This is a genomic window from Virgibacillus sp. GM2-2, from assembly GCF_055329585.1.
Genome location: NZ_JBUZWC010000001.1, coordinates 115343 through 173013, shown reverse-complemented (window position 1 = coordinate 173013; position 57671 = coordinate 115343). Strand labels below are relative to the sequence as shown.

46 protein-coding genes, 1 CRISPR repeat array and 1 riboswitch (2 of these 48 running past the window's edge) are annotated in these 57671 nt (G+C 37.1%); of the genes, 37 read left to right on the top strand and 9 right to left on the bottom strand.

Annotated features, from left to right (window positions below; genetic code table 11):
- From ACY9Z2_RS00730 to ACY9Z2_RS00720, 3 genes are all read left to right on the top strand, one after another.
- Positions 1 to 722 carry the 3' portion of a hypothetical protein gene (locus ACY9Z2_RS00730; RefSeq protein WP_463607679.1) on the top strand. 370 nt of this gene lie to the left of the window's left edge, so 722 of the gene's 1092 nt are visible here — the last part of the coding sequence; its start codon lies off the left edge, out of view; it ends in the stop codon at positions 720 to 722.
- Positions 715 to 2382: a protein-tyrosine phosphatase family protein gene (locus tag ACY9Z2_RS00725; RefSeq protein WP_463607678.1), complete on the top strand. Its 1668-nt coding sequence runs from the start codon at positions 715 to 717 to the stop codon at positions 2380 to 2382. Before ACY9Z2_RS00730 ends, ACY9Z2_RS00725 begins: the two co-directional genes overlap by 8 nt.
- A gap of 246 nt (positions 2383 to 2628) precedes the next feature.
- Positions 2629 to 3294, top strand: a complete 666-nt coding sequence (locus tag ACY9Z2_RS00720) for a hypothetical protein (protein ID WP_463607677.1) — start codon at positions 2629 to 2631, stop codon at positions 3292 to 3294.
- Between the two features lie 438 nt (positions 3295 to 3732).
- Here ACY9Z2_RS00720 and ACY9Z2_RS00715 read toward each other — a convergent pair whose 3' ends face one another.
- Positions 3733 to 3882: a sporulation histidine kinase inhibitor Sda gene (locus ACY9Z2_RS00715; protein WP_463607676.1), complete on the bottom strand. Its 150-nt coding sequence runs from the start codon at positions 3880 to 3882 to the stop codon at positions 3733 to 3735.
- A 1496-nt stretch (positions 3883 to 5378) separates the two neighbouring features.
- Here ACY9Z2_RS00715 and ACY9Z2_RS00710 point away from each other — a divergent pair.
- The 6 genes from ACY9Z2_RS00710 to cas2 (ACY9Z2_RS00685) all read left to right on the top strand — a co-directional run bounded on the left by ACY9Z2_RS00710 (position 5379) and on the right by cas2 (ACY9Z2_RS00685) (position 14993).
- Complete coding sequence (locus tag ACY9Z2_RS00710; RefSeq protein ID WP_463607675.1) at positions 5379 to 5792, top strand: hypothetical protein; 414 nt, start codon at positions 5379 to 5381, stop codon at positions 5790 to 5792.
- 885 nt (positions 5793 to 6677) lie between these two features.
- The gene (locus tag ACY9Z2_RS00705) at positions 6678 to 7583 is read left to right on the top strand and encodes a DMT family transporter (protein WP_463607674.1); all 906 of its coding nucleotides are present in this window, start codon (positions 6678 to 6680) and stop codon (positions 7581 to 7583) included.
- A gap of 788 nt (positions 7584 to 8371) precedes the next feature.
- The gene (locus tag ACY9Z2_RS00700) at positions 8372 to 9418 is read left to right on the top strand and encodes a Fic family protein (protein WP_463607673.1); all 1047 of its coding nucleotides are present in this window, start codon (positions 8372 to 8374) and stop codon (positions 9416 to 9418) included.
- Positions 9419 to 10458: 1040 nt separating this feature from the next.
- A complete protein-coding gene (cas9, locus tag ACY9Z2_RS00695; RefSeq protein WP_463607672.1) occupies positions 10459 to 13683 on the top strand; it encodes a type II CRISPR RNA-guided endonuclease Cas9 in 3225 nt (1074 codons plus the stop codon).
- Positions 13684 to 13780: 97 nt separating this feature from the next.
- Complete coding sequence (gene cas1, locus ACY9Z2_RS00690; RefSeq protein ID WP_463607671.1) at positions 13781 to 14674, top strand: type II CRISPR-associated endonuclease Cas1; 894 nt, start codon at positions 13781 to 13783, stop codon at positions 14672 to 14674.
- Positions 14667 to 14993 (top strand): CRISPR-associated endonuclease Cas2, encoded by a 327-nt coding sequence (gene cas2, locus ACY9Z2_RS00685; RefSeq protein WP_463607670.1) that lies wholly within the window; start codon positions 14667 to 14669, stop codon positions 14991 to 14993. Before cas1 ends, cas2 (ACY9Z2_RS00685) begins: the two co-directional genes overlap by 8 nt.
- Before the next feature lie 206 nt (positions 14994 to 15199).
- Positions 15200 to 19128: direct repeats of the CRISPR family, unit length 36 nt; unit sequence ATCATAGCACAGCAATGGCTTTGATGGAGCTATGAC.
- Positions 19129 to 19300: 172 nt separating this feature from the next.
- Here the strand turns inward: cas2 (ACY9Z2_RS00685) and ACY9Z2_RS00680 are convergent.
- A complete protein-coding gene (locus ACY9Z2_RS00680) occupies positions 19301 to 19810 on the bottom strand; it encodes a hypothetical protein (protein ID WP_463607669.1) in 510 nt (169 codons plus the stop codon).
- A 115-nt stretch (positions 19811 to 19925) separates the two neighbouring features.
- Complete coding sequence (locus tag ACY9Z2_RS00675; RefSeq protein WP_463607668.1) at positions 19926 to 20414, bottom strand: helix-turn-helix domain-containing protein; 489 nt, start codon at positions 20412 to 20414, stop codon at positions 19926 to 19928.
- A 258-nt stretch (positions 20415 to 20672) separates the two neighbouring features.
- Between ACY9Z2_RS00675 and ACY9Z2_RS00670 the strand changes: the two genes are divergently transcribed.
- The 10 genes from ACY9Z2_RS00670 (at position 20673) to ACY9Z2_RS00625 (ending at position 29856) form a co-directional block, all read left to right on the top strand.
- Positions 20673 to 21260, top strand: a complete 588-nt coding sequence (locus tag ACY9Z2_RS00670; RefSeq protein WP_463607667.1) for a hypothetical protein — start codon at positions 20673 to 20675, stop codon at positions 21258 to 21260.
- A gap of 407 nt (positions 21261 to 21667) precedes the next feature.
- On the top strand, positions 21668 to 21976 hold the full coding sequence (gene cas2 / locus ACY9Z2_RS00665) for a CRISPR-associated endonuclease Cas2 (protein ID WP_463607666.1): 309 nt from the start codon (positions 21668 to 21670) through the stop codon (positions 21974 to 21976).
- Positions 21977 to 22382: 406 nt separating this feature from the next.
- Positions 22383 to 22916, top strand: a complete 534-nt coding sequence (locus tag ACY9Z2_RS00660) for a hypothetical protein (protein ID WP_463607665.1) — start codon at positions 22383 to 22385, stop codon at positions 22914 to 22916.
- Positions 22917 to 23202: 286 nt separating this feature from the next.
- Complete coding sequence (locus tag ACY9Z2_RS00655; protein WP_463607664.1) at positions 23203 to 23655, top strand: GIY-YIG nuclease family protein; 453 nt, start codon at positions 23203 to 23205, stop codon at positions 23653 to 23655.
- A 172-nt stretch (positions 23656 to 23827) separates the two neighbouring features.
- Positions 23828 to 23945: riboswitch (SAM riboswitch) on the top strand.
- A 116-nt stretch (positions 23946 to 24061) separates the two neighbouring features.
- A complete protein-coding gene (locus tag ACY9Z2_RS00650) occupies positions 24062 to 25090 on the top strand; it encodes a methionine ABC transporter ATP-binding protein (protein ID WP_463607663.1) in 1029 nt (342 codons plus the stop codon).
- Positions 25080 to 25742, top strand: a complete 663-nt coding sequence (locus ACY9Z2_RS00645) for a methionine ABC transporter permease (protein ID WP_463607662.1) — start codon at positions 25080 to 25082, stop codon at positions 25740 to 25742. The genes ACY9Z2_RS00650 and ACY9Z2_RS00645 overlap by 11 nt, the downstream gene beginning before the upstream one ends.
- A gap of 10 nt (positions 25743 to 25752) precedes the next feature.
- Positions 25753 to 26610: a MetQ/NlpA family ABC transporter substrate-binding protein gene (locus ACY9Z2_RS00640; RefSeq protein WP_463607661.1), complete on the top strand. Its 858-nt coding sequence runs from the start codon at positions 25753 to 25755 to the stop codon at positions 26608 to 26610.
- Between the two features lie 37 nt (positions 26611 to 26647).
- Entirely contained in the window at positions 26648 to 27823 is a 1176-nt protein-coding gene (locus tag ACY9Z2_RS00635) for a M20 family metallopeptidase (protein ID WP_463607660.1), read from the top strand.
- Positions 27824 to 27937: 114 nt separating this feature from the next.
- On the top strand, positions 27938 to 28873 hold the full coding sequence (locus tag ACY9Z2_RS00630) for a fumarylacetoacetate hydrolase family protein (protein ID WP_463607659.1): 936 nt from the start codon (positions 27938 to 27940) through the stop codon (positions 28871 to 28873).
- A 260-nt stretch (positions 28874 to 29133) separates the two neighbouring features.
- A complete protein-coding gene (locus ACY9Z2_RS00625) occupies positions 29134 to 29856 on the top strand; it encodes an EAL domain-containing protein (RefSeq protein ID WP_463607658.1) in 723 nt (240 codons plus the stop codon).
- A gap of 31 nt (positions 29857 to 29887) precedes the next feature.
- On the opposite strand, the gene ACY9Z2_RS00620 is transcribed toward ACY9Z2_RS00625, so the two are convergent.
- Positions 29888 to 31183 (bottom strand): aminotransferase class V-fold PLP-dependent enzyme, encoded by a 1296-nt coding sequence (locus ACY9Z2_RS00620; protein ID WP_463607657.1) that lies wholly within the window; start codon positions 31181 to 31183, stop codon positions 29888 to 29890.
- A 402-nt stretch (positions 31184 to 31585) separates the two neighbouring features.
- Here ACY9Z2_RS00620 and ACY9Z2_RS00615 point away from each other — a divergent pair, with 402 nt between their 5' ends.
- From ACY9Z2_RS00615 to ACY9Z2_RS00600, 4 genes are all read left to right on the top strand, one after another.
- Entirely contained in the window at positions 31586 to 31744 is a 159-nt protein-coding gene (locus ACY9Z2_RS00615; RefSeq protein WP_463607656.1) for an aspartyl-phosphate phosphatase Spo0E family protein, read from the top strand.
- A gap of 587 nt (positions 31745 to 32331) precedes the next feature.
- Complete coding sequence (locus ACY9Z2_RS00610) at positions 32332 to 33159, top strand: hypothetical protein (RefSeq protein ID WP_463607655.1); 828 nt, start codon at positions 32332 to 32334, stop codon at positions 33157 to 33159.
- A gap of 133 nt (positions 33160 to 33292) precedes the next feature.
- A complete protein-coding gene (locus ACY9Z2_RS00605; protein ID WP_463607654.1) occupies positions 33293 to 34144 on the top strand; it encodes a DnaD domain-containing protein in 852 nt (283 codons plus the stop codon).
- A gap of 90 nt (positions 34145 to 34234) precedes the next feature.
- Complete coding sequence (locus ACY9Z2_RS00600; RefSeq protein ID WP_463607653.1) at positions 34235 to 34771, top strand: RNA polymerase sigma factor; 537 nt, start codon at positions 34235 to 34237, stop codon at positions 34769 to 34771.
- Positions 34772 to 34982: 211 nt separating this feature from the next.
- On the opposite strand, the gene ACY9Z2_RS00595 is transcribed toward ACY9Z2_RS00600, so the two are convergent.
- Together ACY9Z2_RS00595 and ACY9Z2_RS00590 are read right to left on the bottom strand one after the other, a co-directional pair.
- Entirely contained in the window at positions 34983 to 35450 is a 468-nt protein-coding gene (locus ACY9Z2_RS00595; protein ID WP_463607652.1) for an NUDIX hydrolase, read from the bottom strand.
- Between the two features lie 259 nt (positions 35451 to 35709).
- Complete coding sequence (locus tag ACY9Z2_RS00590) at positions 35710 to 36069, bottom strand: hypothetical protein (protein ID WP_463607651.1); 360 nt, start codon at positions 36067 to 36069, stop codon at positions 35710 to 35712.
- Positions 36070 to 36463: 394 nt separating this feature from the next.
- Here ACY9Z2_RS00590 and ACY9Z2_RS00585 point away from each other — a divergent pair, with 394 nt between their 5' ends.
- From ACY9Z2_RS00585 to pdxA, 6 genes are all read left to right on the top strand, one after another.
- On the top strand, positions 36464 to 37114 hold the full coding sequence (locus tag ACY9Z2_RS00585) for a response regulator transcription factor (protein WP_463607650.1): 651 nt from the start codon (positions 36464 to 36466) through the stop codon (positions 37112 to 37114).
- Between the two features lie 132 nt (positions 37115 to 37246).
- Positions 37247 to 37663, top strand: coding sequence for a hypothetical protein (locus tag ACY9Z2_RS00580; RefSeq protein WP_463607649.1), 417 nt, complete (start codon positions 37247 to 37249; stop codon positions 37661 to 37663).
- 444 nt (positions 37664 to 38107) lie between these two features.
- The gene (locus tag ACY9Z2_RS00575) at positions 38108 to 39844 is read left to right on the top strand and encodes a PrpR N-terminal domain-containing protein (RefSeq protein ID WP_463607648.1); all 1737 of its coding nucleotides are present in this window, start codon (positions 38108 to 38110) and stop codon (positions 39842 to 39844) included.
- A gap of 224 nt (positions 39845 to 40068) precedes the next feature.
- Complete coding sequence (locus ACY9Z2_RS00570) at positions 40069 to 41052, top strand: 2-keto-3-deoxygluconate permease (RefSeq protein WP_463607647.1); 984 nt, start codon at positions 40069 to 40071, stop codon at positions 41050 to 41052.
- A 26-nt stretch (positions 41053 to 41078) separates the two neighbouring features.
- Positions 41079 to 42371: a four-carbon acid sugar kinase family protein gene (locus tag ACY9Z2_RS00565; protein WP_463607646.1), complete on the top strand. Its 1293-nt coding sequence runs from the start codon at positions 41079 to 41081 to the stop codon at positions 42369 to 42371.
- Positions 42371 to 43366 carry a 4-hydroxythreonine-4-phosphate dehydrogenase PdxA gene (gene pdxA / locus ACY9Z2_RS00560; protein ID WP_463607645.1) on the top strand — a complete coding sequence of 332 codons (996 nt, stop codon included), beginning with the start codon at positions 42371 to 42373 and terminating at the stop codon, positions 43364 to 43366. The genes ACY9Z2_RS00565 and pdxA overlap by 1 nt, the downstream gene beginning before the upstream one ends.
- 500 nt (positions 43367 to 43866) lie before the next feature.
- Here pdxA and ACY9Z2_RS00555 read toward each other — a convergent pair whose 3' ends face one another.
- Complete coding sequence (locus ACY9Z2_RS00555; protein WP_463607644.1) at positions 43867 to 45516, bottom strand: metal ABC transporter solute-binding protein, Zn/Mn family; 1650 nt, start codon at positions 45514 to 45516, stop codon at positions 43867 to 43869.
- Between the two features lie 273 nt (positions 45517 to 45789).
- On the opposite strand from ACY9Z2_RS00555, the gene ACY9Z2_RS00550 reads away from it, so the two are divergent.
- Together ACY9Z2_RS00550 and ACY9Z2_RS00545 are read left to right on the top strand one after the other, a co-directional pair.
- On the top strand, positions 45790 to 47061 hold the full coding sequence (locus ACY9Z2_RS00550; protein ID WP_463607643.1) for an MDR family MFS transporter: 1272 nt from the start codon (positions 45790 to 45792) through the stop codon (positions 47059 to 47061).
- A gap of 208 nt (positions 47062 to 47269) precedes the next feature.
- Complete coding sequence (locus ACY9Z2_RS00545) at positions 47270 to 47473, top strand: Fic family protein (protein WP_463607642.1); 204 nt, start codon at positions 47270 to 47272, stop codon at positions 47471 to 47473.
- Between the two features lie 40 nt (positions 47474 to 47513).
- Here ACY9Z2_RS00545 and ACY9Z2_RS00540 read toward each other — a convergent pair whose 3' ends face one another.
- Positions 47514 to 49286 carry a glycoside hydrolase family 13 protein gene (locus ACY9Z2_RS00540; RefSeq protein WP_463607641.1) on the bottom strand — a complete coding sequence of 591 codons (1773 nt, stop codon included), beginning with the start codon at positions 49284 to 49286 and terminating at the stop codon, positions 47514 to 47516.
- Between the two features lie 387 nt (positions 49287 to 49673).
- Between ACY9Z2_RS00540 and ACY9Z2_RS00535 the strand changes: the two genes are divergently transcribed.
- The 5 genes from ACY9Z2_RS00535 (at position 49674) to ACY9Z2_RS00515 (ending at position 56784) form a co-directional block, all read left to right on the top strand.
- Positions 49674 to 50948 (top strand): sugar ABC transporter substrate-binding protein, encoded by a 1275-nt coding sequence (locus ACY9Z2_RS00535; protein ID WP_463607640.1) that lies wholly within the window; start codon positions 49674 to 49676, stop codon positions 50946 to 50948.
- Between the two features lie 309 nt (positions 50949 to 51257).
- Positions 51258 to 52505, top strand: coding sequence for a carbohydrate ABC transporter permease (locus ACY9Z2_RS00530; RefSeq protein ID WP_463608264.1), 1248 nt, complete (start codon positions 51258 to 51260; stop codon positions 52503 to 52505).
- The gene (locus ACY9Z2_RS00525) at positions 52505 to 53344 is read left to right on the top strand and encodes a sugar ABC transporter permease (RefSeq protein WP_463607639.1); all 840 of its coding nucleotides are present in this window, start codon (positions 52505 to 52507) and stop codon (positions 53342 to 53344) included. The genes ACY9Z2_RS00530 and ACY9Z2_RS00525 overlap by 1 nt, the downstream gene beginning before the upstream one ends.
- A 33-nt stretch (positions 53345 to 53377) precedes the next feature.
- The gene (locus tag ACY9Z2_RS00520) at positions 53378 to 55732 is read left to right on the top strand and encodes a glycoside hydrolase family 31 protein (RefSeq protein WP_463607638.1); all 2355 of its coding nucleotides are present in this window, start codon (positions 53378 to 53380) and stop codon (positions 55730 to 55732) included.
- Between the two features lie 32 nt (positions 55733 to 55764).
- Complete coding sequence (locus ACY9Z2_RS00515) at positions 55765 to 56784, top strand: LacI family DNA-binding transcriptional regulator (protein WP_463607637.1); 1020 nt, start codon at positions 55765 to 55767, stop codon at positions 56782 to 56784.
- Between the two features lie 297 nt (positions 56785 to 57081).
- Here the strand turns inward: ACY9Z2_RS00515 and ACY9Z2_RS00510 are convergent, their stop codons facing one another.
- Positions 57082 to 57471, bottom strand: coding sequence for a ribonuclease HI family protein (locus tag ACY9Z2_RS00510; RefSeq protein ID WP_463607636.1), 390 nt, complete (start codon positions 57469 to 57471; stop codon positions 57082 to 57084).
- Positions 57472 to 57613: 142 nt separating this feature from the next.
- Here ACY9Z2_RS00510 and ACY9Z2_RS00505 point away from each other — a divergent pair, with 142 nt between their 5' ends.
- On the top strand, positions 57614 to 57671 hold the beginning of the coding sequence (locus ACY9Z2_RS00505) for a uracil-DNA glycosylase (protein ID WP_463607635.1). 626 nt of this gene lie beyond the right edge of the window; the window shows 58 of its 684 coding nt (coding positions 1–58); it begins with the start codon at positions 57614 to 57616; its stop codon lies beyond the right edge, outside the window.

Sequence of the window (57671 nt, the reverse complement as noted above, 5' to 3'; positions counted from 1 at the left end):
TATCTTTTGCGGAGTGGAACGAAATGTTAGTGTCAAAGCAGCCCGATACTGTTTTAATTACAGAGTTTAATACGTTTTATTCTCCGACAGAAAAAGGGATTCGTAAACTTGCTGGACAAACAATTGGAGTAGAGTGGACAGGTTGGATAGGGCGATATTTTCCTAAGCTAGATGGCAAGGAAGTTCCATTGTGGGCTAAATCAAATTACAATAATCAAAATAATGAAAAATGGTCATTTAATGGTAGCGGATTCTTATTTGTTAATACTACCGATCAAATTGTTGTTTTAGAGGAAAAAGATTTTTCGGATCAACTACAGTTTAAGTGGACTGAAGAAGGAGAGAAGCACTTCCCTGAAGCAAAGAATAGCGTTTACGACTATTGGTTCAGTATCTCAGAACCAAATAAGAATATAACAGTTGAAGCAACATTTACACTTAATGTGACACAATTTGGAAAAGAAAAGTTAAGCGGATATAATATTCCTACAACATTTCCAGCAGTTTTGTATAATCAAAAGGAAAATATTTATTACTTTGCTGGAGATTTTGCTGATTATAATCCTGCAGTGTGGAAAAAGTGGTATGGATCACAGACCTTACAACAACTATTTGCCTATTTTAATAAAGATAAACAATTTTATTGGTGGAGTTATGTCCCATTAATGGAACAAATTTTCGAGAATATTGCTAACAAAAGGGAGCTGATTCCAAATGATTAAATTTCTTGTCTGGTTTGTTTTTTTAGCATCGTTTGGTTTTGCTGGTGGTGGGATCTTACTGTTGTATTTACTTGTACCTATTGAAGAATGGCTGGTACAGTCTGGTTATTCCCAACAATTTATTGATGATGTCATGTCCTATATTGTTTATGGATGGGTACTCTTTGGGTTCACTGTCTCTATTGTATTTTACCGATACTTACTGTCGGTGGATAAAAGGAAAAAAGCTGGCTATTTCGTTACATCCGTATCCTTTGTTTCAGCAATTGTAGTGTTTATGCTGTTTATGAATCCACAAACTGCGATGGTAGCTGGTACAAGAGGAGATATTCATCAAGTAAATGATCAAATCACCTTTGGACCGTATCCCGATCAAGCAAAGATGAAACAGTTGAAAGCGGAAGGGTACGACGGAATAATTAGCTTAATGAGCCCAACAATTCCATTTGAGAAAGAATTGTTAGAAGAAGAAAGTGGTAACGCCGAAAAGGTTGGCATTACGTTTCTATCTTTTCCAATGCTACCGTGGATCGGTGACAATTCGGCGTCATTAAGGGGAATTAAAGAAACAGTAAGTGATGACTCCAAACGATACTATATCCATTGTTACTTAGGTAAACATCGTGTTGACCTGGCAAAACAAGCCATTGCATCGGTCACAGAAGTAGAAACCGATCAAAGAGAATTTTTAATGCCATCAGATTTTGAGCGTGGTTATGTTTTTGGCTATCATAACAATCAAATCATTTTAGGTCCATATCCAACTGAAGAGGAATGGGCTACGGTGTTGATGAGAAAAGGTATAGAAGAGGTTGTTACTACCATTGAAAAGGATAGCAAAATATTTCAGCAGGAAAAGCAGTTACTAAAAGATTCAGGTTTGAAGCTGACATCCATTCCGATTGATGCTAATGAACCTGAACCAAAGAGTGTTCAAGAGGTTGTAAGCTATGTTCAAGGTCTTAAGCATAAGGTTTATGTACATACGTTCAAAAACAGCGATAGCCTATTTGCATTGGAAACCGCGTTTTCTACGGGGACAAATCCGTTAAGCAAGAAGCAACTCTTTCAACTATTCCCGAAAAATCGAATTATCAATGTCGGAAGCCGGATATTTATTGGGCAAGCACCAGAAAATATTAATAACTTGAAAACCGTGGGGTTCGAATCAATCGTTGATCTTTCTAGTAAACAAGAAAGTCTCTACAAGATAGCAAAAACGAACGTTCAACGTCAAGGACATGTTTACATCTATGGTCTAAATGATAATGATACAAAGCAGTTAGTATCTCTGTTAGAAGGCATACTTTATGGCTTTGATGATGAGGATAATGATATAAACATTCCAGGTTCGGAAGTGCTTGAACGAAATAGAATTATCGGGCCAATACCAAATAAAGAGGAATGGATGACCTCTATTGTCAAGAATGGAATACACAATGTGATATTCTTAAAGGCGGAAGCACTACAGCAAGAAAAGGAATATCAAATAGTAAAAGCACTGGCGCAAGAAACAGGTGTTGGATTTGAAACCATTTTAATTACTCCTGGTTATGAAGAAAAAATCATAAATTCATTATCGAATCGAAACACATCAACCTACCTAATCGTCAACGATATAATTAAAAAAGAAATTAAACAGTTGTTAACGGATATTTGAATGACAATCCTTATTGGATATAGTCTTGAAAATGCGAATTACACCGTTAGGCAATTGCAAGAAAAATAGGTGTCTAATGTAACAACGGTAAGAGGATGTATAGGGAGCATAGCGTATAGAGTAAATATCTAATGCGTAGAACTTTTTAATACGTTACATGTGGAGTGGATAAATATGGTAATATGATATAAAAAGATCTCGATTGAAGTTTTCTAGTAAAAGAAAAAGCAAATAGGGAGGTAACATATGAATGGCATATATGAATCAATGTGGAAGAAAATTGGAAATGGTAAGACGTTACACTTTATAATTTATACTTGGATTTTTGCTACCATTTTTAATAAATTTGCGGATAGAGAATTAACCAAACTGTTGAATGCTAATAATGAAACAATTTATACATATAATTATTCATTCGGTGCCACGGGTCTAATACTTGTGATTCCCGCAGCATTGCTTAGTTTATTGATTGTAATAGTGTTGGTCAAAACAAGGGACAGACTTTTTCCAAGATTGACTACATATAAGGTCGTATTATCCCTACTAAAGTTGATCAAAGTGCTATGGAAAGCTATATACTTTTTGGGGGCTAGTGTAGTATATCTCGTATTTTTTCTCGCAAGTTTATTCTCTGATGGTGGCGCCCGTTCTTCTTCTGGTGGAGGTAGTTACCATTCTAGTGGTGAAACTTCTGGCGGGGGAGCAAATAATTCGAATAGTAGAAAGGACTTAAAAAAGGAAGCAGAACGGAAAGCAAGACAATTACAAAAAGATGCTGATTACGCTTATAAACATACAGGAAAACAAGCGCGATATAATATCAATTCATCCCATTTTGACAGTAGACTTAATCGGGCAAATGCAAAGCAACGTGAAGCTAATGAAGCAGCGAGGAGAGCGCGAAATTTATAATTATGTTTTCTTCAGCACATGAATAGTATGCTCAATTCTTTAGTAGGCCACCCTATCTATGAGATGTTTTATTGTTATTTTACATTGCTATTAGCGTTCCCCGTAATAAGGATCATTAAATTAACTGTCACAGTAGCTGGCTGTTGATTTTAGTTTGAAGTAATATAGGGGGGGATTAATCATGACGAAAAAATATAGTAAGCTGGGGAAGCTAATTGGCTGGTTAGGTTTTCTTATTTTATATCAGGTTTATTATTTTTAGTGAAAGTGGTTTGATGGCAGAAGATATTCCAGAAGAATTCTATTCTTTCGCCTTCCCATCAATCATAATAGGGGTAATTTTACTCGTGATTTCTAATTTCTTTAAGAAAGAAAAATAGCTTCAGAATTTGGCGTTAAGTAGAAGATAGAACAATGGATAGACGCACATAAAGGGAATTAAACAGGAAAAGCTGACGGATCAGGAACCACTAGCTGTCGCTGTTTGATTTCTTTATTTAAAATAGATATGAATTCAGAATTTAAATCTAGTTGTATAGCATGTACATATGCTTCTAATAATAGTTCATCAGATAGATTAATAACCATACAAAGGCACGTCCTTTCTCTCCAAGAAAATTAGCTTGAGTTGTTGTTCTCGTGTTTTGACTCGTCTATTTCTTCAAACTCGTATTCCTTTTTATCAGAGAGCATTTCAAGTTTTTTCAAACATGCGGACTAAACTTCTGTATATTCGATATCGCTATTCTCTAATTTCCATTCCTTTCTGTGACATCTATCCTAGTTCTTATTAATCTCATTTTAACATATTCAGAATAAATTAACAATTACAAATATATTGACTTTTAATAACGGACAACCACCATTATTTTGAAATTTTCGGACGCTTTGGAATCCGCTTTCTTAGATGAAATGTGTGCATAGAAAATATGCGACAGTAGAGTAACCTAATATAAATGAAAGGTAGGAATATGCCTGGGCGCTCTCAAGAAGCAAATGTTTAGAAGATATCACTGGTGAAACGGACGACGTCAATTATAAATTTCGATAAAAAAGTGTCTTTTTAAAGTGTGATACAATTAAAGAAAAATATGGAGGTTCATTGTGGAAATATGAAACTATAGTTCTGTGGACATTGCACAATTCACAAATTTAATGACAGACATAGGTTATCCTACATCACTGGATTGGTATTACTCTTCATGCTACATATACGAATAACAATATAAATGTTCAAATAACATCACTTGTTACAAGAAAAGTATCGAGGACAGGGTATTGGAAAAAGGCTATAGAAAATGAACAACTGCTTTTCCGAACGGGATCAAAATGAGTAAGTGTATTGCACTTAGGTGATTTTGAAGTAAAAAACTAAAATCTAATAGCTTGTCTAAAGGAAGTGTAGACGTGTCGGTATAAGATAGTTCTAGACAGGATTTCCAATCCGTTATACTACACGGTTGGTCATTAAACCATCAGGTGACGTTAAACTGTTTAGAATCAATATTCAAAAAGCGGATAGGGTGGAAAAGGGTATACATAGATTTTCCAGGGATGAGTGGTTTGAAGCCACTAGCACCTATTCAGAATTCCGACGACATGTTAAATATAGTTCTTGAATTTGTAGATGAGATAATATCGAAAGGAAAAAGTTGATGAAAAAGGTTTATTATATTTTATTGTTGGCTTGGGCATGTACATATACCCTCATTTTTTGTGATTTGGCTTTTTACAGTACTTATAATTCGAAAGTTCTTCTGTATTTGTCGTTACTGTTTTATATATTGGCAATTATAGTAAATAAAAGGTTTAACGAAACGCTAATTCTTATTGCTATTCTCTATCTTTTGCCAGGGTTATACATCGTTTATCTGATAATCTACTTTTTGAAGAGCTTTCCTTCACCAGTTTAAGATTAATTCAAGTTTATTTTCGCGCCACTTGTGGGCGCATTTTTTTATGTTTTTATTAATTATTTTTTATTAGCGATTATTGACTAAATTATAAAAATATAGTTTAATTAGATATGGTTCTAAAGTCTTGTCCATTCGTAGTAAAATTAGACTACTAAAGGTGGGTTTAACATGAAAATATCTTTTGATTCATTAATGCGTCAGAACTGTACCAGGTTTAAAAGACATACATATCAACTGCCGATTAAAAAAATGCAACCTGGTGGTATATTTGTAGTCTGGAATGCTTATGAAAGATATTGTCCAGATAATGGTGTGCTTGCTTTGTATTTTAATTTCGTAATCCGAAACCACGTGATAGTTGAAAATCCACTAGGTGACTATCATTTGTGGGAACAATTAGAATCACAACTTTCCCGTGAGCAATTGAAATGGATGCATTATCATATTTTCGACAATATACCAGAAGAAAATCTTGCAAAACTGGAAAAAGTCCCAGTTGAAGTGGTTAAAAATTGGGGTAAAAGTGCGAAGAAGAAACTTTGGAACGTAATAGATGAGATGGGAATGGGTGTTCTTTCATAAATAATGTTGACTAAATTAAATAAGATTTTAAAGATCTATGAGTCAATTTTGACTAACTATTAGAACACCATTATTGAACGTACAATATAATTAAAAATAATTATCCATATTTAGAACAAAGTTCAATTAAGTATATTTTTTGTTGCATTAACTAGATTGGTGGGGTGGAAAAATTTTTTACTTTATCTATTCTTTTCTACCTTTTCGCTATTGGTGTAAATAAAGGGTGGAACAAATTACTTATTTTTATTGGTTTTCTGTATAGTATAGTATTTTTATAATTTACTATTATGTTTATTTTGTTTTTACTGTATCATACGTAAATTTTGAAAGGATAACCTTCTATGAGAAAAAAGTTTTATTATGCAGTATTAATAGGATGGACGATAGCATTTATATATACACTATATAAATACAATCTAAATATGGGTTACTGGAAAAATCCAATACTTTTATCTATGCTTCTATATACTTTTGCTATTTTGGTGAATAAGGGATTTAATAAACAACTGATCGCTATTGCAATTTTATATATTTTATTTGGGCTATATACTATTTTTGATTTGATACGGTCCTTTGTAAATTTTTCGTTTGTTTAGGAATATTTTACGCAAGTAGGGACGTATTTTTTAACTGTTAGTATCTCTCTTCTTTTCAATAATAGTCAAAACACGTGTGTTATCCTGATGTATAAAAGTGTCGTGCTGATTCCTTCAAGGATCAATTCATGCTTGGAGAGTTGGATACTTTTCTACGTATAGTTGTCTCCTTTTCTTAAATGAAGAGGAGGTTTTTTGTATAGTGAGAGATTGCAATTGTGTCGTGACAGATGTTATTGATTACTGTAGAGTATAAGAATCAACTCAGAAACTAGGTGAACAGATTATGCTCAAAATATATATTCTCTTACTAATGGTCATGGTCGTATGGGGTTTAAACTTGTCAGCATTAAAAGTTTTGGTTGAAGCAGTAGACCCAATATTACTTACATCATTTCGAATCATGACAGCTGGCATTTTTGTTCTAGTTATTTGTGCTGTGATGGGAATTTTTAGGCTGCCCTTAAAACATGAATGGCTCGTAATTTTCTACATAGCAGTTTTTAATGTGATTTTACATCATTCCCTCGTTGCAGTTGGGATAGAGATGACAACCGGTATAAATGCGGGGCTCATTTTGGGGATGATGCCATTAGTGACGATGATGATGGCTATCATTATTTTACGTCAGCGCGTCACGTGGGTACGAATTTCTGGCTTTATGATAGGTTTTATAGGTATTGTCGTAACTACTTTAACTGGTGCTGGTGGATTGGCAGCTGTTTCGCTCGGTGACGTTATCATGTTTTTAGCTGTTGTGGTGCAGGGGTTTAGCTTTGTCTTAATTAGCAAACTTAAACCGACATTTGATCCAAGGCTCGCAACTGGATACATGCTTGTTATCGGATCAGTGTTTATCTTTTTATTGAGTCAGTCGTTCAGTTCTGGAATCCAGGAGATTACTAATTTGCTAGACTGGAAGCTTGGGGCAATCTTTTTATTTAGTGCAGTTATAGCATCAGCGTTTGGTCACATGACATACAATTACGCAATTAAAAAAGTGGGTCCAGCTGAAACAGCAATTTTTATTAATTTAAACACACTTTTTGGTATTACTGGAGCTTCACTATTTTTAGACGAGGTAATTACGTTGAATCATGTAATTGGCTTTTTATTGATTTTAAGTGGCGTTTTTATCGGTACGGGGGCATTGGAGTATGTGGTGGCAAAGAGGAAGAGCAAAGAAGTATAGTTTTGCGTGCCTGTGATCTCGTGAATTTAGTCCGAAATTGATTATTTTCAGATGGTGATTATGTAGATGAATTGTGCTACTATGCCGAGATTTGAGCCAGTCACTGCGAAGAAAAAGAGAACCCCGATGAATGAAAGCTACTATGGAAAAACCTCTTGTATATAATAGTTGTTGCACGCAAAAAGCATGACACTTTTACAAAAGAGGTTTTTTTATGATTAATTATCGTAAGGTTCTAGAATTGTATTTTGAGGAATCAGTCAAAAAACGATCAATTCTAGTACAGGTCATTCAAGAAACACAATTTCTAAAGGCGTAACCACACATCTCATACAGATCCAATTGCTGTTGGGTAAAGTAAAAATTTCGTTCCAAACTGAAATTGTTTAAAAATAAACATATCCAAAAATGTTGTAAATGAATATGTTTATGGGTATACTGATTTATATAAATATATTCATTTAACCTTACTTGAATATATTTAGAAATTTTTGCAGTTTGTTTGACAGGCAGTAATACCGCCACTTTAAAAATTAGGTGAATTGAGGTCGTACACCCCGATTAGTGTTCAACTACCATTCAGTTAGAGGAGAGCGAAAACTCCCACTGAATGGAGTTTAGCTTTATTTCGGATACTATGCTGAACTTAAGTAACGCTATGCTACAAGAATTGAGGACGAAATCAAGGGATTCATTTGAAAAAAGTAACCTATTTACCAGTAAACATATTCATTAACAAACAAAATGAATATGTTTAACCGTTGTGCCGTTTTTAGGAGGAAGTAAGAATGAAAATGTTTGATTATAGCTCACTTAAGAATCTAAGGTTACCGATGGAAACGGTTAATTTGATTGCAAAGATTAACGAGTACAAAGGAAAACAAGATCTATATATGAAGCAGGCCCCTCAAATATTAAATACACTTAAAGATGTAGCAGTGATTCAATCAACTAAAGCTTCAAATGCTATTGAGGGGATTATCATTACGGATAAACGCTTAAAAGGTTTAATGGAAAATAAAGCGAATCCATCTGATCGATCAGAGGGTGAGATTGCAGGATATAGAGATGTACTAAACCTTGTTAATGCCTCTCATGAGGGTATTCCCGTAAATGCAAATGTAATCCTACAATTGCATCGCCAGCTTTATCATTACATTGCTGCTGAAGGTGGAAAGTGGAAAAATGTTGATAATGTGATTAGCGAAAAATTACCAAATGGAGAGAAAGTAGTTCGATTTAAACCCTTGTCTGCGTTTGAAACTCCAGATGCTATGGAAACAGTCTGTAATGAACTGAATGAAAGAATGAGTAAAGAAGACGTGGAACCGCTCATTTTGATTAGTTTGTTTATACTAGATTTTTTATCGATCCATCCATTTAATGATGGTAACGGAAGAATGGCACGAATACTAACCTTACTTCTTCTTTATAAGAACAATTTTGAAGTTGGTAGATATATTAGTTTAGAAAAGATTATAGAAGCTACCAAAGAAGGGTATTACGAAACGTTACGTCAGTCATCTCAAGGATGGCATGAAAATGAAAATAATATATTTCCTTGGATCAATTATATTTTAAGTACCTTTGTGGCAGCATACAAGGAACTTGAGTCAAGGGTTGGCCTAGTTCAAACCGGAAAAGGGAATAAAGGTGCTAGAATAAAAAAGTACATTGAGAATAAAATCGGTTTTTTTACAAAAGAGGATATTCGTAAGGCATGCCCAGATGTAAGCGAATCGACCATAAACCGTGTGCTTCATGAACTAAAAGAAAAAGGGGTTATTGAGCCAACTGGATTAGGTAGGAGCGCTAGGTGGAAAAAGATTCAGTGAATATAATGGCCTGTCACTTTCCGATTGGATCTGCTGTATTTTTCAAATAAATTATTTTTTGGTCAATTTGAAGTAAATCTAGAAAACATTGAACAACCTCTTGTAATTTCAAATACATGTACTAAAATTTGGAAAGCGTTTTAGAACTTGATGACTCGCTTGATGGAGGGTTTTTTGTAGAAAGGGAGAGACCTAATACTCTCCCAATTATTGATTTCCTACAGCAATGGCTTTGATGGAGCTATGACTTAACATTCCAATTATGGAACTCAAGAATATACTATATTATTATTCTATTAAAATCAAACCAATAAAAAGAAAGGGTTTACATAAGTATAGAATTAGTTTATTGTTATTTGTAAGTTAACTAGGTGAGATTAATAAATAAAAAAAGGTTTGGATTGTTAACATTCCATTTAAAATAGGTGAATATATGGATAAAATTATACTTCTATTAACAAAACTTAGAGAGGTGACAGAGAGTATCTCACCAATAACTATAACTTTCAATTTTTTAGTTATTGAAATTCATAGCAATGATTAATTACTGATCCTTAAGCTATTGGTAGATTTCTTAAATAACCTTAAGTAATTTTTATCAGCGAATTGATTTTAAATGAATATACATATGATTAAAAGCAGCATGATTAATTCATTTTTAGGCTTTATAATCGGTTTTTATTATGGCTGTAGAGTAATTAGTCCCATATCTCCCCTAATTAACCTTTAGAAACGAATTATTTAAGTAGCTCCATTTCTGCCAAAAAATTGCATATGCTTGACAACATTTAGGTCAAATGTTATGATAGTGTCCTCATAGTACAGCAATGGCATTGATGTTTCTATGATAAGGCTACTTTTAAGTAAGTAGCTCGTGGCGTTGGGGATCGCCTGCCCATCTGAGATGGGTGTCTCCCCATTACATACAACAAGATTGACCTTAGCTATTGAAACATAGCTGAGGTTTTTTTTGTAGATACATAGATTAATGCAAGGAAAAGATGGTAAGACTGGTAAGAAATTGGTAGAGGAGGAATTAGGTGAAGGAATTAGATTATCGTATTGGCCTAGACATTGGAACGAATTCAGTCGGATGGAGTGTTATTAACCTTGTATTGAATGATAGCAATAAATTTGAGACAACCAGTATTGTTGATTCGGGTGTACGTATGTTTGATAAAGCAGAAATTCCAAAAACTGGTGCCTCTCTAGCTGAACCTCGGCGCTTGGCTCGTTCCTCACGTCGTCGTTTACGCCGCCGTAGTGAACGGAAAAAAGAAATTCGACAGCTTCTTCTAAATTATGATGTGTTAAATGAACAAGAGATAAAGCAGCTTTATTCCCGCCAAAATAGCGCGGTTGATATATGGAACATTCGCCTGGAAGGATTGGATCGTTTATTAAGTCGTCAAGAATGGGGGCGCTTACTTATTCATCTCGCCCAGAGGCGTGGCTTTAAGTCAAATCGGAAGTCGGAACAAAATGAAACGGAAACGGGGGCTGTGCTCTCGAGTGTCAAAGACAACAAGGAACGGCTAACAAAGTATCGTACAGTCGGTGAAATGTGGATGAAAGATTCGACGTTTACCAAATACGAAAAACGTAGAAATTCTAGTGGTGAATATATTTTTAATGTAAGCCGCTATGATCTTGAACAAGAAATTGTAATGCTCTTTGAAAATCAGCGTAAATTTCATTCAACCTACGCTACGGAGGAAATGCAGGAAGCCTATTTGAAAATCTGGAATCATCAGCTGCCATTTGCTTCAGGAAACGCAATCTTGAAGAAGGTTGGGGTCTGTTCGCTTGAACAAGAAGAACGCCGCATTCCCAAAGCAACATATGCATTTCAATACTATATGGCACTCGATAAAATCAACCGGGTCAGAGTCGGGTCAGATGTGGAGCCGTTGACAGCTGAACAGCGTGCTGTCATATTGGATAAACTTTTTAACAGGAATGATTTAACAAAACGTAAAAGTGCTCCAGTAGTTAAGTACTCAGACCTCCGAAAGTGGCTGGAGCTTGATGATACACTAAGATTTAATGAGTTAACATACGATCCTGACGCAAAACTTAGTCAAAATGAAAAATTTCCTTTTGTTAAGTTGGATGCCTTCTATCAAATTAAACGCATAGCCGACATCCACACAGCTGATTCTGGAGAAACTTATGACCCAATTGATTATGATGCCATTGGTTTTGCGCTTACAGTTTATAAAACAGATAAAGATATCCGTAATTACTTAAAAAATCCTGGGAATATAGCAAAGCGAGAATTTGCAGATGACATGATTGAAGCACTACTCCCATTATCTTATTCTAAGTTCGGCCATCTTTCGTCAAAAGCTATACAAAACCTGTTGCCGCTTATGGAAGAAGGGCTGACTTTTAAAAAAGCAGCAGATAAATTTGGCTATGATACGACTGGGTTGCAAAGCGCTAAGCGTGAGAAGTTGCTACCACCGATTCCGGAGGATATTGGAAATCCAGTTGTAAAAAGGGCACTCACTCAATCACGTAAAGTTGTCAATGCGATTATAAAAAAATACGGGTCACCTGCCTCGGTACATATAGAATTGGCTCGTGATCTTTCAAAGAGTCATGAAGAGCGTAATAAACTAGTCAAATCGCAGAAGGCCAATTATGAGCGAAATACAGGTGCAATTAAAATGCTCGCGGAATTTGGCATTTTGAATCCTAAGGGTCATGATATCATCCGATATAAGCTCTGGGAAGAACAAGAGCAAAAATGTGCCTATTCACAAAAACGCATCCCTGCCGAGGAGTTTTTTAAGGAATTGAAACGAGAAAGGAATAGTGCGCCCAAATTGGACGTGGATCACATTCTCCCGTATAGCCAAAGCTTTATGGATAATTACCATAATAAAGTGCTGGTTTATAGTGATGAAAACCGGAAAAAGGGGAACCGAATCCCCTTTGATTATTTGAAAGCAAATCCGATTCGTTGGGAGGCTTTTGAAGATTATGTTATTAACAATGTGAAATTTTCCAAGCCGAAGAAGCAGTATTTATTAAAAAAGGAATTTTCAGCACATGAGGAAGAATTGGTAAAAGAGCGTCATCTTAATGACACGCGCTATATTAGTAGGTTTTTCAAAAATTTCTTGGAGCAGCGACTTCAGCCGAAGTATTCTGACGGGAAGAAGTGGGTAAGTACGGTAAATGGACGGGTAACCTCACATCTCCGCAGACGTTGGGGACTTGAAAAGCACAGGGAAGATACACATCTTCACCATGCAATGGATGCTATTGTCGTGGCTTGTACAGACGATGGGATGATACAACGGGTGACCACGTATCATAAAGGAAAGGAAAATAATGCAAGAATTGAAGAACCTTATTTTCCGAGTCCGTGGAAAGGTTTTCGTGATGAACTTCTCACACATTTGGCTGAATTACCAAATCCTGAGACCATTCATCAGGTGCTAGAATCTAATCTTCCGCTTCCCTCTTATATGATGGTTTCCCGGAAGGCGAGGCACTCGGTTACTGGTGCGGCACATAAAGAAACTATTTTGATGAAAGGTGGGGTTGATAGTTCGGGCAAAACTATAATCGTAAAACGTGTTCCTTTACAAGATATAAAGTTTGATAAGCACGGTGATTTTGCAATGGTAAATAAATATTCTGATCCTGCCACTTACGAAGCAATTAAACAACGATACCTTGCTCACGGCGGTAATACGAAAGAAGCATTTGAGGAGACGCTTTATAAACCGAGCAAGAAAGGTAAAGGTAACCCAATTCGCCGTGTGAAGGTCGAAGTCGATAAACGATCGCATGTTCGAGAAGTGAATGGTGGAGTTGCTCAGAATGGAGATCTTGTCCGAATTGACTTGTTTTTAAAGGATGAGAAGTATCACATGGTACCAGTTTATGTTATAGATACAAGTATGGAAAAGTTGCCGAACAGGGTAGTTACAGCGGGAAAAGGGTACGATCAATGGGTAGAACTTGATAAAACGTTCATTTTTCAATTCAGCCTTTATCCATATGATTTAGTTAGACTGAGACGTGTGGATGAGGATCGTTTTCTTTATTTCAGTACCATTGATATTGGAAGTAATCGGGTAATATTTAAGGAAGCAAATGTACCCCATGAGCAGACTGCTCGTCGTTATACATTAAGAGGTATTGACAAAATGGAAAAATATCAAGTTGGTATTTTAGGTGATTTGTCTCAAGTTAAAAATGAAACACGTCAGCCGTTTAAACAAAAGAAAGTAACACAGAAGATATAATAAATACAGCAGGTAGACTTTTCTATCTGCTGTATTTTTTTATGCCAAGTTGGAAAGACTGATAGTTAGTAAATGATAGATTAAGAGGTGAATAAATATGAGTTGGCGACATATTATGATTACAAAAAATGCACGTCTATCGGTTAAAGAATCAAAGCTAGTAATTCATCAAGATGATATTTTCACTATTCCTTTTCAAGATATCGCATCCATTTTAATTGAAGCTCCTGCGGTGACAATTACCGCAAATGTGTTAAGTGAATGTGCCAGCTATAAAGTTAGCCTATTTACCTGTGATTCAAAAAAACTTCCGAATGGAATGTGGACAGGCTTTAACCAGCACTCTAGACAATCAACAGTTCTTCACACCCAGTTAGCACTTTCGAAGCCATTCAAAAAACGCTTGTGGCAACAAATTATTAAGCAAAAAATAATGAATCAGGCTATTTGTTTGGATTTGTTGGAGAAAGAATCAAGTGAAGAGTTAAGACGGATTGTTCGAGAGGTTGAATCTGGAGACGCTACAAACAGGGAGTCTGTGGCAGCTAGGTTATACTTTAGAAGTTTATTCGGAGATGATTTTACTCGACGTTCTACAGAACCAACTAATAGATTATTAAATTATGGTTATGCCATTATAAGAGGTTTGGTAGCAAGATCATTAACAAATTATGGTTTAACAACTTGTTTAGGTCTTTATCATGATAATCAACTGAACGCTTTTAATTTAGCGGATGACTTTATGGAAGTGTTTCGTCCCCTGATCGATTACTATGTAGCAAGGCAAGATGCTGAAAAATGGGATACTGAAACACGTGCTGGATTAGTAAATTTGGCAAACGTAGATATTTTGATTTCCAAGGAAAAGCATTCTGTTACAACAGCAGTTGATGAAATGGTTAAAAGTTTTGTTTCTTGTTGTCGACAACAGGATTATTCCTATCTTAAATTGCCGGTACTATTACCAGAGAGGATTCATCAATATGAATAAGGGTGGTTTTATGCGGATTATGTTATTTTTTGATTTACCAGTAAAGACGACCAAGCAACGCAGAGATTATACTCGGTTTCGAAAGTTCTTGTTAAATGAGGGTTTTGACATGATGCAATTCTCAGTGTACTGCAGATTATGTAATGGACATGAATCAATGGAACGGCAACTTGAACAAGTAAAAAGGAATTTACCTCCAAGAGGTTCCATTCGTGCTTTACCTGTAACGGAAAAACAATATGAACGGATGAGGTTGTTGTTAGGTGAACGAACAACTAATGAGAAAAAGGTTACTATTAACCAGTTAACGTTATTTTAATGTATATTAGAACAGGAATGTGGAAAGAATAAATTATTTTGTATAAATTACGAACAAGTTGGTTAAACTAATTATTAGATAAAGAAATCGAAAGAGTGAATTTTGTAAAACGACAGTTTAGAGACTAAAATGTGGGTTTATAATCCTGAAAATAAATGATGAAAAAGCCTGCAGAATATTGTGACTGCAGGCTTTTTCGGCTACGTATCATAGCACAGCAATGGCTTTGATGGAGCTATGACAGGGATGGTGAAAGTGCGTTCGATGAAGTAATCATAGCACAGCAATGGCTTTGATGGAGCTATGACGAGAATAACTATAATAACGATTTCACCTCTATCATAGCACAGCAATGGCTTTGATGGAGCTATGACAGGGATGGTGAAAGTGCGTTCGATGAAGTAATCATAGCACAGCAATGGCTTTGATGGAGCTATGACGTCTAGATGACGATGGACCTCTATCATAAAATCATAGCACAGCAATGGCTTTGATGGAGCTATGACGTAAAGGAAGATGTTATTGGAGCCCTTGAAATCATAGCACAGCAATGGCTTTGATGGAGCTATGACAAACGAAGAGCTAAAACCGAACTCAAAAGAATCATAGCACAGCAATGGCTTTGATGGAGCTATGACGGATATTTTAATGATACCCAAGAAGCCACGATCATAGCACAGCAATGGCTTTGATGGAGCTATGACATATATTCAAAGTACTAATACTGCCACTACATCATAGCACAGCAATGGCTTTGATGGAGCTATGACGATATATCGTAATGGAATCGCAATTGAAAAATCATAGCACAGCAATGGCTTTGATGGAGCTATGACTTAATCGCGGTAGAGGATCTAGTAGAGAGGATCATAGCACAGCAATGGCTTTGATGGAGCTATGACGCGTTTGAGTCTTCTACTGCTATAGCGTTAATCATAGCACAGCAATGGCTTTGATGGAGCTATGACGTGCCGCCTGTCATATTGTCAAAGTCGGTAATCATAGCACAGCAATGGCTTTGATGGAGCTATGACGCTTTTGGTACTCATCTGTATCAGCATCTTATCATAGCACAGCAATGGCTTTGATGGAGCTATGACCTGGTCTAAAGTGTACGATGATAAGCACGTATCATAGCACAGCAATGGCTTTGATGGAGCTATGACTGGAAAGTTACAAACAACAATGAATCACAGATCATAGCACAGCAATGGCTTTGATGGAGCTATGACCTATCGCAGGGAATGCGTTTGTTGGGTTCAATCATAGCACAGCAATGGCTTTGATGGAGCTATGACATACAAAGCTAGATGAATTAGGATATGTTGATCATAGCACAGCAATGGCTTTGATGGAGCTATGACTATAAACTTAGCAAAGATATCCGTAACCAAATCATAGCACAGCAATGGCTTTGATGGAGCTATGACCTGTTAACAGAGATACTGTAGATGTTTATAATCATAGCACAGCAATGGCTTTGATGGAGCTATGACTTTCAATTTTAACACTTGGGAAGAAGTCGGATCATAGCACAGCAATGGCTTTGATGGAGCTATGACAGATATAATTATCTAGCCAATTCAATGTATATCATAGCACAGCAATGGCTTTGATGGAGCTATGACCTAACGGTTCAGGTGTAGACTTGGTTCGTGATCATAGCACAGCAATGGCTTTGGTGGAGCTATGACATGGAAGCGAGAGTGCCTACGCTTGATGAAATCATAGCACAGCAATGGCTTTGATGGAGCTATGACCAATAATGAGTGCTGCTAAACCGATTACGGATCATAGCACAGCAATGGCTTTGATGGAGCTATGACATATAAAGTACCATTGGCAGATTGTGAAGTATCATAGCACAGCAATGGCTTTGATGGAGCTATGACGCTAATGGTGGGATTGTAGACACAAAGCAAATCATAGCACAGCAATGGCTTTGATGGAGCTATGACTGATAATCGTCTCAAGTTGGACCTACAGTAATCATAGCACAGCAATGGCTTTGATGGAGCTATGACGAAACTAAAACACTGGATTCAATGCAAATTATCATAGCACAGCAATGGCTTTGATGGAGCTATGACCCATTACTGTCACGATTATCGACGTAATTAATCATAGCACAGCAATGGCTTTGATGGAGCTATGACCAGATGATTAGACTGATTAAGCCCCCTAGAATCATAGCACAGCAATGGCTTTGATGGAGCTATGACACTAATTCTTGATGAAATAGCTGGGGAACGATCATAGCACAGCAATGGCTTTGATGGAGCTATGACGAGGATAGTGATGATAAATGTTCTGCTAGAATCATAGCACAGCAATGGCTTTGATGGAGCTATGACTATGAGCCATCTACAGTAATGCCTTCATGAATCATAGCACAGCAATGGCTTTGATGGAGCTATGACGCAGTTGCAGAGCATAAAAGACTCAAATATATCATAGCACAGCAATGGCTTTGATGGAGCTATGACAATCATTGGAGGAATCATATTAGGATTTCAATCATAGCACAGCAATGGCTTTGATGGAGCTATGACGTGACAGTAAAAGGGCAAGATTATCAAATTATCATAGCACAGCAATGGCTTTGATGGAGCTATGACCATACGACTTAATATTCTCTTTCCGTGCGTATCATAGCACAGCAATGGCTTTGATGGAGCTATGACTCAGTTCAACTCCTCATATTTTTATAGCGAATCATAGCACAGCAATGGCTTTGATGGAGCTATGACCAGATGAAGATAAAGCATATTTAGGTTACATCATAGCACAGCAATGGCTTTGATGGAGCTATGACCAAAGTTCCCTATACCGTATGTTCGGTATATCATAGCACAGCAATGGCTTTGATGGAGCTATGACGTAGAAAAAGGCGGTAGTACGGAAAGTTCGATCATAGCACAGCAATGGCTTTGATGGAGCTATGACTGCAGAAGATGACGACCTTCTTGTTATTGAATCATAGCACAGCAATGGCTTTGATGGAGCTATGACGCACTCACGTAAAGCGAAAGGTTCGATTAAATCATAGCACAGCAATGGCTTTGATGGAGCTATGACCGACAGGGTAATAACCTTTTTGACTAACAAATCATAGCACAGCAATGGCTTTGATGGAGCTATGACAGAAAAAGCGGAAGCAATCTAAGCGAAGCCATCATAGCACAGCAATGGCTTTGATGGAGCTATGACTTGGATAAAGCTACTCAAGTACACCCAACAATCATAGCACAGCAATGGCTTTGATGGAGCTATGACAATGACAGCACCAATATCACCAGTACCAGTATCATAGCACAGCAATGGCTTTGATGGAGCTATGACTTCAAATACTGGCATTGCCACAACACCAGCATCATAGCACAGCAATGGCTTTGATGGAGCTATGACAAACGAATTAAGTTTATTGAAAAAGAGTGTATCATAGCACAGCAATGGCTTTGATGGAGCTATGACATGGATTTACGGGCAATTAATGATGAAACAATCATAGCACAGCAATGGCTTTGATGGAGCTATGACTGATGTTTTGTTCTTCTAAACTTTGTATAAATCATAGCACAGCAATGGCTTTGATGGAGCTATGACGAGTTTCTTTGAGGAGCTTGCTGTATTATTATCATAGCACAGCAATGGCTTTGATGGAGCTATGACCAAGTATTCAGTGGTCTTATCACTGGAGTTATCATAGCACAGCAATGGCTTTGATGGAGCTATGACCAAGTATTCAGTGGTCTTATCACTGGAGTTATCATAGCACAGCAATGGCTTTGATGGAGCTATGACTTGACTAATAAACAGAAACGACTCCTCATTATCATAGCACAGCAATGGCTTTGATGGAGCTATGACATAACGTTAGCGTTCCTTCTCTAGCTAATTATCATAGCACAGCAATGGCTTTGATGGAGCTATGACTTAGACGGTAAATTAGCGATTACGGGTGCAAATCATAGCACAGCAATGGCTTTGATGGAGCTATGACTCGTGGGATGAATGGCGTTGTATTGCACGGATCATAGCACAGCAATGGCTTTGATGGAGCTATGACCGCAGCAAAGGCATTGGAGAATGCCCGGTCATCATAGCACAGCAATGGCTTTGATGGAGCTATGACGTAAGATCGCGTATAAGATTTAATAGTATTCCCGGGTGTTTCTAAACACCTAAGTTTTCCCATCTGCTATTATATCGGTTAATTAAAAACAATAAACTGAACACTCTTTTTACATTTAAACTTCCCCCTAGATTGAACGATACAATGGAAACTGAAGAAGTTCAGCTCCTTTTTATTTAGTAATTTGTTTGAGAGTTTCCTGTGCAATCATTTCAGTTCCTTTTTTAAGAACTTCTGGATTGCGGGTAACTAAAAAGATTGCACTTCCTGCAACAATCGTACCTACTCCACTTGCAATCATCGCCATTTTAAAGCTGAGTCCTCTGTTTTCGTTTGCTTCTTCTCTCAGACGATTAAGAATTGAATCTATTTCTTTGTCTAATTTTTCCTTTTCATTAGCTGTTTTTGCACGATTGGCCTGTTCCATTAAGTCTTTTATGCGGTTATCCAACACTTGAATATACTTATCACTGGTAGACTTATGTGCATTAACAAAAGAATTTAAACCTTCAATATATGTTTTGTAAGTAGTATTAGTTTCTTTTAAGAATTCCTTAAAGACTTCTTTTCCAAATTCTCCTTTTATATTCATTTCTATTAATGTTTTGGTATCTTCACTGGTTAGATTATCTGGATTTATACCTTTCTTTTCGATCCGTTTTAAAAAGCTTTTATTCTCCATAAGTAACATCACCCCTTATCCCTTTTTATTTTTTACGGTTTCTTCCAGGAAGAATTTTACTACAACTGGAACTATGGCAATTGCAATGTTTAGCCCTAATTTACCCATATGCGTATCACTCCATTTCTAAGTTTTGTTTTATTTTTTGATACTTTGCAACTTCTTCGTCAATTTGAAGCAAGTTCATTTGATATTCCAATTCTAGTTTCTTTTTTTGCCGATTCAAAGAATCAATATGTTCTTCAACTTCTTCTATTGATTGCTTTTCAACGTATTCATACGGGGAGTGTTTATCTGAACCTTTTTCTTCTCCGTTTGAGTTAATTTTTTTGATAATCTTTGATATGGATGATGTTGCTCCACCTACAGTCATCCCACCAGGGCCACCAACAATCTGAGCAATAGGCAGAAACTTTGCCATTTTTCCGATGGCGGTGGAAGTTCCGCCCTGTGCCTTCTTTTTAACAAATTCAATTAGTTCATCTTTATCTATCAGATAGCTTTTTCCTTTTTGTTTGGCTGTTAACTCGTTGTTGCGGATCCATCTGCGAACGGTTTCTTCCGAAACGTTAAGGATCTGGCTAATTTCTTTAGTAGTTAGCATCAACTCACCACCTAATTATTTCTATACACATATAATACACACATGCGTGTGTATGTGTCAATAAAAACCTTATAAATATTTATTATTTTTAGAAATCAGCTCAACATAACTAAAATTCGGAACATATTTGTGCTTGTGTATTTCGTTTAAATGAAATTACTAAAAATACTAATGATAAAAATCGAAAAACATTGTTTTTACTAAAAATACATGATAGTATATTTTTATTAAATAAAAAATAGGGAGAGTGTTTTTAGTATGAGTTATGAATCGGTGGTTTTGGAACTTATGAGTAGGGTGCAAACACTTGAACAGAAAGTGGAAATTCTGGAAAGCGAAAAGAACGTGATACAAGATGACTCTGTTGAGCAGGGTGATAATGAAAATAAGATTACAAGATCAATTGCTCGCCAGCATGCGATGGATACAATTAAAGGAAAATATGGGTATTTTGATGTTCAAAAAGGGAATCGTGCAAGGCAAGCAGATGTTATCCTTACTGTAAATTCTGGTGATAAAAAAGGGGAAGAGATGCTTGGAAAGTTTTATTACAGTAAGAGTTTTCATGATTTCCCTTCAGGTTGGCATACGGTAAAGGAAGCTGATCTCCAAAAGAGTCACATTGATTTTCATATATTTACTATTGCCTATGAAAATCAATTTTATAATTTTATATTTAGTCACGATGAATTGAAACAATTTGTTCAGAAAAAGTCGAAAGATTCCTCAGACCAATATTACTTTTATTTTCATGTGAATGATGGTAAAAATACTGAGAATCGAGATGGTGAAAGAGACGTTCAATTCAACTTTGAAAATTGGGATTTATTTGGTCAGATTTTATAAAGGTATTTAATTGGATCGTTACTTGACGATCCTTTTTTGTGTAAGTAAGAAACTATATATTTTGTTACACTCTCTAAGTTATGAAACCATAGAAAAAAGAAGAAACCTCTAAACAACTGGATTATCAACTTTGGTATTATACTACAGATCAAAGAAGTGACAAGTTCCTTCACATTTACTCCTCTAAATGTTCTACATGGAACATGGAAGGGTGGACCTGGATTCACCTATTTTGTTGTAGCCGTTTTGTGAAAATAAAATTTATGGTTTTTGGTGATCTTTCCAGGCATAAAAAATAAGGTGTAGCTATTTATTAGCTACACTCGACAACAGGATTATTCCTATCTTAAATTGCCGGTATTATTACCAGAGATGACTCATCAATATGAATAGGGAGGGGCGGTTTTATGCGGATAATGTTATTTTTTGACTTACCGGTAAAGACGAATAAGCAACGAAGAGATTATACTCGATTTCGTAAGTTCTTGTTAAATGAGGGTTTTGACAAGATGCAATTCTCCGTGTATTGCAGATTATGTAATGGACATGAGTCAATGGAACGGCATCTTGAACAGGTTAAAAGAAATTTACCTCCAAGGGGCTCTATTCGTGCCTTACCTGTAACGGAAAGACAAAATGAACGGATGAGGTTGTTGTTAGGGGAACGTTCAACTAATGAGAAAAAGGTGACTATTAATCAGTTAACATTATTCTAATGTATATTAGAACAGGGATGTGGGAAGAATAAATTATGTTGTACAAATTACGAACAAGTTGGATAAACTAGTTATTAGATAAAGAAATCGAAAGAGTGAATTTTGTAAAACGACAGTTTAGAGACTGAAATGCGGGTTTATAATCCTGAAAATAAATGATGAAAAAGCCTGCAGAGTATTGTTACTGCAGGCTTTTTCGGCTGCGTATCAGATCATAGCACAGCAATGGCTTTGATGGAGCTATGACCTTAGAGTAGCTGGGCCTTTATTATTTAATCATAGCACAGCAATGGTTTTGAGATTTCAAACTTAGTTGCTAATCCATTCTTTTTGATACCCCAATTAATATTTCCACTAATTTACATATTTAATTCGAAATTGCACATACTCCTATGGGTGGAGAATAGTGACATATAGAATAACGGACAGACAACAAGCTGCTTTAGATGAATTAAAAGCGTTCCATTTTGACGAATGTCTTTCTATCGACTGGGAAAAAGAAACGAGAGAACCTTTTAACTTAAACTCTGTAGGACCTAGTGAACAAAGCTGGATAGAGAAGAAACAGAAATTTGAATCAAATTTTCTTTCTAAGTTAGTAGGATTAAATCAAATTTTCCTTACATATTACAAAGTTAATCAAAATAGAGGAGTAAAGGCAGATAAACTACTTTATCAAAGATGGGAGGAAAAGTATCCTTTTGCTAAAAGCATGACAGAAGGTGAACAAGATACCTGGAGAAGGGCTGTAAAATATTACGCAAATTTCCATAAGGACAGCAATGTTTTAAAAGCATATAGTTTACATTTATACGACAAAAAAACTGTAGAGTGCGACGTATACCTCCATGATTTTGAGGAAATTGTTCCAAATAGAATAGAAAAGGTCACAAAACGTGGTAAGACACGTTATCATGATATGCCAAAAACGAAGCGTTAAGATTTGTATCAACTGTATGTTTACAGCTGTTTAAACAAAGTTATTAATGACCTATTTGCTGTATTACCATGTGAGTTCATCTTTATAAATGGGGCGATCGGTACATATGACAGTCACCAGCCAATTTTTTCATCGGTAATTGAACGGAAGCGTCATCAACAAAAAAGATGTCCTAAACAAACGATTGAGCGCCATCGATCTATGATTGAGTTCAAAAAAAGAAGTGGGTTTTCCTCCATAAAAAGGGTCTATTCTCCACGTGTATTATTTGAGAAGGAGGGCTAGAATGGAATTAATCTACTTGGTAATTGTAGCACTCATCGTATTTTTGATATATAGAGCATATACGGATTATGTAAAAGATAAGCATACTGTAAAATCTGTACAAGAATGGCACCATCTTGAACCGATAAGTAAGCGATTTGATTCAAGAGGACTTGATACTGGATATGTTTATTTTGTCCAAGAATCAAGTAACCATTTTATTAAAATAGGAAAAGCAAAAGATCCAGAAAGGCGTGTTAAGAACGATTTCGGGACAACCATGCCCCATGAATTAAATACAGTTCACCTTATTAGAAGTGAAAATTATCACAGGACAGAAAATCTGTTTCATCATTATTTTAGTGATAAACGGATCAGAGGTGAGTGGTTTAATTTAAACGAGCAAGATCTAAATTGGATTCGGAAAGGAGAATTTCCTCGAGAAATTGATGATTCTATTAAAGGATATAACTAAAGAGTGAACACGTTCTACCGAACTAGGATTGATAATTTGATTACCTAATGGCAATTGATAGAAAATTTATATATCTGACATGAAAAAAACGAAAAAATTCCCCATTGACAAATCCACTCCAATTAAATAAAATTGGTAACAATTCTTTAAAAACTTAATAATCGAATGTTTTTTCTTATCCAGAGAGGTGGAGGGACTGGCCCTGCGAAACCTCGGCAACGGGTTTTATTCTGATGAATAAAAAGATCGTGCTAATTCCTGCAAGCGTGAAAACGCTTGGAAGATAAGAAGAGTTGGATACATATTATGCGTATATTTGTCTCCTCTTCTTAATCGAAGAGGGGGCTTTTTTGTTTTTAAAGAACTTTATTTAATCGAAAATGCAACAAGAAGGGAGTGGTTCGGTGTGATTGAATTTCAGGGGGTAAGCAAGAATTTTGAGACAAATGGCAAAACCATCAAGGCCGTTAAAGACGTTAATTTATCGATTAAACAGGGGGAGATCTATGGCGTAATCGGGCTGAGTGGTGCTGGAAAGAGCACGTTAATCCGTTGTGTCAATTTGTTAGAGCGACCGAGTGAAGGAAAGGTATTTATCAGAGATAAGGATTTACTGCGTTTGTCTAAATCTGAATTGATCACGGAACGTAGAAAAATTGGAATGATCTTTCAACATTTTGAGTTGCTAGAATCGAAGAATGTTTACCAAAATGTTGGTTTTCCATTGTCACTAGCGGGTGTTCCGAAAAAAGAAATAAAGAAGAAGGTGGATGAACTCCTTGAATTTGTAGGGTTAGCTGATAAAGCAAGCCATTATCCGGAACAGCTTTCTGGAGGGCAAAAGCAACGGATTGGAATTGCGCGTGCTTTAGCTACTTCGCCAGAAATTCTGTTGTGTGATGAGGCGACATCAGCGCTTGATCCGCAGACGACAAAATCGATTTTAGATTTACTGCGGAAGGTTCAAGAGGAATACAACATTACGATTCTGATGATCACCCATGAAATGCAAGTAATTAAAGAGATTTGTCATCGTGTAGCGGTTATGGAAGATGGGAGAATTATCGAGGAAGGAACGATTTTTGATGTTTTTTCTAATCCCAAGCAGGCTACGACTAGAAACTTCGTGAAGACAGTGATGAATGATGAAATTCCAGATTCGATCCGGAAAATTATTCATGCTCACAAGGAAAAAAGCCGGATTTATCGGTTAACGTTTATCCAGGATTCCGCAGGTTTTCCGGTGTTATCGGATGTGGCAAAAAAGTATGATGTTCACGCGAACGTCCTGTTCGGTCAAATTACTGAACTACAGGGTACACCATTTGGTAATTTACTAGTCGAACTACAAGGGGAAGACAGTGAGATTCATAAGGCGATTGATTATGTTAAAACACGCGTCACGGTGAAGGAGGTGCAGCCAGATGGAGATTGATTTAATTACATTTTGGCCGAGGATAGTGGAAGCGACAATCGAAACAATTCAAATGGTTAGTTTTTCCCTACTATTTTCGTTAATTCTAGGGATTCCACTTGGTGTTGTTTTAGTCATCACGCGACCAGGTAACCTGATAGGAAATAAAGTGTTTTTTACCATTCTTAATGGAATTATTAACTTTTTACGATCAATCCCTTTTATCATCCTGCTCGTAGCTATCTTGCCGTTCACACGATTGGTTGTTGGCACATCGATCGGTACGACGGCAGCCATCGTTCCGCTTGTCGTATATGCGGCGCCGTATATTGCTAGATTGGTAGAGAATAGCCTGCTAGAGGTATCGCCAGGAATCATTGAAGCGGCAGAGGCAATGGGTGCTAAACCGAGACAAATCATTTTCCGGGTTCTCGTACCTGAAGCGTTTAGTTCCATCATTTTAAACATAACGATTGCTACGATCGGCTTAGTAGGTGCTTCTGCGATGGCCGGGTTCGTTGGCGGTGGTGGACTCGGTGACCTTGCAATCGCGTATGGGTACCAACGTTTTGAAACAGACATTATGATCGTCACGGTTCTATTGCTCGTTGTTCTTGTTCAACTCGTTCAAACAATTGGAAATAAATTTTCAAAATCTGTGAGAAGAAGGTAGGAGAAGTCTAATGAAAAAATGGTTAGTTGTACTTACGCTAATGTTAAGTGTAGCTGTTGTTTTATCAGCTTGTGGAAGTGAGAAAACGTCAGGTGATTCAGCATCAGGCGACGGTAGTGAAGAAGAAGTGACGTTAAAGGTTGGATTGAATGGATCTGGAGTTCCAATTTGGGATTTTATAAAGGAGAAAGCAGCGAAAGAAGGAATCAATCTTGAATTAGTAGAGTTCTCCGACTATGTACGTCCTAACTTAGCATTAGCGGCCGGAGACATTGATTTAAACGCATTCCAAACGGTTTCTTATTTCGATTCGTTTATTAAAGAAAGAAATCTGGACTTAGCACCAATCGCGACAACGCTTATTGCTCCAATGGGTATTTACTCAGAAAAAATTAAAGACATCAAGGAGTTCCCTGAAAACGGAAAAATTGCTATACCGCAAGAAGCTACAAACATGGGCCGTGCTTTGTTATTAGTTGAACAGGCTGGATTGATCACATTGTCGGAAGAGTTTAAAGGTAATGGTGATTTGTCTTTCATTGAAAAAAATCCAAAGAACATTGAATTTGTTCCGATGGTAGCGGCTCAAACACCACGTGTTCTTCCAGACGTTACTGCTTCTGTCATCAATAACGGCGTAGCTGTGGAAGCTGGTTTTGTACCAGTTAAAGACGCGATATTCATAGAGGATGAAACTGCAACACCATACATTAACATTATTGCCGTTCGTGCAGATGAAACAGACAAGGAAGTGTTCCAAAAGTTGGTTGAAATTTACCAAACGGAAGAAGTTGCACAGCATATTCGGGAAGTGTTTAACGATTCATTAATTCCAACGTTTGTGCCTTTAGAAGAAATCGGCTGGTAGAACTATAAATTATCAAGTTTTTTAAAAGCGAAGGGGAGTGACTACGATTTCAGAAAATAGGATAGTAGATCATATCGAAAAAAATCGAGAGAAATATATTAAAACGAGTCATGCGATACATGCGAGACCTGAACTCGGAAACGAAGAATTTTTTGCCTCTGAAACGCTACGTGCTCTGTTAAGTGAACACGGTTTTGAGGTGACAACTGGGATTCCCGAACATGATACTGCCTTTATTGCAACAAAACGTGCTAATAAGCCCGGACCCAAAATTGGTTTTCTAGCAGAATACGATGCTCTACAAGGTCTTGGTCATGCATGCGGTCATAACATTATCGGGACGTTAAGTGTAGCTGCTGCAATTGGGTTGAGCCAGGTTTTAGATGAGGTAGGAGGAGAGATTGTAGTTCTCGGAACTCCTGCGGAAGAAGGTGGACCAAATGGCAGTGCGAAAGGGTCATTCGTGCGTCATGGATTGGTTCAAGATATCGATGCTTGCATGATGATCCATCCGTTTTATAAAACAGCCGGTACGGCCGAAACACTTGCTGTTGATCCAATTGATTACGAGTTCTTCGGCCGTCCTGCCCATGCTGCTGCTAATCCAGAAAAGGGAATTAATGCGCTAGACGGTGTCATTCAACTTTTCAACGGAATAAATGCATTGCGACAGCACCTAACCGATGATGTGAGAATCCACGGCATTATTCTTAATGGTGGAGAGGCACCAAACATTGTTCCGGAATACGCTCGGGCTCGTTTTTACATTCGCGCTAAAACGCGGCAACTGTGCGACGAAGTCACGGATAAAGTTGAGAAGGTAGCGGAAGGGGCAGCACTCGCTACTGGTAGCACTGTGGAAATAAATCGTATACAGAATGGTGTGGACCATTTTAAACTAAATCAATCGTTTGATGACCTATTCAAAGAAAGAATTGGTCAATTTGGTGAAACATATTCAGATCGAGTTGGTGGAATTGGTTCAACGGATGCTGGGAACATAAGTCAGGTTGTACCAACTATCCACCCGTACATTAAAATTGCTGATGATGATGCTTTACCGCATACAGTTGCTTTTCGAGAAGCGGCAGTATCCGAGAGAGGTGACCAAGCGTTGATTACGGGTGCAAAGGCATTGGCACTGACTGGATTTGACCTGCTTACAAAACCTGAGAGGTTGGTAAAAATAAAAGAGGAATTTAAAAATAGTTAATTTATATATACCCGCCAACTTGGTGGGTATATTTTTCGTAATGGTTTGTATGAAAGAAAAGCTTTATAATTGTGTAAATAAACTGTCTATATTATTCAAAAGGAGAATTAATCGATGAAACTAATTACTTTTACCGTAAATGGACATTCGCGCCTAGGGGCTCTTGTTGAAGACGGAAAAATTGTAGATTTAAACTATGCATACCAAGCTCAACTGAAAAATGAAGGTAAATATCGTTATAAAGAAATTGCGGAAGCTTATGTTCCAGTTAATATGGAAGAATTCTTACAAGGTGGGAAAGAAAGTATTGAACTTGCTAAGGCTGTAGTTGAATTTGCAATAAATAACATAGATAGCTTTAAGCACAAGCTTGTTTATGGTAAAGCTGAGGTTAGAATAGAAGCGCCTCTTTCAAAGCCGGGTAAAATTATTTGTGTTGGTCAGAACTATCGGGAACATATTCTGGAAATGGGCCGTGATCTCCCTTCTAATCCTGTGCTTTTTTCCAAGTTTGCTAACGCAATTATTGGACCAGAAGATGATATTCCTTTTTATCCATTCTCTGAACAATTGGACTACGAGGCAGAGCTTGCATTTGTAGTAGGAAAACAAGCACGAAATGTTGCTGAAAAAGATGCACTTGAATATGTAGCAGGCTATACAGTCGCAAATGATGTAACATATCGTGATATACAACGGCGAACGCTTCAATGGCTACAAGGGAAGTCTGTTGATGGAAGTGCTCCTATGGGGACATGGCTAATTACATCTGACGAATTAACGAATCCTTCTGGACTTGATATTGTTCTTACTGTAAACGGTGAAGAAAGACAACGTTCCAATACGGAAAATCTAGTTTTTACTGTTCCAAAGTTAGTAGAATTTATCTCAAATTTAATGACACTTGAACCAGGTGATATCGTTCTAACAGGAACACCAGGGGGAGTAGGCTTTGCCAGAAAGCCACAAGCTTTCTTGAAAGACGGAGATGTCGTGAAGATTGAAATTGAACAGGTAGGCGTACTTGAGAATCGGGTTTCATCTGTTTGATATCACGGAAAGTAACTGTAGTAAATTAAACTTGTCACTTATTACTATAGAAAAAATAGTATATTGGAATTTTCACTGTCCTATCTAACCGTGTTGAATGAATTGATGGTCAACAATTAGAATAAAGTTGGTTTTATGTGATCGAATTAGGGAACATGCTTTATACGTTATACTGATGTGACGGTTACTACTAACTCATTTAACCTAAAACAATTTAAGGAAAAGGGTGATGATAACTCGTTAACTGAAGGAGCTTATCTATGGAAAAATTTATGTTGGACAGAATCATAAGCGAGATAGATTTCTATCATGTGATACAGCCAATTGTTGATTTGAGAAAACATGAAATATATGGGTATGAGGTTTTAATCCGTGCTGATTTATTTGATTGTCCTGACTCTTTATTTCGCTACGCAAGTGAAAAAAATCGATTATTCGATTTGGATATGAAGTCCATTTATATGGCGTTTGTGACATTTAAACGGGACACAGCTTACATGGAGAACTCCCCCTTATTTATAAATGTATTTCCATCTACGTTAACGAATCCAGCTTTTACTTCTAATTTAGATCAAATATTACAGAGCCTAAAAATTGATCCTAGTTCGATTGTATTTGAAATTAATCGGGCAGAAGAAATGAAGGACTTGAGTAATTTAAGTGTTGTTGTTTCACAACTGAAGGAACAAGGATTTTTAATAGCGTTAGATGATGTTGGAAAAGGTACAACCAACCTTCGTTCATTGGTCGAGCTTAAACCAGACTATGTTAAAATAGATCGGTATTTTTCGGAAGATTTATCGAGAAATCACAAAAAGCAACAAGTTATAAAGTTGATGCAAGATTTATTAGAGAATGACACGGTTGTGATTTTGGAAGGAATTGAAGAAGAAGTAGATTTAATAAAAGCGATGGACATAAATGTTATATACGGACAAGGTTATTTCTTAGGTAAACCTAAACCATTGAGTTATTATGTTTAGAAGATAAAAAGCGCTGAAATCAGCGCTTTTGTTATGAAGTAAATTCTGTTAAGACTTTATCCAGACATTCAAAGAAATAATCAATTTCTTTCAACGTGTTGTAATGAACGAGACTAACGCGAAGTCCGGATCCATTAAAGTCGTGGGCAAGCCGCTTCATTAACTGAATGGCAAGATAATTACCGGTTCTTGCTTCAATTTCTAATCCATTTAAAGCAGATCCCACGTCTTCTGCACGTAGCTTTCTGATATTGAAAGAAAAAACGGGAACACGTTGGTCTATTTCGTCGATATTTTTTCCGTACAATATAACGTCGGGATAGTTTTTCAGTTTTTGCAAAAAGTAGTGAGAAAGTTCTTTCTCGTATTCATGTGCCCAATGCATTGCTGTAATTAATTCCTGGCGTTTTTCTGAACATGAAGAGGAAAATAGACTAGCATCCATTAAAAGATCATTTTTTTCGGCATCCTGAGCAAGTTGCGATAAGTAATTCACTGAGCCGATAAATGCTTCGATTCCTTCATGATTCTGCGTGCCTACTTCGAAGAAATAAGCGTCTTTCATTAGTTCTTTTTTAATTCGGAAACCATCTAACCTCTGCAAGTTGTCACGGTTAATATAGCAAAATCCCATATGTGGCCCAAAGATTTTGTAGGTTGAAAAGGCAGCGAAGTCCACACCTGCATCCTTTACATCAACGGGCATATGGCTTGCTGCTTGCACCCCATCAGCTACAACTAGTGAACCAGCTATATGTGCCATGTTCGTAATTTTTTTCATGTCATGAATTGTTCCAGTTGCATTTGACGCCCAACCAACCGCAACAATTTTTGGTGATAAGGATAATAGTTCTTCGTATTGCTGAAAATCTAAATTACCATCATCATCCACTCTCCATAAATGAACATGAATACCTCGTTCTTCAAGTTCAACCCACGGATCTACATTTGAGTGATGATCGGCTTCGGTTACGATAATATGGTCACCTTTATGTAAATCGCGAGCTAAATGATGGGCAAAAAGCTGGAAGAAACTTGTTGCATTCAAGCCAAAGGCAATTTCCGTGTGGTCACGAGCACCGATTAAATCAGCAGCAAGCTGTCTTCCTTCCATAATAGTTTGCTGCATGTGCTCGGTACGGCTAAATATCGTACCTTTTTGTGCATTTCGATTGATGTAGAAGTCATGTACGCGGTCTATTACAAAGTTTGACACCTGAGCCCCTGCAGAGTTATCAAAGAATAAAGCTTTTCGTCCAGTGTATTGTTCGTTTAGACTTGGAAAGTAGTTACGTGCTTCTTCAAACGTTTTGATTAAATTATTCAAATTTATTACCGTCCTTATGGAATCATATTATATGTGTATTTTTATTTTAACACAATTCTATTTATCTGTTATTTCTAGTAGAATAAGTGACACCAATGGTTTCGGACTAACGGAAAAGTTTATAAATGATCAATTTGGGTATATATATACCAAATATCTCTTCATAAAGTAGATTGCCATCGAGCAAAGAGATAGGTACTACCTTAAGTTTTTTTATTTTTCATTTATGGGTAAATAGTCATGAAAAAATACGATAACTTGAAAATTTAAATTGTTAAAAATTATACGTATTGATTTGAATTTGATAGGATGTTGTTTACAAATAATAAGAGAAGTTATTTGGATGAATAATTCTCCGCATACTTAAGAATCTGTTTCATATAGTGGAAGGGAAATAATAGAGTGGAAGACATCATGAAACTAAAAAAGAAAATTGAAAAAAAGCGTTTAGAAATGTATGAAGCGTATAAAAAGAATTCAAGTGATTCAAGGGTCTTGATCCTATCGCAGGAATTAGATGTGCTATTAAATAAATATAGTAATGCTTTAAAGAATCAATAGAATATACTATTAAAAAAGTGTCCAATACCATAATTTGAGGGTATTGGACATTTTATGTTTGTAGAATTTATTTTGTTTTTGAATCATTTAGAAGAAATATTGGCCCCATGCCACCTGTTAAACTTTTTCATCGATTGTAACTATAGATAATCGGAGTTTAAATCTGGATGGGTGGAAAGAAAAATGAAAGTAGAACGTGAGTGTGAGTTAACTTTTGAATCGTTTTTCAAAAGGTATAAGAAATTGATACATTATCACATACATGATTTAAACTTAACGGATAGGCACCGAGTATATTATGTAGCCGGTATTTTTGCGTTGTGGAAATGTTGGAAGGGGACTACTAAGGAAATTGATGAGATGATACGGTCAGAGATTTTGAAAGTTTACAATAGAAAATAAGGCATGTTGAGATCGTCTTTTTTTGGAAAATCTCATTTGTCCCTTTTTAATAGTCCGATAGAACAGATTCAGTCGCCTCATTAAATTGGATACTCCTAAAATGATATGTCATTTTAATAGTTAAGAAAACTTTTCCATTAAGTATGTTACAATTATATTACAATCATTAAAAGGAGATTTGTTAAATGAGAAGGTTTGTATCGGTTATTGGTATTGCTATCTTGATAGTAGGAATAGCGACAGTTGTGTTGGCTATCGGCGGCGATGATGAAAATAAGACATCCGATGATTTAGCAGAATCTAAAGCAACAGCCAACAATAAGACGAAAGAAAGTCCAACGAAAGATCAGCAGGAACAGGACAAACCAAAGGAAAAACAAATGTACACCAACCTCGATAGTGTCGTAAAAACATTATCAGATTTCGAACTTCCAAAGGAAAATAGAATCGAAGGCGAAAGTAGAGATAAACTTTCACAGGACGATCTAAACCCTGAAAATCTAGTCTACTATGAGAATGGATTTGTGATTGAAAAAGAAGCAAAAAGAGTACGTTCAATAATTCATTTTAAAAACGTAGATAATGTTGGAGAAGCATTCGGTACACAATCATTAGCATTGGTAAAAACATTAGTAAACACAAGGTTAGATCAAGAAACTGATTTGGGAGAAGTAAGAGGAAAATCAATTGGATTAGAACCTAAATACCCGAATCTAACAAACGAAGAACGAGCAGAAAAACGCATGCAGGAATATATTAAGTATGATGACCCGAACAAAGAAGGCTTATTTGGTTGGGATAGGGTACAATCAGATATTGATTACAAGCTAGAAAATATTAACGATGTATTACCTAAAACGAAAGAATATGAAGCTGTGCATGATTGGTTGAAACAATTGAAATCCTATTATGTAGAAGCGAAGAATATAGAAGATATTAAGGATTGGAAAAAAGCATATTCAAACTATCAATTAGGTAATGATATGGTAGATGAATTAAAAAACGCATTGTAGATACATTAGATGAAGAAGAGCAGACAAAAGTTTGCTCTTTTTTTAATATTTTTTTATTTTCGATGCCACCTAATAGGGTACTTTCTACGATTATAGTAATAGGAAAAAATATAACCTTGTAAGGGGCTTGAAGATGAACTATATTAAGCAACTAAACGAATTTCATTTTAGAATTGATTTGGAGCCGATTTCGGTAAATGCGCGCTCACTTTGGTATACGTTAACGGATATTAATAATAAATTGGGGTGGCGGGAAGAATTTACGGTTGCGGCTTCAAAATTGATAGATAAAGCTGGCCTAAGCAATGATAGCAGCTTCAAACGGGCACGAACAGAATTAGTAGAAAATGGGTTTATAATTGTGACTTCTAGGGGTGGGAATCAGTCTGCATTGTATAAGATGGTTTGTTTGTATGAGAATGGGCTTAATTCTGATCAACAATATGTTCAAAAAGTGGACCACAAAATGGACGACAATGTGAACGCATTAAATAAACAGAAACAAGAAATTAAACAAAATGAAATAACAACTACTACAGACGCGATTTCGTTTTTCCAAGACAATTTTGGTTTAATCAATCCGTATGTTTCGAATGATATTATCCAATGGGTTTCTAATTTAGGAGAGCCATTAGTTTTACATGCGATGAAACGGGCGTTGGAGCAAGGTAAAGGAAATTGGGGATATGTAAAAGGTATTTTGCAGGCGTGGGCAAAAAAGGGGATAACCGGGGTTGAAGCAGCTCAGGCGGAAGAGGTTGAATTTCGTGTTGAGCGAGATAAAAAACCGTATTCATACAGAGGAACGGGAGAAGTCGTACCGGATTGGTTCAGGGAACAGAAACAAAAGGAAAAATTGAAGCGCAAACAAGAAAGCGTTGCTATGATGGAGGTGCTGGATCCGGCTGCAGAAAAAGAAGAGATGGAACGGCTGTTAGCAGGAATGAGGAGGAAGAAGACGGGTTTGTCGAATAATGTCGGATGAATCTAGTAAAAATAGCTTTATTTAATCGAACAAATGTTCTATAATCATTTTAATCATTGCTGATATTTTATTAGATTACGGGGGATTTTGATGGATAAAGAGAAGATTTCATTTGAGGAAATTATGCAGCAAAATGAGCGACGAATTCATTATTATATTCATAAATTAAAATTACGTGACCCACATAAAGAGTATTTCCATGAAGGGTTGTTTGCGATGTGGAATGCATATGAAACTTACCAGCCAGATAAAGGACCACTTGCAACGTACTTTAATTATACGATTCGTAACCGGCTGATTGATCAAATTCGAAAGCAAAAACGTGCAAAGCATGTGGAGAAATCTTTTATTCAAGAGCAAAAGAAAAGACTTGAAGATGGAAATTACTATGTTAGAAGTGAAACTGCTTATCCAATTATGATGGTTGCGGAGGATTTCTTGGGTGAGGAATATACGCTAGATCAAGCGGGGCATCTATTATCAGAGAATCAGCGAAAATGGCTACAGCTTTATATTGAAGAAGGTAAGTCGATTAAAGAGATTGCCGAACAGGAGGGTGTTAGTTGTGATGCGGTGAAGAGTTGGGGTCGAGAAGCTAGGAGGAAGTTGCGGGGCATGGTTAAGTGAGGATGCTTGGATATTAATTGCACTTGTATCCGTTCTAATCAAACTTAGCGATCGAAGGTTTATGCAAGAGCTACCAATCTGAACTAAAACGCAAAGAGGAAAAAGCGATTTTATTGCTAGTAACCAAATAAGTGTCTGTACAAAAGCCTTTTAAAAATTGAGCTTGATGACAGACACATGTTTGGATAGTTTATAGATTTTAACAATTACATTATTTTATTACAGGGATATTTAACTCATTAATCCAATCCAAAATAAATGGGGCTTGATGAGCATTTAGGCTTTTTGGAACCTCACTTTTATGAAGGAAAGCTAATTCTTTACTTTCATGGTTAGCTTGAATAGACCCTGTATAATCGTTTGTATAGAATATAATTTGAACACTAAAAACTTTGTCTCCATTAGCATATTGTGCAAAACCATTCTCACCTGAATATATCCCGAACAAATCAAATTTGTTAATCGTTAGATTCGTTTCCTCTAAAACCTCTCTTCTGACTGTGTTTTCAAATGTTTCACCGATTTCCATGATGCCTCCAGGTATTCCCCAAGTTCCATGATCAGATCTCTTTTGCAATAATAATCGCCCTATTTTATCCTCAATTATTGCTCCGCATCCTACAGTTAATAAAGTTTCATGTCCAACCATTTTTCTCATTGTTTTGATATAATCATTCATAAATGACACCTGACTTTTTAGGCTATTCTGCCAACCATATTTATAATCTTTTATCGAAGACCTTGTTACCACTAAACAGTGTTACGATGAGCTTGATTTCTGCTAATTATTTTTGAATTAGGTTTCAGTTTAAGTTATATGAATTTTTTTAAAGTATAGTTATCATTAAAACAAACATTTTGACATCATTCAACAAATTAAGTATAAGCATAAGAGATAGGCATAAAAAAACCCCTACCAATGTGGAAGGGATAATGTATTACTTAACTAGTTCGTCAACTTTAGCTTTCAATTCTTTTAATATACGTTCTGATTCAGCTTGAATTGCTCTAGAATGTTCATTCATTTTGTCTTGATGAGATTTATCTAACTTAGCATTCAAATAAGACTCTATTTCGTTTAAAATTCTGTCTCTTTCCGTTTGTACCAAAGTAATCATATCGTTATGAATCTGCTTACTAATATTATTATGTTGTTCGTCATAGTTCTGCTCAATTATTTTTTCCATTTGTCCTTGTTGATTAGCCAATAAGTCCGCATAATAATTGGTTGCTGCAAACGTTACAGTGCTTCCCAGTAGAAAAGCTCCAATTGTTAATAGGATAATTTTCTTTTTCATAGTCGTCCCCCCTTGTTTATAGTTTATTCAGCAAAGGTTACAATTATTTGTTTTTTATTATTTTTATGCATACGTGCAGTATGATGCCACTCCAACTGTTTTTTTCTCTTTTTGATATAGTAAGTTAATGTACAAAATTAACAAGATCTATTACTTTTCTTTTTAATCCTGTAGGAAAGTTATTCCTATTCAATATGAAATATTCATAGACTATGTATTAAAAGATTCAAAACACCTAATTCTTTATTTTGAAGTAAAGGTCAAAGTTACAACTCTTTCAACATTTAAAAAAATGGCTACATAATATCCGACAAAAGTCCGATAAAAATAAAGAGTATAGGGTATTATGGGTAATGATACACTAATTAGAAGAAGCAAGATGGAGTGACGCGAAATGATAAAAGTATTATTAATTGATTGTAATCAAAATTTATACGATAAATTGACATCAGTGCGCCAAGAAGAAGTAGATTTTATTGGTCTGGTAACTGATGAAAGCGTCATTCTAAAAGATGTGGCACAAAAAAAGCCAGATATTATTCTTTTATGTACAACAATGGAAAATAATGTAAATATGCTTGTTGGTATGCTGAAAGAAACAGTTAGCAAAATAAAAGTGATATACGTTTTTCAAACCTATAGCGAAGAGCTTATCATTGATGGAATAGAGAACAATGTAGATGGTTACTTATTGGAGCGACATGAACCTGAGAAAATTATTACTGAAATTGTTAATGTGAGTAAGGGACAATATGTTTTCTCTGGGGAAATAGCTAAAACGTTGATTAATGAAATTCAAACGCGTCACTTATATAAAAAGCAACTTTTGAAAACGAAATTAAAGGATCTAGGATTCGATATTAAAGATCGATATATTGATATTCTCTTTCTCATTTTACGTCGGCATAAAAACAATGAAATAGCTAACAAGCTCAACCTGAGTGAGAAAACCATACGGGACTATGTGAGTCATATATACAATCTAATAGACATTCATAATAGAAAAGCGTTAATTATCTTTTTGGAGAAATTGATGCGGGATTAATTATATATAGCTGTTTATTCCATTTGGAATAGGCAGCTTTTTCTGTTTTAGTCTCTCACATTTTGTACTCCTAAATTTAAAGGAAATGAATAGACTTTAAAAAAGGGGTTGTACAAAAGGGGAGAGAAATAAATGAAGGGACCTTATCATATTGCAGGAATAGCACTAGGTTTATCAATTTATACTATCGGAGAACTGATGTGTTGGATATTAGGTTCAACCGATAATTTATTTCCATTTACAAGGAATATTGTCGTGTTCTTTCTAAACTATTTCGTGTTTTTTGGTATATTTGGTTTGTCGTTACTAATTATGTTGTATTGTACTACTAAACATGGTGAACAGGTAACGTCGAAATTATTATCGGGTAAATATAAGGTTATCATGTATGCGATGTACATCGTTTTTGCATTACTGGTACCTGTTTATATTGTATTTCGGATGTTATTTGTTGTCTTCGATCTCCACTATGCAGTGGAAGTGGCGTCAGTGTTATATATAATGATGATAATGGTATTTTCATTTGTTAGAGGGCGAATTTTTGCGTGATGGAATAGATGCGGGAAATTGCAGGTTTAATTCGGGCGAGGTTGTGTCGAACTCAGGCGAGGAACTACGGCACTTGGGCTAGGCACCGTGCGACTCGGGCGGGAGTGTATCGAACTCGGGAGAGGAACCACGGGACTCGGGCGAGGATGTGTAGAACTCGGGCAAGGAACCACGGGACTCGGGCGAGGATGTGTAGAACTCAGGCAAGGAACCACGGGACTCGGGCTAGGATGTGTAGAACTCGGGCAAGGAACCACGGGACTCGGGCCGGGATGTATAGAACTCGGGCGAGAAACCATGCCATTCGGGCCACTAATTGGTAAACTCAGAGAGCTTATTTTTACAGGTATTAAAATATGAACATGTCTTTCAATCTACATGACATCTCCCTCTCAATATGTCATAATAAATATGTTGAAAAATGCAACAAGTGAGGGATGTTCGATGATAAAAGCGCTATTAATTGCTCCGTATCCAGGTTTAGCAGAAACGGCTAAGAAGATTGATACACCAGCTGATATACAGTTAGACGTTACCATAGCTAACTTAGAAGAAGGTGCAAAGGCAGCTCAATTAGCGGAAAAGCAAGGATATGAATTAATCATTAGTCGTGGTGGAACGGCTTCTATGATTCAGGATGTTGTGTCTATCCCCGTGGTACATATTGAGATTACTGGTTATGATATGCTGCGCGTTTTCACCCTCATACGTGGAATTAAAAAAGGTGTAGCACTTGTTGGATATGCAAATATTTCGCAAGGAGCGGCTACGATTTGTAACATATTAGAATTTGACGTGAAAATGATAACCATTCAATCAAGGGATGAAGTGCGGGATCACTTGGAAACGTTGAAACAGGAAGGCTTCGCTGTTGTTATTGGAGATGTTATTACGGTTCAAGTTGCGGAACAGATTGGACTGCGTGGGGTTTTAATAACATCTGGGAAAGAAGCTGTTATGGATGCTTTGGAAGAAGGGAAGCGGGTATACAACTTTTTCCGGAGAGTGAATAATCATTTCTATCATTTCCAGGAGGCGTTTCATTCATTTCCCTATCCAACGGTTTTGCTGAATGGTAATGGAGAAGTTATTGATAAAAATCTATTGTATGAACAGGATAATCAACTAAGTGAAGTGATGATGACTCCTGCGATTGCTACTATTATCAAAAGGGTATTGGAATTTGAATCGACGCAATGGGCTCAGGTAGAAGGTAATAATGTCGTATACGAGGTACAAGCTTATTTGGTTAGTAAGTCGGATGCTATTGTTGGCGTAACCATTCATTCTATTTTGAGGAATACGCAGGCTAAGGCAATAAGCGTTATGAATCATCCAGTGCATAAACCCATAATTGGGAGTAGTGAGCAGGCGGAGCGATTAAGAAAAAATATAGGAAACTATGCAAAATCCGATGAGATTATAAGTATTATTGGTGAACAAGGAACAGGTAGATTCACTATCGCGCAGGAAATCCATTTTGAACGATTCGGCCAACGTGCACCCATTATTGTGATAGACGGAAAAAAATTGCCGAAAGAGATTTCTGAGTTAGCGGACATACAGGATAAATTAGTAGCATTTAAACAGGGAACCATTCTAGTAAAGGATGTGAATTCTATACCTGTTGAAAGACAGGATAGCTTTCATAATATAGTACGTAATATACCAAAATCGTTGAAGGTTATCGTAACATCTAGTGAACCGCTTGATGATCTTATGCAGGATGGTGCATTGGATGAAAACCTCTACCAAAAAATAGCCGCTTTTCCATTACATTTACCTCCGCTTCGAGCGAGAAAAGAGGACATTGGTGAGTTTGTTGATTACTTTTTGACCGAATTGCATGCGGAAAATGGCAATGAAACGGTTGGAATGAAATCGGAAGCTGTTGCCTATTTAAAGCAATTTGACTGGGGTGGCAATCTTTTTCAGTTAAAAAAGGTAGTTAGAGAACTAAGTCTGATGTCGATGTCAAATTATATCGAGCTCTCACACGTGGAAGAGTTGATGGATAACTATAATAGAGACGGTGCAAGCTTGGCGCTTGATGGTACATTGGAAGAGATTGAGCAAAAAATAATCACACAGGTATTAAAGGAAGAAGGCAATAATCAGTCAAAAGCCGCAAGTCGATTAGGTATAAATCGGTCGACGCTATGGCGAAAATTAAAGCAATAACAAATGTAGGGGATCCTGATAAAGGGTCTCTTTTTTTTACAAGAAAAATCCAGCCTTTTCTAATGTGTTGTTTAAAATTGCAACACTTAATTATACTGGTAAAATTTAAAAGTATAATTATGTTGCAATTTATATCAATATATTTTATGATAATCAATGTAAACGCTTTTATTATTTTCAAACGTTTAATTATTAAACATATAGACAAACGAGGGGGATTTAAAATGAAGATTAAAGCATCAATCGAACGAATTCCTGGAGGTATGATGGTAGTGCCGTTGTTGCTCGCTGCAACACTTAATACCATTGCACCTGATTTATTACGAATTGGGAATTTTACACAAGCATTATTTGTTGATGGGGCAAGTACACTTATCGCACTATTTCTTTTATGTACAGGGGCACAAATTAATTTTCGCAATGTAGGGGTAAGTCTTGGAAAAGGTGCTACATTGCTTACAACGAAATGGTTAGTAGGAGCAGCAATCGGTTTGATTGCGTATATGTTCGCAGGTGATAATGGATTATGGTTAGGTTTAGCACCAATTGCGATTATTGCGGCTATGACTAATAGTAATGGTGGTCTATATGTGGCACTTGTTGGACAATACGGTGATAAAACAGACCGTGCCGCGTATTCATTACTTGCATTAAATGATGGACCATTCTTTACAATGGTAGCACTGTCTATTTTTGGGGCTATGGGATTTGTTGACGGATTGTTTTCTTTCGTTTCATTTGTTGCCGTGTTATTACCAATTGTTGTTGGTATGGTATTAGGTAACTTGGATGAAGAAATGCGAGAGTTCTTGGATAAAGGTAGCTCGATGTTAATCCCGTTCTTTGCGTTTGCATTAGGTATGGGAATTGACTTTGCAGCAATTATTGATGGTGGATTAACAGGTATTGTTCTAGGGCTAGCAACTGTTTTCTTAACTGGTACAGCAGGTTACTTCGTGTTCAAAGCATTTAAATGGAATCCAATTGCAGGTGCTGCCGAAGGTTCTACAGCGGGTAACGCAGTAGCTACACCAGCAGCGATTGCAGTAGCAAGTGCAAGCTTTGCTTCACACGTTGATCTTGCGACAGTACAGGTTGCAGCATCGACTGTTACTACAGCAATTTTACTGCCGATTTATATCGGATTTTTGGTAAAACGTTTAGAGAAAAAAGGTGTCAAAATACCAGACGATTATGTTATCGAATAAATCTTAGTAATAAATGAGGAATCAACATGAAACAACAACTGATAGGAATTATTGCAGACGATTTAACAGGAGCAAATGATAGTGGGGTACAACTGACGGAAAAAGGCATTAACACCTCTGTATTATTTGATATTCCGCATGATGGAGATAATTCTGATAGCGGTATTGTAATTGATACGAATTCACGTGCACTATCTAAGGAGGAGGCTTTTTCGGTTACAAAACAGGCTGGTAAATTTTTGAAGACAGCAGGTTATCCAACTATTTATAAAAAAATGGATTCAACGTTGCGCGGGCATATTGGAACGGAGCTACAAGCGCTTTCTGAAGTATTTGATCCGGAGTTTGTTTTTATAGCTCCGGCCTTTCCTTCAGTTGGAAGGACAACGAAAGATGGGATTCATTATGTTAATGGAGAGAAAATAGCTGATACCGAAATATCTAAAGATCCTAAGCATCCCGTTACAGAATCGTTTATTCCAGCGTTAATCGAGAAGGAAATAGGAGCGTCTGTTGGGTTGGTTACAACGGCCGATTTTGAAGCTAATATTTTTCGGGAAAAGCTTGAGGGCTTTAGAAAAAACGGTCTAACATATATTGTCTGTGACGCTGAAACCCAGAATGATTTACGAATGGCTGCGCAACAAATGGCTGAGATTTCGGAGCGCGTTATTTGGTCTGGTTCAGCAGGGTTAGCAGAAGTACTTCCAGACGTACTAGGTATTAGCGAAGCTGCTGGTGAACGAACTTTTTCAAAATCAAAACAAGTAATGACTGTCTGTGGAAGTCTATCACAGGTAACGCAGGGGCAAGTGCAATATGCAATTAACCAAGCTAATGTGACTGCTGTGGAAATCGATACGTTGAAAATTTTTAGCGATGAGTGGGGCACACTAAGAAACAATTACGTTCAAGATATCCTTGCGGGACTAGCAAACAAACATGATATTGTTTTGTACGTACCGTCGAATGAAGCGGTTCGGGAGCAGGTTAAGCATATTGGTGAAAAATTGAACTTGTCGGGATACGACATTGGTGCTCGTATTTCTGGAGCGATTGGTCAAATCGTTGAAAGTGTGATGGATCAGACTGAAGATGTGTCTGGCTTTGTGTTGACCGGCGGGGACACGGCAAAAGATACGTCGCGCCATTTAGGTGGAATAGGATTTCGCTTGGTGAAGCAGGTTGAAGCAGGTATTCCATTAGGGACATTGATTGGTGCGGAACGCGAATATACGGTTGTCACAAAAGCTGGTGCATTTGGAAAAGAACATTCGATTTATCAAGCAATGCTGGAATTGAAGGAAGGTCGTAAATAATGAGTAAGAAACCGATTATAGGAATTACGATGGGCGACGCGGCAGGAGTTGGCCCAGAAATCATTGTAAAAAGTCTGCAGAGTGAACAAGTTTATGACCAATCACATCCAGTTGTGATTGGTGATGCAAAAATGTTGCAGCGTGCAGCTGATATTCTAAAGGTTGATGTGACAATTAAAGAAGTTGACGGAGATTCTGATTTCACCGCTACTTATGGTGAAATCGCATGCTATGACTTAGATTTGCTTTCAGAAGATCTTCCGTTTGGAGACGTTTCCTCTGATGCTGGTCACGCTGCTTTTGAATACTTGCGAACTGCAATTGAACTTGCGAATGAAGGTCGGATTGACGCGATTTGTACTGCACCTTTAAACAAGGAAGCATTACACAAGGGTGGACATATTTATCCAGGACACACAGAAATTTTGGCAGAATTAACCGATACGAAAGACTTTTCGATGATGTTGTCTTCACCAAAATTAAAGGTAATTCATGTTACGACACATGTCGGATTAATTGATGCGATTAATATGATTGAGCCTGAACGTGTTTATAATGTCATTCGCTTGGCACATGAAACACTGACGAATTCTGGTGTGAAACAACCGCAAATCGGTGTATGTGGAATTAATCCGCATGCTGGTGAGAATGGGTTGTTTGGATACGGGGAAGAGGAAGAGAAGATTATTCCTGCTATCGAGCGTGCGACTGGAGAAGGAATCGATGTTGAAGGTCCATTACCGGCTGATACGTTATTCTTCCGTGCACAACGCGGCGATTTTGATATTGTCGTTGCAATGTACCACGACCAAGGTCACGGCCCGATTAAAGTGTTGGGACTAGAAGCTGGAGTAAATATTACTGTTGGACTTCCTATTATTAGAACAAGTGTTGACCATGGTACAGCGTTTGATATTGCGGGTACTGGTGTGGTTGACGAGAGAAGCATGTTGGAGGCGTTGAGACAGGCTATTGAGTTGGCGCCGGAGCGGTAGAAGGATTTAAGGTTAAAATTTATTATGAAAGCTGTTAGTTCCATAGAGACCTAAAATCCTATGGAATTAACAGCTTTTCTGATTTAAAGTAAAATTTTTAGTTTGTGTTTGAAAGAAAAAGAACGAACTGGGAAGATTTATTTAAGATATATTGTTTTAATAGTAATTGTGCAACACAATAGATTGGCAAGGTCTCGAAATCATGCCATAAAGGTCTTTGCATCAACAAACTGTTACCATTGTATCGAGTTGCACTCTGCTATCCCAGTAAATTATCTGAATAGGAAAGTTGTTGGGTTACTGGAACCGATTCACAAATATTAGTGAAGTTTATTAGGGTACAATTGAATTATCTTTTTTGGGCCAAAGCGTAATCATTACGATTTATAAAAGAAAAATAAAGCACCATATTTGGTGTTGATGTAATCGTTCCGTTCTCATCGTTTGTTATGTCCTTTCCTATGTCGACAAGGTGCGCACTTTTAGTAACCAAGTAATCATTAATGTTTCATCATCTCATGGGCAATCTTATGTCCTCTCATTTCCGATGGATAGTAGGTTGGCCAGTTTGTGAGCTCACTTAACAATGCTTCACGGTCATCTCCCCAATACAGATGGTAATGACTCACTTTAGTCGGGGTAATATGATGATCACTAAACTGAATATATTTGGGAGCCTGTATTGCTCCATCATTACGTTTGAAAATGTAACGTACACCTCGATTTCCAGCTTTATACGTTAAAATTTCATAACCGTCATAGATATACTGACCGGAATAGTGCTTGCCATTTTTATAATACGTTACTGTATCTCCCTGGATGACAATGCGATTAACCTTTGTTTGATACCCTTTTGTATAATAGTCCTTATATTCTTCTGCGGTCATTACACCTTCGTGTTCAGCTTTGTGTTTGAACACTTCATCAAGTGTTCCGTCCTTTAGATAAGGATATACCGATTGCCAATCACCTGCCCAATCTGAAAGTGTGCGATCCTTTACCTGACTGTCTTCAAAATAACCTTCATAAATTTGTTTTGCTGTACCGTCGTGGGCGTGTTGATGCTCATGCTGGTCCTCGTTCTTTTGTGTGTTTGTGGCCTTCTCAAGCACCTGTAAATTGTGTTTCATGATCGAAATGTAATCATTATTTTTTTTGATATCTTCATCTGTTAGGACAGATAGATTATGAATCTGTAATGCCTCCGCATTGATTTGTTCCTGGATGATTTTTGATATTTTGTTGGTAACGTTTTGTTCAAAAATGACATATTCAAGATTGTGATCCTTTGCAATAGTAACAATGTGGGCTAATTCCTTCTGGGATGGCTCTGCACTTGGTGAAAGGCCACTTATGGCAATTTGTTCAATTCCATAGCGCTTTTCCCAGTAACCATATGCCGCATGAGAGACAAGAATTTCCTTATGCTCATTATTTTTCAATGTTTGCGTAAATTGTTTATCTAATGCAAGCAAATCTTTTTTCAGTTCTTCATAATTTTGGGTGAAAGTCTCCTTATTTTCCGGCTGCAGATCAGTTAAATTTTTCTTAATAATTTCAGCAACTTCGATCATACGTACTGGATCCAGCCAAATATGAGGATCCTTGTCGCCATGATGATGGTGATGGGAATGGCCGACATGTTCTTCATCCGTTTGGTTCGATTTTTTCCCGCCATCCGTATGTTTTTCACCTTGCATGTCCTCATGCTCATGAGAATGTGTATCATGATTATGGGAATGTTCATGCTCCTCCTCATGGCTATGCTGATCTCCATTTTTAAGGAAAAGCGCCTCATGTTTACCAATTTCAATTAATTTTACATCCTGATTTGCCAATGCATCCGCCATGCTTTCCGCGGATCCTTCCATGTTCTCTCCCATATACACGAATGCATCACTTTCTGCTATAGCAGTCATTTCCTTTGAATCTGGTTGATATGTATGCGCGTTCGCACCTGGTGGATACACAGATTTCGTTATTACAGCATCACCCCCAATACGTTCAACCGCATATTGAAATGGGTATAACGTTGTGTATACCTTCAACTTTGAATCCTCACTTTTGGAAGAATCTTGATTTGCTGACGTGCAACCAGCTAGAATCATCCCAACAAAAATTAATGCAATCAATACCTTAAGTTTATTCATCTCGTTTCTCCTCTCCAATTTTATGTGAGCAAAAATCAGTATATCGTAATGATTACGATTTGTAAATAGGAATGATTACGATTTATAAAAAAGTGTAAAATCTTAGAAATGAAGGGGGGTAATAAACTTATGTAGTTTTAATAATGATGCTAAAATTGCTATTGTGTTCCCACAAACTACGTGGTAAATTCTATAGGTACTTAAAATAATTAAAAATAGTTCGAATATAGCTAGTTCAACTATGAGAGACAAAACTGAATCGAGGCAATAACAATGAAATGGAAAGATTGGGATCGGAATTTAAAGGTCCGATTATATGGGGAATTTTTAACGAATGTTTTATTTTGGATGTTTTTTCCGTTTATGGCGATTTATTTTTCGGAGCATTTAGGGAAAGAGCTTGCTGGCTTGCTGTTGATTGTGTCACAGCTAGTAGGTGTATTCACCAATTTAATAGGTGGGTATTGCGCGGATAAGTTTGGTCGTAAAAGAATGATGACGATATCGATGTTCGGTCAGGCGATTTCGTTCGTTTGTTTCGCGATGGCAAACTCACCGTGGTTTGAATCAGCAATACTTAGCTTTATTTGTTTTTCGGCGCTTGGTTTCTTTGGATCATTTTATTGGCCAGCGAGTCATGCAATGGTTGCAGATGTGGTGCCTGAAAAACATCGTACGGAAGTGTTTGCGGTATTTTATACAGCTATCAATATATCAGTGGTTATCGGTCCAATTTTAGGAGGAATTCTTTTCTTTGGGCATCGATTCGAGCTTTTGTTAGCTAGTGCTGCTGCAAGCTTTTTGATGACGATATTAATTCATAAATTAATTCGAGAAACGGTACCGGTTCAAGAGAAGGTTGAAGCTAACGCTGGAGATAGTAATTGGCGAACAGTAATTAAAGAACAGCTGAAGGATTATAAAGTAATCATTAATGATAAGGCTTTTCTCCTATTTATAATTGGTGGAATTTTTGCGGCACAGGCATTTATGCAGATGGATTTATTGCTCGCGGTATATATGAACGATCAAATTACGTCCCAAGAATTGTTTTCACTTGGTGATTGGTCGCTAACGGTGAACGGTGAGGAAGCGTTCGGCTGGATTATCGCGGAAAATGGCTTGCTTGTTGCGTTATTAACCGTGTTTATGTCTAAATGGATGACAAAGTATTATGAGCGAAATGTGTTTGTGATTTCCTCATGCTTTTACGGTGTTGCGATGCTTTTATTTGGTTATACGACAAGTATTTGGGTTATCGCTTTTGGTATGTTTGTATTTACGATTGCGGAACTGATGGTTGTTGGTATACAAGAAAGCTTTATTGCCAAGCTTTCGCCAGAGCATATGCGCGGACAATATTTCGCAGCAGGTAGTTTACGTTTTGCAATTGGGCGCGCGATTGCACCGATTGCGATTCCGATGACTGCTTGGATTGGTTATGAGTGGACATTTAATATTTTGTGCCTTTTAACGTTGGTTGGTGCGTTTATGTATGTGTTGACGTTTAGACTGATGGAACGTGATAGAGAGTTAGCTAGGTAAGAGTGCGGGTTCTCCCATTATTGGGGGGACCTGCTTATTAGTTTATGTTAATAAAATATATTCAGGGGCTGAGCCAACTTTTGTTGAAGCTGATATCTTTAAAACCATAATTCCTCTGATTGATAATCACAGTGACCAAGCTAGTGACCAAGCCAGTGACCAAGCCAGTGACCAAGCTAGTGATCAAGCTGATAGAACGAAGGAAATTTTGGAGTTTTGTAAAATTCCTAAGAGTAGAAGCGAACTACAAAGCTTTTTAAAAATTAGTAGCAGAAGACACTTAAGAATAAAGATATTAAAATCGTTAATTGATAGTAAATTATTAAAATTAACCATCCCTAACAAACCTACAAGCCCAAAGCAAAAGTATTATACAAATAATAGGTTGTTGAGGAGTATGTTTAAAATCTAGGCAGAATCCAGATAAAAATGGATTCTGCCTAGACTCTAATTTAGTACAATTCCAAAACCCGAAAATCATGTTGTTTTACTTTAAATTTAGCCGTTCCGGAATTAAGTTTGTTTTTTTCTATGCTTCCATTCATAAAAAATAACTCATTAATTTGTTTAGTTTGCATGAACTCATTTATATTGATTTCTACCTCAACGTCACTATTGTTAACTACGAAAATTAGTCGTCTTTGATCTTTGGATTTTTCATAAACGATGGTCTGATTAACATCATCAATATGCAAGAAGCGGAATTCCCCACCATTTCTCACTAATGGCTCTAACTTTCGGAAGTTAATCAGTGACTGTACAAAGTTAAGTAACTCAAGGTTTTGCCTGTTCTTATCCCATTCCATACACGCGCGACAACCTGGATCCTGTCCACCAAACATTCCGATTTCATCCCCATAATAAATACAAGGAGTTCCAGTGAACGTAAGTTGGAATAAGTACATTAGCTTAACACGTTCAAGCTTTCCTTCAGCTTGAGTCAAAATTCTTGGTGTGTCGTGACTATCTAGTAAGTTAAAAGCGACCTCATTCACATTTTTCGGATACATATGTTGAACCTGTGAAATCGTGCTAGCAAATTCACTAGCAGCTATCCTGTTTTTGCCAAAAAAATCAAGAACAGCAGTAGTAAAAGGATAGTTCATTACTGCATCAAATTGATCGCCTTGTAGCCATGGCATAGAATCGTGCCAAATTTCACCTAGAATATATGCCTCAGGCTTTATACCCTTTACAACCCTTCTGAACTCACGCCAAAATGCATGATCTACTTCATTAGCAACATCTAACCGCCATCCATCGATATCAAATTCCTCTATCCAATAACGTGCCACATCTAATAGATAGCGTCTTACGTCTGGATTTTCCGTGTTTAATTTAGGCATCGATGAAACGAAGGCGAATGCGTCGTAGTTTGGTTTCGGTTCCGTTGCAATCGGAAAATCCCAAATGTGAAACCAATCTTTATAGCTCGATTTTTCTTGGTTTTTCAATACGTCTTGAAATGCTTCGAAAAAGTATCCGCTATGATTGAATACGGCATCCAGCATGACTCGAATGCCCCGTTTATGACACTGCTTTACAAGGGATCGAAAGGTTTCCTTGTCACCAAATTGTGGATCAATTTCCATGTAGTCAATAGTGTCATATTTATGGTTGGAATTTGCTTTAAATATTGGTGTGAAGTAAATGCCATTTACTCCAAGCTCTTCTAAATAATCAAGGTGATCGATTATTCCTTTAAAATCACCGCCAAACATATTCGTTGGTGAGGGGGCCGTGCTTCCCCATGGTAATGTGCCATCAGGGTCGTTTGATTGATCACCATTTGCAAAGCGTTCAGGGAAGATTTGGTACCAAATAGTATCTTTTACCCACGAAGGCGCCTGAAAGATATCCGCTTTGTTCAAAAATGGAAAGCAGAAATAATTTGAAATCTCACTTGGCTTGGAAGAAAAAATTCCCCCTTCTGTGTAAAAAATAGTTTGCCTTTCATCTGAGCACTTAAATGCATAACGTAAACGACGAAATGTTGGTTTAACAGCGGTAAACCAATAATCATAAAGACTGGTCGAACCTGACTTTTCCATTTCAATTGTATTAGTTTGCCATTGTTCATCTATCCAGTCATATGGGTCGCCGAAAACAAGCGCAACGGAATTCATATCATTTTTTTTCGTTTGTAAAAAAATATGGATTGTCTCTTCATCAAACGCATAGGCAAAGTTATTTTTCGGGCGGTGGTAAATTGCTTCTTTTATCATGGCAAACTTCCTCCTTGAAAAGCATAGTTTGAATCATTTAGATGTGCAAACGATTTCGCTAGTTATGCTTCTAATGGTCTGGTATTAGACTGACATTGCTTGTAAAAAAACAACCCCGACTTTTGAATTAGCAAAGTCGGGGTTGTTTTTAAAAAGCATTGCCCTCAAATTTTCATCATTGATATTAATATTAATAACAGTACTTATGTAGCGTGTCAATAGTTATTGGATTCTAAAAGCAATTAAAATATAAAAATAAAATTATTTTCTGAAAACGCTTGCAAATAATAAAACGAGATTGTAGAATATAGTGCAAACGTTTGCACCAAAATACCACTGCGTTTTGGTAGAGAATTTTAAATTATATTTAAAGGAGAGTAAAGGATTATGAAAAAGAATTATCTGCTTTTATCACTTATTGGAATACTTACGCTGTTTGCGCTAGTTGCATGTGCTCCAGATCGTGAAGAAACAAAACAGGATGAAACGGATTCTGAAGGAGCGGCAGAAAAGCCAGAGGAACTTACTATATGGGCGAATGATGAAGAAGATCAATTAGAAGCGATTAAGAAAATAGTAGCTGACTACGAAGAAAAAACAGGAATTAAAGTAAATGTGGTAGTAAAGTCGATGCTAGATCAATTGGAGGAATTAGCACTTGCTGGTCCTGAAGGAAAAGGACCTGATCTTTTTATTCAGCCACATGATCGAATTGGTAACATTGTAGCCCAGGGACTTGCGGAACCATTAAAAATATCTGAAGAAAAGCTGAATGAATATAGTGATGCTGCAGTTAATGCCGTTTCTTACCAATATAATGACGAAACGAATATATATGGTGTTCCTGCCGTAATTGAAACATATGGAATTTTCTACAATACAGATATTGTTCCAGAAGCACCTAAAACGATAAATGATTTAAAAACAATATTGGAAGAGAAAACAAATCCTGCGCAAGACAAATATGGTTTTTTAATGAAGCCAAATGATTTATATTTTGCTTTCCCTTTCTTTAAAAACTTTGGTGGATACATTTTCGGTGGTGAAACTGGTGAGTATGACACATCTGATATTGGCTTAAACAATGAAGGAGCTGTTGAGGGTGGAAAGCTATTCCAGTCGTTCTTCGGACAAGGATTAATTCCGCCGTCAACAACAACTGATGTAATTGATGGTCTATTCACAGACGGAAAAGTAGGTGTGGTTATTAACGGACCATGGAGTATTACTGGTTATAAAGAAGCACTTGGAGATAAATTGAAATTTGCTCCATACCCATCAATTAACGGTGAACCAAGTTCTACATTTGTTGGTGTTAAGTCTTGGATGGTTTCGTATTATTCAGAGAAGAAGGAATGGGCAACTGATTTAGCGTTATTTATGACAAATCAAGAAAACTCTCAGCATTACTTTGAAGTTGCTGGTGAATTAGTTCCGAATAAACAGGTACTTAGTTCTATTGAGGACCCAATCTATTCTGCGTTTGCAGAACAGGTCAAACATGGTGTTCCAATGCCTAGTACTCCAGCGATGGCACAGGTTTGGGAACCAATGAACAATGCGCTGCAATTTATTGCTGAAGGTGAAGATGTTGCGCCGGTTTTAGATGAAGCTGTTCAACAAATCAAGACTAAGATTCAATCTAGCGGGGCATCACAATAGTAGTTTCATAGAGTGTGAATTAGATTTCCTTTGCTAAAGGAACTATGTCTAGTTTGATTATTGATCGAATGGTGAGTTTTTCTACCAGAAGAAGTAAAAATATAGCTGTTGAAACGATACTTCTTAGTGTACAGAAGTCATTAGCGGAGTATCGTTTCAACTGTATTATTAGATCGTACATGTATTGAAGCATATTTTAATAGATCATATAAGGGGGGAGATTTTTTGTCTGTTCCATCTAAGAAGCAATCTATTACTCACTCATCAGAAAGCCGTTCACCAAAAAAATTACATAGCCCAAAAAATGCTATGATTCTTTCGATAATATTTGCAGGGTTAGGGCAATTATACAACCGAAGATTCTTGAAAGGATTTATTTTTATCATTATCGAAATAGCATTCTTATTAACGCTTTTAGATTCGATTAATTTCGGTCTATGGGGGCTACGAACGCTAGGTACTATTCCTGGAACGGATCACTCTATACGACTTCTTGTATTTGGAGTTTTATCGTTGATAAGCGTTGTTATACTGGTAGCTCTATATGTATTCAATGTATTAGATGCGCGTAATCAGGCTAAAAAGATTCAAAATGGTTGGAAGCCTAAGAAGCTAGGGGAATCAATTAGAGAGGCATACGATAATGCTTTTCCGTACTTGATGACTTTTCCTGGATTAGTTCTCATGATATTTGTCGTTGTGTTTCCACTGTTATTTTCCGTGTTGCTTGCATTTACAAATTACAATCTTTTCAATTCACCACCTCGTAATTTAGTTGACTGGGTTGGCTTTGACAATTTTGTTGATTTAGTAACGATACCTATTTGGCAGGATACATTTTTGAGTGTATTTTCCTGGACAGTTGTTTGGACAGTTGTCGCAACAACACTTCAAATAGCAGTAGGTCTTTTTTTAGCAATCTTAGTGAATGACTCAAGGGTTAAGTTTAAAAAGCTAATTCGTACTATTTTAATTCTCCCATGGGCTGTTCCAGCATTTGTAACCATCTTAATTTTCTCTGCAATGTTTAATGACGAATTTGGTGCGATAAATCGAGATATTATTATCCCATTGTTTGGTGGGAATGGTTTACCTTGGTTAAGTGATCCGTTTTACACTAGAATTGCGTTGATTATGATCCAAACTTGGCTTGGTTTTCCATTTATATTTGCACTATTTACAGGTGTATTGCAAAGTATCTCAAAGGATTGGTATGAAGCGGCGGACGTTGATGGGGGTTCTCGATTACAGAAGTTTCGCTTTATCACGTTTCCTCATATTATGTTTGCGACTGCACCATTACTGATTATGCAGTATGCACAAAACTTTAATAACTTTAATATTATCTACCTATTTAATGAAGGTGGGCCACCGGTGAGAGGACAAAATGCTGGTGGAACCGATATTTTAATATCATGGGTTTATAAACTGACCTTCGATACAAACAATTACAGCATGGCAGCAGTTATCTCGATTATTATGGGGTTAATTGTTTCTGGTTTTGCATTTTATCAGTTTAGACGTACCAGATCCTATAAAGAAGAGGGTGAAATATAATGAAGCAAAAAACGAAATCGAAAATCGAAATGGTGTTTATTTATCTGATAATAGCCATAGTATCTATTATTATATTTTATCCGTTACTCTGGACCGTAGGAATGTCGCTGAATGAAGGTAGTAGTTTGTTTTCGTCAAGTATTATTCCGGAAGACTTTTCATTTGAACATTATCAATGGTTGTTTAGTGGTGAAAGTAATTATTTATTATGGTACAAAAATTCCCTTATTGTCTCGACGGTAACAGCAGCGGGTAGTGTCATCCTGACATCACTTGTTGCATATGCCTTTTCGCGGTATCAATTTGTCGGACGAAAGAATGGATTATATGTTTTTTTACTATTGCAGATGTTTCCTGTCATGATGGCGATGGTAGCTTTGTATATTTTCTTAAACATGATTGGCTTACTTGATACGTTAACAGGGTTAATTCTGATTTATTTAGGTGGACAGATCCCATTTAATGCGTGGTTGGTTAAAGGATATTTTGACACGATTCCACGTGAGCTTGACCAAGCAGCAAGGATAGATGGTGCTGGACATTTAAGAGTATTTTGGAGCATTATGCTTCCGCTTGCTAAGCCAATTTTGGCGGTAGTTGCACTGTTTAACTTTATGATGCCACTGTTTGACTTCTTACTACCGACCATTGTCCTTTCAAGCGAAGAAAATTATACATTGGCTGTTGGCTTATATAACTTTATAAATGACCAATTTTCCAATAATTTCACTCGATTTGCTGCAGGTTCAATTTTAGTAGCCATCCCAATCGCAGCTGTTTACTTATATTTACAGCGCTATCTCATTTCTGGTCTAACTGCTGGTGGATCAAAAGGATAAACAAATAGATATAAAGAAGCAGGAGGCAAATTGATGTTAGAAGATACTAGTTTTGCAATACATCCAGACAAGAATAAACAGTCCCATGCTACAGGATATCGGGATATTGGTCGTGTAGTAGATTATAGAAAAAGCGACGGTACTTATCAGTTTACATGTGCGAATGGACACGTAACAATTCAATTTTTCACACCTTCGATCGTACGGATTGTGATGAATCCTGAAGAGACACCAGTACTAGATAAGTCGAGGGCAGTTATTGCTAAGCAAGAACATGTACAGGTTGTCGAAAAAGTTGGAGCAGATGCGATTACACTAAAAACAGATAAGCTTGAGTTGGTAGTCAATCAAACTCCGTTTCGTGTAACTGCTTTTGATTCAATAGGTTCTATCATCCTTGATGATGGGGAATATGGAATGGGGCATAAAGTTTCAGGTGAAGTCATTGCGCATAAAGTAATGGACGATGCGGATCGGTTTTATGGTTTTGGTGAAAAATCTGGATTTCTCGATAAGCGCGGTGAAAAATATACGATGTGGAACACAGATGTGTACGCACCACATAATCCAGAAACCGATCCATTGTACGAATCAATTCCTTATTTTATGACACTTCGTAATGGGCATGCGCATGGGGTATTTTTTGATAATACATTCCGAACTGTTTTTGATATGCGATCATCGGATGATACGTATGCATTCATGGCCGAAGGCGGTCAACTAGATTACTATATTATGATGGGACCAACCCCGAAAGCGGTATTGTCTCAATACACACATCTAACTGGTAGAATGCCACTTCCACCAAAATGGTCACTAGGATATCATCAATCAAGGTATAGCTATCAATCAGAGCAAGAGGTACGTGACATTGCAACTAATTTTCTGGAACGTGATATACCAGTAGATGTTATTCATTTGGATATTCATTATATGAACGGGTACCGTGTATTTACGTTCGATAAGGAAAAGTTTCCTGACCCTGAAAAGATGATTGCTGACCTACGCGAAATGGGAATTAGAATTGTTCCAATTGTTGATCCGGGCGTGAAAAAGGATGCGGAATATGCAGCTTATCAGGAAGGTGTTCTTGGTGATCATTTTTGTAAGTACATGGAAGGAGAAATTTATTATGGCGAAATCTGGCCAGGCACGAGTGCGCTACCTGATTTCACTGATGAAAAGGTTCGCAAATGGTGGGGCGAAAAGCACACTTTCTATACGAATCTAGGAATTGAGGGTATATGGAATGACATGAATGAACCCGCGGTTTTTAATGAAACAAAGACAATGGACGTAGCGGTTATGCACCGCAACGATGGTAATCCAACAACACATCGTGAATTGCATAATGTGTACGGGTTATTGATGGGTGAAGCAACGTATGAGGGCATGAAAGATCAACTGAAAGGAAAACGGCCATTTTTACTCACGCGTGCTGGTTATGCTGGTGTGCAGCGTTACGCCTCCGTATGGACGGGTGATAATCGTAGCTTTTGGGAGCATCTGCAAATGTCCTTACCGATGTGTATGAACCTTGGCATATCAGGGGTTCCTTTTACTGGGCCAGATGTTGGTGGTTTTGCCCATGATACGAATGCAGAACTGTTGGTACGTTGGACACAAGTTGGTGCATTTACCCCGTATTTTCGTAATCATTCGGCGATTGGTACACATTATCAAGAACCGTGGCAATTTGGACCTGAAAGCGAATCGATTATGAAAAAATATATTCAGATGCGCTATCAATGGATGCCGCAGCTTTATTCATTATTTTATCAAGCAAGTACAACAGGTCTACCAGTTATGCGCCCATTGTTGATGGAATACCCACATGATGCGAAAACATATAATTTGAATGATCAGTTTATGATTGGTGATAATGTGATGATTGCTCCGATTATGGCACCGGGTGTTCGTGATCGCGCTGTTTATTTTCCAACAGGCGATTGGGTTGATTTTGTGGATGGAACTGTCTACGAAGGCAATCAAACACATCTAATTCATGCAGAACTTGACCAACTTCCTGTTTTCGTGAAAAAAGGAACTGCACTTATGCAAGGTGAGTGGACATCAAATAAAGATAAAACACCACATCATGTTTGGATGGACATCTTCGCAGGAGCTGCTGGAGATAAATATACATTTACGTATTATGATGATGACGGTGAAACATTTGCATATGAAAAAGGCGAGTATCTGAAGCTAGAATTAGAGGTTCTGTGTGAGGAGAACGCCGTTCATGTGAATGTGTTAAACCATGAAGGTGATTTTACCCCATCTTACGAAGCTATAGAATTGCGAATTCACGGTATAGCTGAAGGGGCTGGAGTTTTCATAAATAGCAGTATAGCACGTGACAATCGAATGATATCTTTAGTAAAATAGAACTAAATATGATGTAGAGGGTGGATGATTGAGTGAGTGTAACAATTAAAGATGTAGCAAAAGCAACAGGTGTATCGCCCTCTACTGTTTCACGAGTAATCGCCGATAATGCAAGCATTAGTCCTGAAACAAAGAAGCGTGTACGAAAAGCGATGAAATCCTTAGGGTATCATCCTAACATAAATGCACGAAACCTCGTGGCAAAATCAACGAAAACAATTGGTGTGATTATGCCATCATCTGCAGATAAAGCATTACAGAATCCATTCTTCCCAGAGATTTTGCGAGGAATTGGATCGTATATTCATGGTATGCAATACTCGTTATTTTTATCAACGGGTGATACAGAGGAAGAGATTTTCGAGGAAGTGCAACGGATGGTATATGGTAGGTATGTAGATGGTGTTATTCTGCTGTACTCTCGGGCGAATGATCGGTTAACCCATTTTTTACGCGAACATGATTTTCCATTTGTAATTGTAGGTAAGCCGTATGAATACATGAATGAGATTACATACGTTGACAACGATAACTTTGCAGCTGGGAAGGAAATTACAAAGCATTTGATTGAATTAGGGCATAATAAGATTGCCTATATTGGCGGCTCAAAGGATTTATTCGTAACTACTGATCGGCAATATGGCTATGAATTAGCAATGCAGGAAGCAGGTCTAGCTGTTCCTAAATCGTATACATTTCATGCTGAGTTTTTAAAATCTGGGGGACGTGAAGCGGTAGAGCATTTATTTTCACTTGCTGATCCTCCAACAGGACTTGTTATTAGCGATGATTTAATTAGCTTCGGTGTAATAAGCATGTTAGAGGAGTTTGGTCTATCTGTTCCAAATGATGTTTCCATTGTTAGTTTTAACAACGTTTATTTATCCGAAATTATTCGACCTGCATTGACAACTGTAGATGTTAACATTCACGCACTAGGTGTTCAATCCGCTAAGGCGTTAATTGAAAAAACAATAGATAAGAGTGAGCCTCCAAAGCGAATCATGATTCCACATACAATAGTATTCCGTGATTCAGCAAGTAGGTTATAAAAGTAATGACAATCCTGTAGAGATAATTCTGCAGGATTTTTTAAATGTGAGTACACGTGCTGGGCAGTGAGAAGGGGGCGGCACTAAGGGGGACTTGGGAGAGAGCAGGGGGAAGTCGGGCCACGATAACGCAGACTTGGGCGGGAGCTGCAGGAGGTCGGGCGGCGTCATCGTGAAGTCAGGCGAAAACTGCGTGAACTTGGGCGACGACAACGTGAACTCAGGCGAAAGCAGCCCGAACTTGGGCAACACCAGCACAACTCCTTGTCACACCAGTGCAAATTCAGCTAACAAAACTCACTGCCCTCGCATCGCTTCCCTCGCCAACCGATCTGCATGATAATTACTTTTCTCCGGAATCCATTTAATAAAAAAATAGGGAAACAGGTTTGATTCTTCTCTAATTCTTTCAAGCAATGGGAGGAAGGTCTGGTTTTTCGTTTTATCTTTTTCAATTGTATCCACCACGAGCTGAGAATCCGATCGGAATGAGAGAATTTCACCCGGGTATTCCTTTTTGCATATTTCTAATGCCTTTAAAATAGCGTGAAACTCTGCTTCATGGTTTGACATGACTCCTAATGGAAACGTGTATTCATACGTTTTTCCATTTACCTTTATATACACTCCAGCTCCACTTTGGCCGGGGTTTCCACTTGTCGCTCCGTCTGTGTAAACCGTAATCACTAGATGAACGCTTCCCTTCTAGATGGTCTATATCAATTGTAAAATATATGTTGGAATGATACTAGCAAAAGGTGTGATTGACGATAGAAATAGGGAATTGTAAGCTTGGTACAAATAGATTATACGAGAGGAAGCATACAGAATGGCGAAACAATTTTTACAAAATGATTGGGCAGAGCTTTTAGACGCGGAATTTTCGA

What these genes read in the sequence shown, in the direction of transcription:
- ACY9Z2_RS00720 (WP_463607677.1), top strand. Translation starts at nt 2,629, where the DNA reads ATGAATGGCATATATGAATCAATGTGGAAGAAAATTGGAAATGGTAAG.
- ACY9Z2_RS00715 (WP_463607676.1), bottom strand. Translation starts at nt 3,882, where the DNA reads ATGGTTATTAATCTATCTGATGAACTATTATTAGAAGCATATGTACAT.
- ACY9Z2_RS00640 (WP_463607661.1), top strand. Translation starts at nt 25,753, where the DNA reads ATGAAAAAATGGTTAGTTGTACTTACGCTAATGTTAAGTGTAGCTGTT.
- ACY9Z2_RS00570 (WP_463607647.1), top strand. Translation starts at nt 40,069, where the DNA reads ATGAAGATTAAAGCATCAATCGAACGAATTCCTGGAGGTATGATGGTA.
- cas1 (WP_463607671.1), top strand. Translation starts at nt 13,781, where the DNA reads ATGAGTTGGCGACATATTATGATTACAAAAAATGCACGTCTATCGGTT.
- pdxA (WP_463607645.1), top strand. Translation starts at nt 42,371, where the DNA reads ATGAGTAAGAAACCGATTATAGGAATTACGATGGGCGACGCGGCAGGA.
- ACY9Z2_RS00600 (WP_463607653.1), top strand. Translation starts at nt 34,235, where the DNA reads ATGGATAAAGAGAAGATTTCATTTGAGGAAATTATGCAGCAAAATGAG.
- ACY9Z2_RS00725 (WP_463607678.1), top strand. Translation starts at nt 715, where the DNA reads ATGATTAAATTTCTTGTCTGGTTTGTTTTTTTAGCATCGTTTGGTTTT.
- cas2 (WP_463607670.1), top strand. Translation starts at nt 14,667, where the DNA reads ATGAATAAGGGTGGTTTTATGCGGATTATGTTATTTTTTGATTTACCA.
- ACY9Z2_RS00700 (WP_463607673.1), top strand. Translation starts at nt 8,372, where the DNA reads ATGAAAATGTTTGATTATAGCTCACTTAAGAATCTAAGGTTACCGATG.
- ACY9Z2_RS00630 (WP_463607659.1), top strand. Translation starts at nt 27,938, where the DNA reads ATGAAACTAATTACTTTTACCGTAAATGGACATTCGCGCCTAGGGGCT.
- ACY9Z2_RS00535 (WP_463607640.1), top strand. Translation starts at nt 49,674, where the DNA reads ATGAAAAAGAATTATCTGCTTTTATCACTTATTGGAATACTTACGCTG.
- ACY9Z2_RS00655 (WP_463607664.1), top strand. Translation starts at nt 23,203, where the DNA reads ATGGAATTAATCTACTTGGTAATTGTAGCACTCATCGTATTTTTGATA.
- ACY9Z2_RS00550 (WP_463607643.1), top strand. Translation starts at nt 45,790, where the DNA reads ATGAAATGGAAAGATTGGGATCGGAATTTAAAGGTCCGATTATATGGG.
- ACY9Z2_RS00595 (WP_463607652.1), bottom strand. Translation starts at nt 35,450, where the DNA reads ATGAATGATTATATCAAAACAATGAGAAAAATGGTTGGACATGAAACT.
- ACY9Z2_RS00530 (WP_463608264.1), top strand. Translation starts at nt 51,258, where the DNA reads ATGATTCTTTCGATAATATTTGCAGGGTTAGGGCAATTATACAACCGA.
- ACY9Z2_RS00565 (WP_463607646.1), top strand. Translation starts at nt 41,079, where the DNA reads ATGAAACAACAACTGATAGGAATTATTGCAGACGATTTAACAGGAGCA.
- ACY9Z2_RS00705 (WP_463607674.1), top strand. Translation starts at nt 6,678, where the DNA reads ATGCTCAAAATATATATTCTCTTACTAATGGTCATGGTCGTATGGGGT.
- ACY9Z2_RS00575 (WP_463607648.1), top strand. Translation starts at nt 38,108, where the DNA reads ATGATAAAAGCGCTATTAATTGCTCCGTATCCAGGTTTAGCAGAAACG.
- cas2 (WP_463607666.1), top strand. Translation starts at nt 21,668, where the DNA reads ATGCGGATAATGTTATTTTTTGACTTACCGGTAAAGACGAATAAGCAA.
- ACY9Z2_RS00540 (WP_463607641.1), bottom strand. Translation starts at nt 49,286, where the DNA reads ATGATAAAAGAAGCAATTTACCACCGCCCGAAAAATAACTTTGCCTAT.
- ACY9Z2_RS00710 (WP_463607675.1), top strand. Translation starts at nt 5,379, where the DNA reads ATGAAAATATCTTTTGATTCATTAATGCGTCAGAACTGTACCAGGTTT.
- ACY9Z2_RS00555 (WP_463607644.1), bottom strand. Translation starts at nt 45,516, where the DNA reads ATGAATAAACTTAAGGTATTGATTGCATTAATTTTTGTTGGGATGATT.
- ACY9Z2_RS00590 (WP_463607651.1), bottom strand. Translation starts at nt 36,069, where the DNA reads ATGAAAAAGAAAATTATCCTATTAACAATTGGAGCTTTTCTACTGGGA.
- ACY9Z2_RS00610 (WP_463607655.1), top strand. Translation starts at nt 32,332, where the DNA reads ATGAGAAGGTTTGTATCGGTTATTGGTATTGCTATCTTGATAGTAGGA.
- ACY9Z2_RS00580 (WP_463607649.1), top strand. Translation starts at nt 37,247, where the DNA reads ATGAAGGGACCTTATCATATTGCAGGAATAGCACTAGGTTTATCAATT.
- ACY9Z2_RS00525 (WP_463607639.1), top strand. Translation starts at nt 52,505, where the DNA reads ATGAAGCAAAAAACGAAATCGAAAATCGAAATGGTGTTTATTTATCTG.
- ACY9Z2_RS00645 (WP_463607662.1), top strand. Translation starts at nt 25,080, where the DNA reads ATGGAGATTGATTTAATTACATTTTGGCCGAGGATAGTGGAAGCGACA.
- ACY9Z2_RS00680 (WP_463607669.1), bottom strand. Translation starts at nt 19,810, where the DNA reads ATGGAGAATAAAAGCTTTTTAAAACGGATCGAAAAGAAAGGTATAAAT.
- ACY9Z2_RS00670 (WP_463607667.1), top strand. Translation starts at nt 20,673, where the DNA reads ATGAGTTATGAATCGGTGGTTTTGGAACTTATGAGTAGGGTGCAAACA.
- ACY9Z2_RS00585 (WP_463607650.1), top strand. Translation starts at nt 36,464, where the DNA reads ATGATAAAAGTATTATTAATTGATTGTAATCAAAATTTATACGATAAA.
- ACY9Z2_RS00605 (WP_463607654.1), top strand. Translation starts at nt 33,293, where the DNA reads ATGAACTATATTAAGCAACTAAACGAATTTCATTTTAGAATTGATTTG.
- ACY9Z2_RS00520 (WP_463607638.1), top strand. Translation starts at nt 53,378, where the DNA reads ATGTTAGAAGATACTAGTTTTGCAATACATCCAGACAAGAATAAACAG.
- ACY9Z2_RS00675 (WP_463607668.1), bottom strand. Translation starts at nt 20,414, where the DNA reads ATGCTAACTACTAAAGAAATTAGCCAGATCCTTAACGTTTCGGAAGAA.
- ACY9Z2_RS00625 (WP_463607658.1), top strand. Translation starts at nt 29,134, where the DNA reads ATGGAAAAATTTATGTTGGACAGAATCATAAGCGAGATAGATTTCTAT.